Source organism: Dyadobacter luteus, assembly GCF_003383615.1.
Taxonomy (GTDB): Bacteria; Bacteroidota; Bacteroidia; order Cytophagales; family Spirosomataceae; genus Dyadobacter; species Dyadobacter luteus.
In genome coordinates this window covers 115,343-173,013 of record NZ_QNUL01000010.1, presented here as the reverse complement: position 1 = coordinate 173,013, position 57,671 = coordinate 115,343, and the positions used below count along the sequence as shown (strand labels likewise).

44 protein-coding genes (2 of these 44 running past the window's edge) are annotated in these 57,671 nt (G+C 43.0%); 6 read left to right on the top strand and 38 right to left on the bottom strand.

Annotated elements, in window-relative coordinates; translation table 11 throughout:
• Positions 1-520, bottom strand: the start of a protein-coding gene (locus tag DSL64_RS14420) for an OmpA family protein (protein WP_115831607.1). It extends 878 nt beyond the left edge of the window; 520 of the gene's 1,398 nt are visible here — the first part of the coding sequence; its start codon is at positions 518-520; its stop codon lies beyond the left edge, outside the window.
• Positions 521-593: 73 nt separating this feature from the next.
• Between DSL64_RS14420 and DSL64_RS14415 the strand changes: the two genes are divergently transcribed.
• Positions 594-1,475 carry a DMT family transporter gene (locus DSL64_RS14415; RefSeq protein WP_115831636.1) on the top strand — a complete coding sequence of 294 codons (882 nt, stop codon included), beginning with the start codon at positions 594-596 and terminating at the stop codon, positions 1,473-1,475.
• A 33-nt stretch (positions 1,476-1,508) separates the two neighbouring features.
• On the opposite strand, the gene DSL64_RS14410 is transcribed toward DSL64_RS14415, so the two are convergent.
• The 6 genes from DSL64_RS14410 to DSL64_RS14385 form a co-directional block, all read right to left on the bottom strand.
• The gene (locus DSL64_RS14410; protein WP_115831606.1) at positions 1,509-2,294 is read right to left on the bottom strand and encodes a PhzF family protein; all 786 of its coding nucleotides are present in this window, start codon (positions 2,292-2,294) and stop codon (positions 1,509-1,511) included.
• Between the two features lie 121 nt (positions 2,295-2,415).
• Positions 2,416-3,966 (bottom strand): alpha,alpha-trehalase TreA, encoded by a 1,551-nt coding sequence (treA, locus tag DSL64_RS14405; RefSeq protein WP_115831605.1) that lies wholly within the window; start codon positions 3,964-3,966, stop codon positions 2,416-2,418.
• Positions 3,967-4,092: 126 nt separating this feature from the next.
• Complete coding sequence (locus DSL64_RS14400; protein WP_115831604.1) at positions 4,093-5,031, bottom strand: M20/M25/M40 family metallo-hydrolase; 939 nt, start codon at positions 5,029-5,031, stop codon at positions 4,093-4,095.
• A 91-nt stretch (positions 5,032-5,122) separates the two neighbouring features.
• Positions 5,123-8,086 (bottom strand): serine hydrolase domain-containing protein, encoded by a 2,964-nt coding sequence (locus DSL64_RS14395; RefSeq protein ID WP_115831603.1) that lies wholly within the window; start codon positions 8,084-8,086, stop codon positions 5,123-5,125.
• A gap of 89 nt (positions 8,087-8,175) precedes the next feature.
• The gene (gene chrA, locus DSL64_RS14390; protein WP_199539398.1) at positions 8,176-9,363 is read right to left on the bottom strand and encodes a chromate efflux transporter; all 1,188 of its coding nucleotides are present in this window, start codon (positions 9,361-9,363) and stop codon (positions 8,176-8,178) included.
• A gap of 10 nt (positions 9,364-9,373) precedes the next feature.
• Positions 9,374-10,330 (bottom strand): isopenicillin N synthase family dioxygenase, encoded by a 957-nt coding sequence (locus DSL64_RS14385; protein ID WP_115831634.1) that lies wholly within the window; start codon positions 10,328-10,330, stop codon positions 9,374-9,376.
• A gap of 90 nt (positions 10,331-10,420) precedes the next feature.
• On the opposite strand from DSL64_RS14385, the gene DSL64_RS14380 reads away from it, so the two are divergent.
• The gene (locus DSL64_RS14380) at positions 10,421-11,227 is read left to right on the top strand and encodes a glycoside hydrolase family 25 protein (protein ID WP_115831602.1); all 807 of its coding nucleotides are present in this window, start codon (positions 10,421-10,423) and stop codon (positions 11,225-11,227) included.
• 29 nt (positions 11,228-11,256) lie between these two features.
• Here DSL64_RS14380 and DSL64_RS14375 read toward each other — a convergent pair whose 3' ends face one another.
• The 3 genes from DSL64_RS14375 to DSL64_RS14365 form a co-directional block, all read right to left on the bottom strand.
• Positions 11,257-11,607 (bottom strand): type II toxin-antitoxin system RelE/ParE family toxin, encoded by a 351-nt coding sequence (locus DSL64_RS14375; RefSeq protein WP_115831601.1) that lies wholly within the window; start codon positions 11,605-11,607, stop codon positions 11,257-11,259.
• A complete protein-coding gene (locus DSL64_RS14370; RefSeq protein WP_115831600.1) occupies positions 11,588-11,827 on the bottom strand; it encodes a hypothetical protein in 240 nt (79 codons plus the stop codon). Before DSL64_RS14370 ends, DSL64_RS14375 begins: the two co-directional genes overlap by 20 nt.
• A gap of 193 nt (positions 11,828-12,020) precedes the next feature.
• Positions 12,021-13,079 carry an agmatine deiminase family protein gene (locus tag DSL64_RS14365; protein WP_115831599.1) on the bottom strand — a complete coding sequence of 353 codons (1,059 nt, stop codon included), beginning with the start codon at positions 13,077-13,079 and terminating at the stop codon, positions 12,021-12,023.
• A gap of 160 nt (positions 13,080-13,239) precedes the next feature.
• On the opposite strand from DSL64_RS14365, the gene DSL64_RS14360 reads away from it, so the two are divergent.
• Positions 13,240-14,139 (top strand): sterol desaturase family protein, encoded by a 900-nt coding sequence (locus DSL64_RS14360; RefSeq protein ID WP_115831598.1) that lies wholly within the window; start codon positions 13,240-13,242, stop codon positions 14,137-14,139.
• Positions 14,140-14,256: 117 nt separating this feature from the next.
• Here the strand turns inward: DSL64_RS14360 and DSL64_RS14355 are convergent, their stop codons facing one another.
• The 6 genes from DSL64_RS14355 to DSL64_RS14330 all read right to left on the bottom strand — a co-directional run bounded on the left by DSL64_RS14355 (position 14,257) and on the right by DSL64_RS14330 (position 21,196).
• Positions 14,257-15,351: an AEC family transporter gene (locus DSL64_RS14355; RefSeq protein ID WP_115831597.1), complete on the bottom strand. Its 1,095-nt coding sequence runs from the start codon at positions 15,349-15,351 to the stop codon at positions 14,257-14,259.
• Between the two features lie 33 nt (positions 15,352-15,384).
• Entirely contained in the window at positions 15,385-16,572 is a 1,188-nt protein-coding gene (locus DSL64_RS14350) for a pyridoxal phosphate-dependent aminotransferase (protein ID WP_115831596.1), read from the bottom strand.
• A gap of 773 nt (positions 16,573-17,345) precedes the next feature.
• Positions 17,346-18,251, bottom strand: coding sequence for a carbon-nitrogen hydrolase (locus tag DSL64_RS14345; protein WP_115831595.1), 906 nt, complete (start codon positions 18,249-18,251; stop codon positions 17,346-17,348).
• A 53-nt stretch (positions 18,252-18,304) separates the two neighbouring features.
• Positions 18,305-19,285: a glycosyltransferase family 9 protein gene (locus DSL64_RS14340; RefSeq protein WP_115831594.1), complete on the bottom strand. Its 981-nt coding sequence runs from the start codon at positions 19,283-19,285 to the stop codon at positions 18,305-18,307.
• Complete coding sequence (locus DSL64_RS14335) at positions 19,269-20,195, bottom strand: lysophospholipid acyltransferase family protein (RefSeq protein ID WP_115831593.1); 927 nt, start codon at positions 20,193-20,195, stop codon at positions 19,269-19,271. The genes DSL64_RS14340 and DSL64_RS14335 overlap by 17 nt, the downstream gene beginning before the upstream one ends.
• Before the next feature lie 101 nt (positions 20,196-20,296).
• Positions 20,297-21,196, bottom strand: a complete 900-nt coding sequence (locus tag DSL64_RS14330; protein ID WP_115831592.1) for a lysophospholipid acyltransferase family protein — start codon at positions 21,194-21,196, stop codon at positions 20,297-20,299.
• 107 nt (positions 21,197-21,303) lie between these two features.
• Here DSL64_RS14330 and DSL64_RS14325 point away from each other — a divergent pair, with 107 nt between their 5' ends.
• A complete protein-coding gene (locus tag DSL64_RS14325) occupies positions 21,304-21,645 on the top strand; it encodes a hypothetical protein (protein ID WP_115831591.1) in 342 nt (113 codons plus the stop codon).
• Positions 21,646-21,647: 2 nt separating this feature from the next.
• On the opposite strand, the gene cobA is transcribed toward DSL64_RS14325, so the two are convergent.
• The 10 genes from cobA to DSL64_RS14275 all read right to left on the bottom strand — a co-directional run bounded on the left by cobA (position 21,648) and on the right by DSL64_RS14275 (position 32,416).
• A complete protein-coding gene (gene cobA, locus DSL64_RS14320) occupies positions 21,648-22,412 on the bottom strand; it encodes a uroporphyrinogen-III C-methyltransferase (RefSeq protein WP_115831633.1) in 765 nt (254 codons plus the stop codon).
• A gap of 182 nt (positions 22,413-22,594) precedes the next feature.
• Positions 22,595-24,820 (bottom strand): ferredoxin-like domain-containing protein, encoded by a 2,226-nt coding sequence (locus DSL64_RS14315; RefSeq protein WP_115831590.1) that lies wholly within the window; start codon positions 24,818-24,820, stop codon positions 22,595-22,597.
• 189 nt (positions 24,821-25,009) lie between these two features.
• Positions 25,010-26,254 (bottom strand): sulfate adenylyltransferase subunit 1, encoded by a 1,245-nt coding sequence (locus tag DSL64_RS14310; RefSeq protein ID WP_115831589.1) that lies wholly within the window; start codon positions 26,252-26,254, stop codon positions 25,010-25,012.
• A 154-nt stretch (positions 26,255-26,408) separates the two neighbouring features.
• Positions 26,409-27,368 (bottom strand): sulfate adenylyltransferase subunit CysD, encoded by a 960-nt coding sequence (gene cysD / locus DSL64_RS14305; protein ID WP_262512416.1) that lies wholly within the window; start codon positions 27,366-27,368, stop codon positions 26,409-26,411.
• A 151-nt stretch (positions 27,369-27,519) separates the two neighbouring features.
• Complete coding sequence (locus tag DSL64_RS14300) at positions 27,520-28,221, bottom strand: phosphoadenylyl-sulfate reductase (protein WP_115831588.1); 702 nt, start codon at positions 28,219-28,221, stop codon at positions 27,520-27,522.
• A 94-nt stretch (positions 28,222-28,315) separates the two neighbouring features.
• Complete coding sequence (locus DSL64_RS14295) at positions 28,316-28,771, bottom strand: type II toxin-antitoxin system VapC family toxin (RefSeq protein ID WP_158547924.1); 456 nt, start codon at positions 28,769-28,771, stop codon at positions 28,316-28,318.
• Positions 28,768-29,112 (bottom strand): UPF0175 family protein, encoded by a 345-nt coding sequence (locus DSL64_RS14290; protein ID WP_115831586.1) that lies wholly within the window; start codon positions 29,110-29,112, stop codon positions 28,768-28,770. The genes DSL64_RS14295 and DSL64_RS14290 overlap by 4 nt, the downstream gene beginning before the upstream one ends.
• 33 nt (positions 29,113-29,145) lie before the next feature.
• On the bottom strand, positions 29,146-30,333 hold the full coding sequence (locus tag DSL64_RS14285) for a trans-sulfuration enzyme family protein (protein WP_115831585.1): 1,188 nt from the start codon (positions 30,331-30,333) through the stop codon (positions 29,146-29,148).
• A 157-nt stretch (positions 30,334-30,490) separates the two neighbouring features.
• Positions 30,491-31,654: a sulfite exporter TauE/SafE family protein gene (locus DSL64_RS14280; protein WP_115831584.1), complete on the bottom strand. Its 1,164-nt coding sequence runs from the start codon at positions 31,652-31,654 to the stop codon at positions 30,491-30,493.
• A gap of 141 nt (positions 31,655-31,795) precedes the next feature.
• Positions 31,796-32,416, bottom strand: coding sequence for a porin family protein (locus DSL64_RS14275; protein WP_115831583.1), 621 nt, complete (start codon positions 32,414-32,416; stop codon positions 31,796-31,798).
• A gap of 136 nt (positions 32,417-32,552) precedes the next feature.
• Between DSL64_RS14275 and DSL64_RS14270 the strand changes: the two genes are divergently transcribed.
• Positions 32,553-33,461, top strand: coding sequence for an Rpn family recombination-promoting nuclease/putative transposase (locus DSL64_RS14270; protein WP_115831582.1), 909 nt, complete (start codon positions 32,553-32,555; stop codon positions 33,459-33,461).
• Positions 33,462-33,545: 84 nt separating this feature from the next.
• Here DSL64_RS14270 and DSL64_RS14265 read toward each other — a convergent pair whose 3' ends face one another.
• The 9 genes from DSL64_RS14265 to DSL64_RS14225 all read right to left on the bottom strand — a co-directional run bounded on the left by DSL64_RS14265 (position 33,546) and on the right by DSL64_RS14225 (position 51,683).
• A complete protein-coding gene (locus DSL64_RS14265) occupies positions 33,546-35,840 on the bottom strand; it encodes an FAD-dependent oxidoreductase (protein ID WP_115831631.1) in 2,295 nt (764 codons plus the stop codon).
• An 85-nt stretch (positions 35,841-35,925) separates the two neighbouring features.
• Positions 35,926-38,007 carry a glycoside hydrolase family 2 protein gene (locus DSL64_RS14260; RefSeq protein WP_115831581.1) on the bottom strand — a complete coding sequence of 694 codons (2,082 nt, stop codon included), beginning with the start codon at positions 38,005-38,007 and terminating at the stop codon, positions 35,926-35,928.
• Between the two features lie 71 nt (positions 38,008-38,078).
• Positions 38,079-39,812, bottom strand: a complete 1,734-nt coding sequence (locus DSL64_RS14255) for a sodium:solute symporter family protein (RefSeq protein ID WP_115831580.1) — start codon at positions 39,810-39,812, stop codon at positions 38,079-38,081.
• Positions 39,813-39,962: 150 nt separating this feature from the next.
• Positions 39,963-42,551 carry a glycerophosphoryl diester phosphodiesterase gene (locus DSL64_RS14250; RefSeq protein ID WP_115831579.1) on the bottom strand — a complete coding sequence of 863 codons (2,589 nt, stop codon included), beginning with the start codon at positions 42,549-42,551 and terminating at the stop codon, positions 39,963-39,965.
• Positions 42,552-42,584: 33 nt separating this feature from the next.
• On the bottom strand, positions 42,585-43,586 hold the full coding sequence (locus DSL64_RS14245; protein WP_229217089.1) for an FAD:protein FMN transferase: 1,002 nt from the start codon (positions 43,584-43,586) through the stop codon (positions 42,585-42,587).
• A 367-nt stretch (positions 43,587-43,953) separates the two neighbouring features.
• Complete coding sequence (locus DSL64_RS14240; protein WP_115831630.1) at positions 43,954-45,753, bottom strand: FAD-dependent oxidoreductase; 1,800 nt, start codon at positions 45,751-45,753, stop codon at positions 43,954-43,956.
• Between the two features lie 236 nt (positions 45,754-45,989).
• Entirely contained in the window at positions 45,990-47,126 is a 1,137-nt protein-coding gene (locus DSL64_RS14235) for a hypothetical protein (RefSeq protein ID WP_199539397.1), read from the bottom strand.
• A gap of 23 nt (positions 47,127-47,149) precedes the next feature.
• Positions 47,150-48,646, bottom strand: a complete 1,497-nt coding sequence (locus tag DSL64_RS14230) for a RagB/SusD family nutrient uptake outer membrane protein (protein ID WP_199539396.1) — start codon at positions 48,644-48,646, stop codon at positions 47,150-47,152.
• Between the two features lie 13 nt (positions 48,647-48,659).
• Positions 48,660-51,683, bottom strand: coding sequence for a SusC/RagA family TonB-linked outer membrane protein (locus DSL64_RS14225; RefSeq protein ID WP_115831577.1), 3,024 nt, complete (start codon positions 51,681-51,683; stop codon positions 48,660-48,662).
• Between the two features lie 333 nt (positions 51,684-52,016).
• On the opposite strand from DSL64_RS14225, the gene DSL64_RS14220 reads away from it, so the two are divergent.
• Entirely contained in the window at positions 52,017-53,183 is a 1,167-nt protein-coding gene (locus tag DSL64_RS14220) for a LacI family DNA-binding transcriptional regulator (protein ID WP_115831576.1), read from the top strand.
• A gap of 74 nt (positions 53,184-53,257) precedes the next feature.
• On the opposite strand, the gene DSL64_RS14215 is transcribed toward DSL64_RS14220, so the two are convergent.
• From DSL64_RS14215 to DSL64_RS14205, 3 genes are all read right to left on the bottom strand, one after another.
• Positions 53,258-54,214 carry a sugar phosphate isomerase/epimerase family protein gene (locus DSL64_RS14215; RefSeq protein WP_115831575.1) on the bottom strand — a complete coding sequence of 319 codons (957 nt, stop codon included), beginning with the start codon at positions 54,212-54,214 and terminating at the stop codon, positions 53,258-53,260.
• 80 nt (positions 54,215-54,294) lie between these two features.
• On the bottom strand, positions 54,295-55,959 hold the full coding sequence (locus tag DSL64_RS14210) for a RagB/SusD family nutrient uptake outer membrane protein (protein WP_115831574.1): 1,665 nt from the start codon (positions 55,957-55,959) through the stop codon (positions 54,295-54,297).
• Positions 55,960-56,000: 41 nt separating this feature from the next.
• A protein-coding gene (locus tag DSL64_RS14205) for a SusC/RagA family TonB-linked outer membrane protein (RefSeq protein WP_115831573.1) crosses the window boundary here: on the bottom strand, positions 56,001-57,671 show its 3' portion. Its footprint extends 1,656 nt past the window's final position; 1,671 of the gene's 3,327 nt are visible here — the last part of the coding sequence; its start codon lies beyond the right edge, outside the window; the stop codon is at positions 56,001-56,003.

The window sequence follows — 57,671 nt, the reverse complement described above, 5'->3', positions numbered from 1 at the left end:
ATTCCAGTTTTTCAATACCGTTGATGTACATCTTAATTTTCTTCGTCTCAAAGTCTCTGGAATATACATAATGCAGATACTGATTGCGGCGAACAGGCGCCTTTTCACTGATCGCAAAATCGTAAAAATTCAGTTTCCCGTCATAGATATAGCATCCATAATCACTTTTTCTGTTTTTGAAGTCCAGCACACGTTTCCAGCTGCTGAGAGAATCCATTTTGAAATACAATTCTACAGTGAAGGATTTGCTTAAAAATCCCTTTGCTTCGGTATTGTCAAACTGTAGTCCGCTATTTGTCTCAAATCGGTAAGTAGTTCGAAATAGGCCTTCAGTGCCCGGAATGGGTTCTTTTACATATTTGCCAGGCTGCCCGAGTACCTTTAGTTTAGTGCCGCCACTTTCGATTGGAGTCAACCCATTATTGAAATCGTAAGTCCATTGACTCTGCGAAACAGCAGGCGCTCCGGAAAGCAGTAACAGCAGGAAACATAGCCATGCTGCATTTATTTTGTAATTCATTTTCAAAAATATGAAAACTGTAAGTGCAAGCCGAAAAGCAACGTTTATTTTTGAGGCAAAATCAGTTTTACTTGTGAGAAATATCGGTATAGGTGTTGTTTTTTCCATTCTGTGGGCTTCGGCTTCAGTTGCTACTAAGTTTGGTGTTCAGTCGGCAACTCCGCTGATATTGGCTAATGTTCGTTTTTTTATTGCCGGAATTTTGCTGCTGGGCTTTTCCTATGCTTTTAACAAAGGAGAAAATTATCGCTTGCCTTCCCGAAGGGAGTTTTTTCAGCTTGCATTATTCGGCTTTCTCAATACAACGCTTTATCTCGGCCTCTACGTGTACGCGATGAAATATACTGCTGCGGGAATTGGCAGCCTTGCGGTATCGACCAATCCGCTGATCATCGTGTTGTTGTCGGCATGGTGGCTTAAACGTGTTCCCGGATGGGACGAATGGCTTGGTATCGCCCTTGGAATGGCGGGAATTGGCATCGCTACATATCCGTTGTTGGAAAACAGCCATACCACTCCTCTGGGAATCATTCTGCTATTGATCAGTATGGTTGCAGTCTCTGCAGCAAGTGTTTATTACGCGAGCATAAAATGGGAATTACCTAATCTGCTCATTAATGGGTGGCAGGTGTTTTTGGGAGGCGTTTTTCTTCTTCCTGCTACAGTCTTCCTGGCCGATTTTTCTGCTACCAGCTGGGATATGCAGTTTTGGGGATCGGTATTGTGGTTGAGTCTGGCGGTATCAGTTGTGGGGTTAATTTGTTGGTTTCACCTGTTACGGGTGGATACATTGAAGGCTTCATTATGGCTTTTCCTCTGCCCTCTGTTCGGATTTATATTTGCCTGGTGGCTCATGGACGAACCAATTACAATTTATACCGTGATCGGAACTTTGCTTGTGGTAGGAGGACTATATGCCGGTCAGCGTGAGAAACTGAATCGGAGCAACAGTTGAAACATCAAAAATCTGCTGCTCCGGTCCATGAGGTCAATCAACTTCGATTTCTCCCTGCAGATACAATCTGGCTTGCCCTGTAATGTTCACGCGATCCCCTGCAAGTTCGCATTTCAGGTATCCTCCACGCTTCGAAAGCTGTTTGGCTGTCAGTATATTTTTGGAAAGTTTCTCGGCCCAATAGGGAATTAGTGTCGTATGAGCCGAGCCTGTTACCGGATCTTCGTCGATTCCGGATTGTGGTGCGAAAAAGCGGGAAACAAAATCAACATCTTCACCCGCAGCTGTTACAATAATCCCACGGGCAGGAATGGTTGAAAGAACGATAATGTCAAAGTCCAGGTTTTTAACATCTTCTTCTGAATCGAGAACCACCAGATAATCTGTTTTACCTTTATATACCTCAGCCAAATTATTATTGATACTTTCAACCAAGGCAGGAGGTGGGACTGCAATCTGATATTGGTCAATCGGGAAATTCAGTGTCAGCCAGCCATATTCAAGGGTAACAGTCAATTCACCACTTCTGGTAAAGAAGCTAATCTGCTGTCTTTCCTCTTTTTGTATATTGAAAATCACATAGGCAGCTGCCAGCGTTGCATGACCGCAAAGATCCACTTCTATAGTAGGAGTAAACCAGCGCAAATCAAATCCTGCTTCATTTTTTACATAGAAAGCTGTTTCTGCCAGATTATTCTCTGCTGCTATATGAAGCATGGTTTCATCAGAAAGCCATTCGTTCAAAGGAACAACAGCCGCCGGATTTCCACAAAAAAGTTTATCTGTAAAAGCGTCGACGTGATAGATCGGTAATTTCATAAAGTAGCTACAGATGGTGGTACGTGTGTACCAAGGTATTAAAAATATTTCCTATTCAACGAAGTCGCACATTGGAAATTTTAAGATTCTTATTAGAAATAGATAAAAAAATCAGATCCGACTAGCGTTTTCGGTTCTTCATTCTAAGGTAAACGCCATTGGTCCAGCCAAATCCTTCCTGAATCTCATATTCCCCTCCACCGGCAATCAGATTGGTATCAGATACGTTATATTTTTCCAATAGCTTGCCGGAATGCTTAAACTCCTTCTCTATTAACGTCAGCCATTCTGCGCTGAGTTCATTTGCAGTTCTGTGAAAATTATAATTTCGAAGACCACGGTAGGTTATCCATTGTAAAGGAGCCCATCCATTAGGCGCATCCCATTGCTGTCCGGACTTCACAAGTGTGGTAAGCAGCCCGCCGGATTTCAGGAAATTCAGCCGTATATAAGCCCTGATATAATGTGACTGAGTTTTGTTTGCCAGTTTGAAAAAAAGAGGAAATGTTCCGGCCAGTGTAATGGCACTCGTGAATTTTTTTCTCTTGAAATCATAATCCATATAATAGTTGCGCAGTCCGTCCCAGAAATAGGTCTGGATGGCCTCGCAACGATCTTTGGCCAGCTGCACGTACTTATAATGAAGGTCGAATTGATCGTTCAGGAAGTAGGCTTCTGCAAGAGTTTTCTCCAGATTGTACATCAGGCAGTTCAGGTCTACCGGTAGTATGTCCGTCGTATGAATGGAAGCAAAATCCGTTTCATCTTTGAACCACCTGCTGCTAAAATCCCAGCCTGATTCAGCTGCAGCACGTATATGTCTGTAGATTTCTTCTTTGGAAGTCCGGAATTTTTCTTCAGCTTCCTCGGCGAGCTCTACATCTTCTCCGTACGACTCAGGACGTGGCGTGGCCTTGTCATCCCAGTAACGGTTGAGCCTGGCACCTGATGGCAGGTTAACTACGCGACGATAAGCCGTGAATGGTTCAGTGAGGTTGTCACTTCCATCCATCCAGTAATCATATTCCTTCTGAAGCTGGTTCAGATAGCGCTTCAACACTTTCTTTCCCTCCATTTCACTAAACAGATTGACCATCAGAGAAAAGAATGGTGGCTGCGAGCGGCTCAGATAATACGTACGATTTGCAGTGGGAATATATCCCAAAGTGTCGATCAGATAAGAAAAATTATTGATCATACTTTCGATGAGATCCCCTCGCTTCGCCTCCTTGAGACCCAGCATTGTAAAGTAGCTATCCCAATAGTATATTTCTCTGAAGCGTCCACCGGGCACTACGTAAGCATAGGGCAGGGGGATCAGTGACCCTCCGCGTTCCTGGCTTTCTGGCTGCCGTGTGAGTACATTCCATAAACTTTGGATATGTATTTCCGCTGTATCGCCTTTAACGGGCTCGAACTCGGACTTGATCTCCGCAGCGGGGCGGAAATGATCGTGTACAAATTCTTTAAGGTCGAAGTCGGGGCTATTTTTTTGCTGGTAATATTGCTCTATAATCCAGACAGGATCTTCCAGCGGAATACAATCTGCAAAGGTTTTTGAATCCGTGAATATGTGAGCATTCTGGACATCCCGGAAAAGGTTTCCATATAAATCTTCCGGTGATATGTAAGATTGACCATAAGTAAAGGCCGGTGCGATAAATCCGTACACTATGCTGTTTTTAAAGGGTTCTTACAATAAATTGAAAGGTCAATAACGCAGAGCGATTGACAATGTTGCCCGGTAGCTGTAATAACTACCGGCTCACCGTATACTTATAATTTCATGCCAAAAGTGCTATTTCACTTCTGTAAAAGTTAATTTGGTAAGTTTTAATGCACTTTCAATCAGCTGAATTTCAATACCCAAAATGCCGGCTTCTGCAACTGCATCTATTTTCTCTGTATCGTCGGTAGGCATGTGGTAGTCATCGTGTCCGCCGGTATGAAAAAATAATACAGGAATCTGTTTTGCATAAAACGATCCGTGGTCCGACCCGCCGCTGCCAGCTCTATCTGTACCAAATTTTATATCACTTTTTATAGTTTTAAAAATCTCCGGCCATTCAGAAGCTGTTCCGTAGCCCCCGATACCCACGCCCCGTTCTGCATTGTATCTGCCAATCATATCCATATTTGACATAAAATTAATGCTGCCTAGTGGTATCGTGGGATTGTTTACAAAATGCTTAGATCCAAGAAGACCGAGTTCTTCAGCGCCAAATGCAATAAACAGAAAGTTGCAAGTCTCTTTGACATCGTTTTGAGAAAAGTACCTTGCGAGTTCGAGTAGTCCGGCCACACCTGAAGCGTTGTCATCAGCCCCGTTATGGATTTGTCCTTCCGGGTTTTTATCTTTTGAACTACCCTGTCTGCCCATGCCCAGGTGATCAAAGTGAGCACCGATGACAACGGTATACGGAGCGCCGTTATCCAAAAAACCGATCACATTTCTTGTTTCCCTCAGACTGTCCGGAACCACTACACGCCGCACTTTTGCGATAAAAGGCTGATAGTAACCTTCCGTTCCTTTAGGAGTTAAATTGTACTTTTTGAACTGCTTCGCCACATATTTTGCAGCCTTTTCATTTTCCCTACTGCCGGTTCCCCGCCCTTTCATCTTGTCGGATGCGAGGTAGCTGATGTGTTTGACGATGTTGGAGGGAGAGGGTTGAATGGATTGAGAAATGCAAATTGATGGGATGGCAAAAGCCAATGAGATAAGAAAAAGCTTCATTCAAACGTTTGAAAATAGTATATAAATGGTTGGTTCAATACGAGTAAACTAAGCCTGCCATGCGACTTCAGCATACCCGTATTGAATATTTTTACTTCTTTATCAGTGCTTCATACACCACATCCATGATCGCCGTCCGGATATTGAGCTCTGAGATTTTGTTGTTGTTCCGTGTTGGGTAAACCCTGTTGGATAGGAATACGTAATTAAGATTCCAGGCAGGATCCGCCCAGGTCATAATACCCGTATAACCTGTGTGCCCGAAGCTTGATGGGCTGGCATAGCGCGGTGCGTTGCCTGTGTATTTAAATGTAGGTTTATCAAATCCAATTCCTCTGCGATTCTCAATTTCCGGATATTGATAGCGGGTAAATTCGATGAGTGCATCTTTGCTCAGTAGCTGCTGACCTCCGTAATAACCGCGTTGCAGGTACATTTGCCACACCTTCATCACATCATTTGCGTCACCAAACAGACCCGCATGCCCACTCAATCCGCCCAACATAGCTGCGGCCTCATCGTGTACCTGCCCATGTAATTGTGTCATACGGAAAAACGTATCACGCTCAGTGGGAACGATATCTTCCGGTTTGAAAAAGCGTTTTGGGTTAAAGGTCAGTGTATTCGCTCCAAGTTTGTGGTAATAATGGTTTTTGAGGTAAGTTTCAAAGTCCTCTCCTGATAAACTTTTCACAATCTGAGGATACAGAATGAAAGACAGGTCGCTGTATACATAGCCTTCCTTGGCGTTCAAAGGTGAATCACGAATGGATTTGAAAATGGTTTTATCATAATCCTTGTAAATGAACAAGCTGTCACCGACTACCGACGTCGGATATTTATCGGAACGTGTGGTGCTGAAGGTTTTCTTTTTCCAGGATCCGTCATCTTTTTGAGCTTCTTTCCAAAGTACGATAAATGCCTTCAGGCCGGCGCTATGAGTTAAAACCTTGCGCCATGGCAAATCGGCTTTATTCGACTTTTTGAAATCAGGAAGATAATCCTTCATGGTCGCATCCAGATCAAATTTTTTCTGATCCCACAAACTCATCAGTGCCAGCGTTGAGGCTGTAATTTTTGTAACAGATGCCAGGTCATAAAGATCTGTCAGTTTTACAGTCTGCGGACTTTCATAGGTATGTTTCCCATAAGCTTTTCTGAAAAATACCTTTCCGTCTTTGGCTAGTTGTACCACACAGCCCGGAGTTGCTTTTTTATCAATAGCAAGATTTGCAATGGAGTCAATACGAGTTGTGATCAGGCGCGAATCAATACCTATTTCTTCCGGGATCGTGTATTTGAGTCGACCTATAGAAGGAGTTTTGATACCGGCATTGTAGAAAAATACATTATTAACAGTAACAGGCAGTTTACCTTCAGCTGGTATTGCTCCGAAAATCAGTTGTGCGGTCAGATCTTGTGTATAGGGAGTAAGCTGATAAGCCATCACCAGGGATTTGGCCGCTTCAGGATTCTTGATTTTATTCAGGGCATAAGGATTTCCAAAAACAGAGACAACCGACCGTTTAGTTGTTGTCAGATCGTACAACAGGTTGTTCATCGGTTCGGTGAGCCCGTAACTGGTTTTGGGAGAAATGCTACCCAAATGCACACCGATCAGAAGCAGATTATATGCACTTAGCTTTGTTTTTAGTTCAGTTAGCTGAGTTTCTGTAGGTTTTGCAGGGATTGTAAAATGATCAACCGTGGTGTACAGAGAAAGTGTCTGCTGAAAAGTGGTGATTGCATCAGCGCCGATGGATACAGAAGCGATCTTCAATGAATCCAGATTTCTCAGAGGAAGTAAATCGTTATCGTTCTTCAAAACAGTCAGTGCTTTTTCGGTCAGAAGGCGATTGGTAAGTTCCGCTGCTTTTGGATTCAGGTCTTCGTACAGATTTTGAAGATCAACAGGTTGGTAGTGGTTCAGCCCGACCCATGCTTTTGCTTCGAGTACCTTCCGGCAGCGTCTGTCAATTTCCGCCTGTGAGATACGGCCTTCAGCGATGCTTTTTTTAATTTCGGTAATTGTCTTATTAATATCCTCAGTAAATTCCAGTACGTCCATTCCGGCTTCCAGTCCCATAGCATCTGCCTTGCCATTGGGGAAAAATTTAGTCACTCCTTTCATGTTCATGGCATCGGAGTAGATCAATCCACTGAAGCCTAACTTTTCTTTTAACAGATCAGTAACAATTGGTTTGGAAAGGGTAGAGGGGAGGTTAGGTGTTTTGTCGAGAGCCGGAATGCTCAAATGCGCCACCATCATGCCGCTCAATCCATTACTGATTAACGCTCTGAACGGATAAAGTTCAAGAGAGTCGAGCCTGTTGACATCATGTGCAATCAATGGCAGGTCAAAATGTGAATCCGTACCCGTATCTCCATGCCCCGGGAAGTGTTTTGCACTTGTAAGCAACCCGTTTTCCTGCATTCCGCGCATGTACGCAATGGCTTTGTCTGCTACTTTGTACTTGTTCTCTCCAAAAGATCTGAAGCTGATAACGGGGTTGTTCGGGTTATTATTCACATCTGCAACAGGAGCGAAGTTGATATGAACACCCAGCCGGCGTGCCTGTTTGGCCAGCTGAGCTCCCATGTCATAAATAAGATTGTTGTGTCCCTGAATTGCCCCAAGCGTCATCTGGTAAGGATACCGAACGGTACTGTCAATGCGCATGGCTAATCCAAATTCGGCGTCCATTGCAACCAGCAAGGGAACTTTGGACACAGATTGAAAATGATTGGTAAGCCGGGCCTGCGGAACAGGGCCTCCCTGGAAGAATACAACGCCGCCGACTTTATTTTCGCGAATCAGCTTTTCTACATAGGCTGGGTTACTTGTTTTGGGGTCTATCACGGCTCTCTTTACATCAGAAACCGCTGCAACCATAATCAATTGGGCAATGCGTTCGTCGGGTGCCAGGCTTGTAAAAACGGAGTCAACCCATCGCTTTTGCTCATTCAGCAAAGCCGGAGCTGCATTGATCTGGGCTTTTAGATGTTGAATCGAAATAAGTGTGCAGAGAAAAAGAAACAGAAGATTTTTTTTCATGGGAAAGGATAAGAAAAGAACCATTTTTCAAAGTTTGGAAAACCCCGGCACTAATCCAACGTAACTGTAAAGTAAATGCTGGGTGTGGGTTATGGAATGAAAATACCGAGCACTAAACCGGCAATGATGATTAACCAGGAAGGTATTTTGGTAAAAGCCATGATCAGCAAAGTGGCAATTACCGTGAGTACAGGCTGCGTACTCTGTGCCATAGGGCCGAACATAGACATGGCCGCGGCGATGGTAAGTCCGCAACTGGCAGCATGTATGCCCTGAAGAGATGCACGTATTCCCCGATAACGTTTTAACTGATCCCAGAAAGGATAGGCGAAGAAAATGAAGAATGTTCCCGGCAGAAATATGCCTGCTGTAGCAACAAAACCACCGATGATCTGTCCTGAAATGCCGTCGGGTTGCATAGACATACTTCCGACATAAGTGGCAATGGAGAAAACAGGTCCCGGAACTACCTGCGTGAGTGCCATTCCGGAAAGAAATTCCTGATTGGTAAGATAGCTTTTGAACTCTACAAACTCATTATAGAGAATGGGTATTAATACTTGTCCGCCTCCAAAAACCAGACTTCCGTTCCTGTAAAAGTTTTCGAAAAGTCTGACAGGTAATGAATTAGTAATTTTACCTACCAGGGCAGCGGCGATAAGTACCGATATCCAGAAAATAAGCGGACGCCAGGTAATCCGGATCGGAGCTCTTTCCATTTTCTCATGCTTTTTGAAGTTGAGGGATGCTGCAATACCACCCGAAATAATCAGAATGGGGGTTGTATACGGAGAAGGATAGAGATAGGCGAGAATAATCGAAACCAGGAGAAGCGTCCACGACTGCGCATCATGAATCACCTTTCTGGCAATAGAATAAGCACCGTACATGAGGAAAGCAACAGCCATCGGTCCCACAAAACGGGTAAAGGAAAGTGATATTTCATTCGCTTCCAGATAGTGTATGCCAATGGCCGCCAGGGTCATCAGTATCATGGCAGGTAGCGACCAAACCAGAAGTGACAGATAAGCCAGCGGTTGTCCACCGATTTTCAAACTGATGGCAGTAACAGTTTGTGTAGAACTGGGACCAGGTAGCACCTGACAAAGTGCCTGTAGTTCAAGTAATTCTTCTTCCGTTATATATCCTCGTTTTCGGACGAGCCGTTCAATCATCATCATTAAATGAACCTGTGGACCTCCGAATGCTGTACACGACAGCAGCAGGATGTCCAGCAGGTAGATGATATAGCGAAAACGCCGGATAGGATGCGTCACGGGTATAGCCTTATTTCTTTAATCCCAATTCACGAAGTCTCTCATCAAGGAATTCTCCGGCGGTCATGTCCACATATAATTTAGGATTCTCAGTCGATATGCAACTTTCCAAAGAGGTAAGGTTCATATCTGCCCTCGGATGCATAAAAAATGGGATGGAATAACGCGAAGTGCCCATCTTCTCACGTGGCGGGTTCACAACTCTGTGAATGGTTGATTTTAGTTTGTGGTTAGTAAGGCGGTCGAGCATATCACCTACGTTTACTACAATCTGATCCGGCAATGCTGTAATGGCAATCCATTGTCCATCTCTGCGTAATACTTCCAATCCTTCGGCACTTGCGCCCATCAGGAGCGTGATCAGGTTTATATCCCCGTGAGCTGCTGCTCGTACGGCACCTTCAGGTACCAGTTCAGGATTCGGAATAGGAAAGTAGTGCAACGCACGCAGAATACTATCACCATTTTTGACCTTGTCTTCAAAATAAGTCTCAGGTAGCTCCAGATAAATGGCAATAGCTCTGAGTAAGGTTTTTCCTGCGTTTTCGAATGTCTTATAAACTTCCAGGGTATATTCTTTGAATTCAGGTAGCTCCTCGGGAAAAACGTTGCCGGGCATTTCTCCTACGGGATCCGGCTGACCTACATGGTAAAATTCTTTCAAATCAGCTACCTTGAAGCCTTTTGCAGTTTCCTTTCCTTTACCTATATAACCTCTCTGACCGAATAGCTCAGGATGTTCATACTGTTTCTTTTGATCGTCGGGAAGTGAGAAAAAGTGCTGTACACTCTCGTATAAGCTGAGACGTAATGCGTCACTTAATCCGTGATTTTTAATGGCTACAAAGCCAATATTGGTGAAGGCTGCCCCAAGGTCAGCAACAAATTTGTCTTTTTGCTCCGTATTTCCGGAAGTGAAGTCCGACAGATCCAGTGATGGTACTTCGTTTAATAATGCAGGTTCCATAGTTTGATTTTTATGCAAAGTATAAAACAATACGTTGTTCATGCAACTAAATAGATAGGAAGAATCATCTTTTCGTATTTTTGCGTTCGTATGGCAAAAAGGAAAAGACAGGCTTCAAAAACATCTAAATCTACATATTTAAAGCCATTGCCTGCCAAGGGGTGGGCAATTATTGGTGGTATTGTAGTCCTTTTTGCTGCACTGTTTTGGTGGAAAGATAGCACCGACGAAAATCAGTGGGAGTTTATCAGTAAGTTCGGGATTAAACTGCCATTGCGCTATGCTGTACATGGTATTGATGTCTCGCATCATAATGCAAAGATCAACTGGGACAAACTTAAAAATTCCAGGACAGATCAGGTAGGGATTGATTTTGTTTACATAAAGGCGACGGAAGGGGCTACCCATCTCGACAAACAATTTCAGCGTAACTGGGGTGAAGCCAAAAGAATCGGGATGAGGAGGGGGGCCTATCACTTTTATAATCCGAGAGTCATGTCGGACAGGCAAGTTGCTAATTTTATAGGACAGGTCCGGTTAGAGCCGGGTGACCTTCCGCCTGTACTGGATCTTGAAGTGGATGCGCGAAAACCCAATGATATTATCGTTAAAGGTGTACGTAACTGGCTGGTGCTGATTGAAAAGCATTATGGTGTGCGCCCGATTATTTATGTCAATGAGCACTTCTATAAAAAATACATAGCCGGGAACTTCGACGATTATCCACTTTGGCTGGCAGGCTATTCCCGTACAGATCTGAAAGACTTAGCTACCGATGCACACGTACTTTTCTGGCAACACAGCGAAAAGGGCTGGGCGGATGGAATCAAGGGCTTTGTGGATTATAATGTGTTTCTCCACGATCCTGAGGAATGGGATCGGTTGATAGGGGAGTGAAAGGGATCTTGAAACCAGATTCTTAAATGCTAATCTTCCGTATTGTCATGAAGCCAATCAAGAAGTTCTTTAAGCTCTCTATCGTTTAAGTTTGACCGTTCAGATTTATCGTAAATTGATAGAAGATATAATTCATTTTCAGCAATAAAAACGCATGTAATAATTCTTGCACGGCCCGATTTACCTTTCTTTTTACTTCCAATTGCCAGCCGAATTTTAAAGCAGTTGTTTCCAAGCGGTGTTCCCTGTGTTGGATTTTCTTTGAGACTCTCAATCAAGCCGAGTAACTCTTTTTTCAAAGAAGGGAATTTCTTTACAAGTCGTTTAGCCTGCCTTTGAAAAGGCAAAATAGGAATAATATCAAAGTTCTTCGAGTTCATCCAGAAAATCGTTCAAGCTGGGTTTTTGAATTTTTTTTGCCCGAATGGATCTCATCTGCTCAAATGATTCGAGTAGTTCCTGCTTATGTAAATGTTTTGATATTTCCGTCCTGTCTATTTTAGAAAGATCCAGCTGTTTTCTCAGCGCCTCCCATTCCTGAATAGGAATAAACACTCCGGTGACGTCTCCTTTATGATCAGCAATATATTGTAAGTTCATTTTAATTTATGGATTTAACTTAAATATAGTCAATTAAGGATTATCTCAAAAGGAAAGCCGTGGCAAAGGTAACCGAGCTATAGGGTAGGACTGTCACCCTGAGGCTTGTCGAAGAGTCCTTAAAAATGCTTCGACAAGCCTGACATTGACAGTTACAAGACATTGATCTGTAAATCAAAATCTCAAACACCACTTAAACCAAAGGCTCCTGCTGGCTCAAACAGTGAAAGCTTCCCTGTCCCCAGATAATCTCTGTAGCTTCAAGCGGGATAATTTTCCTTCCCGGAAACGCCTGTCCTAATAAATCAATGGCAACAGTGTCATTCGGATTATTGAAAACCGGTACGATCACACCTGCGTTGCAAATCAGGAAGTTAGCATACGATCCCGGGGTTCTGAAGCCATCAATCACTACCGCTTTGGGCATTGGTAGTTCGATGATATTCAATTGCTTTCCATTGGGTAAACGCATGTCTTTCAACATGTTCAGGTTGGTGTTCAGTACATCATAATTCTCGTCGTTTCTGTCGCTTTCTACACAAGCCACGATCGTATCTTCATTTACAAATCGCGTTGTGTCATCAATATGGCCATCGGTATCGTCGCCAACGATTCCGTCTTCTACCCACAAAACCTGCTCTACGCCATAAAAGCTATACAGGAATTCTTCGATTACCGCCTGGCTTAAATGCGGATTACGATTTTTGTTTAACAGACAGGATTTACTGGTAAGTAACGTACCGGCACCATTGAAGTCTACAGAGCCACCTTCCATAATGATACCAGGACTTACCACCGGTAGACCAAGGTATTGAGCGACCGCACGAGGTGTTCTGTTATCATCGTCGTAAGGCGGATATTTCCCTCCCCACGCATTGTGTCCCCAGTCCACAATCATTTTTTCCTTCGTTTCAGGATTGATCAGAAAAGCAGGACCGTGATCGCGGCACCAGGCATCGTTGGTTGGTTTAATAATGAATTCTATTTTGTTCAGATCTACATTAATCTTTTCCAGCTCGGCAATGATGAAGCTTTTCAGCTGCTCGTCGTTGGCAATAATCCCCACATTCTCTCCCTCACTGATCGCTTTAATAAAGTTCAGATATTGAGGCCGCATTTTCGCCAGCCTGTCTCCCTGCCAGGAAGCTTCGTTGTGTGGAAACGTGAGCCAGGTGGCACGGTGGGGATACCATTCGGCAGGGAAAGTGAATCCTGAATCTTTTGGGGTACTGAAAAAATTGCTTTCTGACACGGTGAATAAGGCTTGCAGATGATTGAATTATTACTGTACAAAGTTCGTAAACCGCCACCGAATAAAAACCGTTCAATCAATTTAATATCTGAAACATAAAACGGAGTATATGATTAGTTACTTAAAATCGCTAATTTGTTATGTTTTAAGCGCTTCGTCAATGAAAGATATAATCCTGTATGCGATTCCTGTATTCGTATTTTCTTTGATAGCGGAGATATTATATTTCCGTCATCAACAGGAACACGACAACCACTTTAAGGTAAAGGATACCACCAGCAGCCTGTCGATGGGCATTGGAAATGTAATTACAGGCTTTATATCAAAGGCAGTAGTGTTCGGGGCATTGGCTTTGGTATATCAGTTTCGCATTTTTGAGCCTTCAAGAAATGTCTGGTGGTACTGGGTACTGATCTTTTTCGCTGATGATTTCAGTTATTACTGGTTTCATCGCACGAGTCATCAGGTCCGCTATTTCTGGGCATCCCATGTTGTGCATCACTCATCGGAATTCTATAATCTGGGAACCGCTTTGCGTCAGACATGGACCGGAAATATTACCGGATCATTTCTATTTTATCTTTGGATGCCTCTTGTAGGTTTTCATCCGATTGATATCGTTTTTATGCAAGCTGTCAGTTTGTTGTATCAGTTCTGGATTCATACGGAGGCGATAAACAAGATGCCGCGTTTTTTTGAGTTTATTTTCAATACGCCTTCGCACCACAGAGTGCACCATGGATCAGATATAAAGTATCTGGATAAAAATCACGCAGGTATGCTGATCATCTGGGATCGGATGTTTGGAACTTTTCAAGCTGAAGAGGAGCGACCTAAATATGGATTAACGCAAAATCTGGCCACTTACAATATTTTCTCAATAGCCTTTCATGAGTGGAAATCCATTGTAAATGATATATCCAAAGCGCCTGATTGGAAAACACGCTTTGGATATGTTTTTGGTCCTCCCGGATGGAGTCATGATGGATCACGAAAAACGACGGAGCAGCTTCGTGAAGAAATGAGAACTTCTGAGCAGGTTAAAGATTACGTTGAGTAAAAAATACAGATTGCGTTGAGTAAAATCAGACTTATGTTCTGGACACCAGAAGTCCTCTTCTGAATTCAAAAAAGTACTTCAATGGCAATTCATACTGACTTGCAGTGATACAAATACTTATGCTTTCGACATTTTAACAAACACTTTACCTAAAAAATGAGGTATTGCCGAGATGCAAATAAATGCCAGTCCGGCGGTAATGAGCGTTGACGTATGCGCAAAAAGTTCTCCGGAAGAAAGTATACCGAGAATCAATAGGGTTGAAAAAGGAAGAGAAAAAGCAAGCAGCAATACTGCCAACTCCATATCAAAAGTCCTTTTTTCTTTGGGTAATGCCTGTGCTTCTTCTTTGATGTTGAAGGCTGATATATGAGCCAGCGGCCAGAAACTTGCTGCACTTAGCGGGATCACAACTGCGAGCAAAACCATTGACGTATCATGAATGTTCAGCAGCAAAACCATTCCGGCACTAAGCAGTAGGGTAATCCCGGCCCTGAAAAAGAGGATGCATGCTACAATGCGTTTTTTGCCTTCTTTTAATTGTACAGCCAGACCGATAAACAACAAAACCAGAGGGGTCATCATTGCGCTGGTCTTATCGAACAGATCCGTCATAATTACTGGCAGGGTACCGTAATTAATGCCAAAGCTCAATAGAATCATGGCAATAAGAATCAGTAAGTTGATAGGCTCCTGTACCATACTCAATATGAGACTCCTGATTTTACCACCTGTCTTTGTTTCCTGATCGTTTCCGTTTTTCAGGAACATATTCATCGCCAGTATGTAAAGCGATATCAATACAAAAAACTTGTTGCCAACATCGGCCAGCGCTGCAATTGCCAGACTCTTATCTCCCAGAAACTCTGCTATGAAAGGAAAGCAGGACAGTCCGGGTGCGAGGGATGGAATTAACATCATCAGCGTACGTCCGGTTGGACTACTTTTTTCAATACCAAAAAGTGTAAATGCCAGCGGTGCAGAGTAAAACATCAGAAAATTGAAAACCAACGTAACCAGTGGAATGGCCAACATGGAAGAATCAATTTCGATTTTCATCAACGAAATAAATATCGTCGATGGGAGTGCCACCGACAGTATAATTTCTTTGATACCATTCATCTGTTCCTTATTCCTGAACTTGCTTTTGAGGACAAACCCAAGTGTGATCAGTAGCAGGAAGGTGATGGTTTTTTGCAATGCGTCGTTCATGCCTTTATGGTGTAGTGAGCGTGCAGATAATCCTTAACTCAGTTGGCCAAGTGCGTTTACAAAAGCTTTCATTTCATCCATCGTACCTATACTTACCCTACAGTAAGGTTTGTTGAGTACGTCGAAAGCACGAATAGAAATACCCTTAGCGGTCATTTTGGTAAGCAAATCTTTACCATTCAAATTCACCGGGAATAGTACAAAATTAGTGTAGGAAGGGATGTATTTATATCCTAGTTTATCCAGACTGGCGTACAAGTACATTTTGGCTTCATGATTCAGTTTTCTGGTTGTTACCTGAAAGTCGGTGTCATCTATACTTGCTGAAGCTGCAAAGATGGAAGTATAGGATATGCCCATTCCACCTCTTGTGATTTTATTGATTTCTTCCAGAAAAGAAGGCAGTGCAGCCATGTAACCTACGCGAATACCGGCCATTCCCATAATTTTGGAGAACGTGCGCGCAACGATTACGTTTTTCTTTTGAGAAAGAAGTGATATCATACTTTGCGTATCGGCATCTACAGCCAGCTCAATATATGCTTCGTCAACAAAAACAGGTACTTTTTCGGAAACACGGGAGCAGAAGTCGAGCAATGCCTTCCCGGAGGTAATTGTGCCTGTAGGGTTGTTAGGATTACAAACATATACCAGCTTGGTATCCTTATCGATTGCAGCTTCCATCGCTTTCAGATCATGTGACCAATCGTCTGTGCAGGGAACAGCTTTCCATGTAGCACCTACGGCCTCAGCTACTTTTATAAGTGACATATAACATGGATCCGCAGATACAACGTTACCGCCATTCATGAACAAAACCAATGCTACTTTTTCGAGCAAATCAGAAGAGCCTGGTGCCATCATAATATGATCTACAGGTACTCCTTCTTTCTTTGAAATTTTGTCAACCAGGTCAGACATTTCTTTCCAGGCATAGCGGTTGCCGTTTTTTACAGACTCGATTACTGCTTTCTGAGCAGATTGTGGCGGTCCGTAGGGGTTTTCATTTGCGCTCAGGCGTGCTATAATTTTCGGGGCTTTTACGTCTTCCGGAAGAAAATGTTCTCTGACCATCGGACTCCTGTATATCCGGTTGTCAGGATCAAGCGAAAGGGAGGAGTTAGAGAAAGCGCCCATACTTAGGTGCGGCGCCAGGCTCAATCCGCCAATAGCCATCAAGCCTGATTTTAACAAATTCCGACGGTCGATTTTCTGATTCATTTGGGTGGAAGTTTACAAGGTTTTGCTATGCTGTATTTGAGCTGTTATCTTTTGGATTGATATAAATCAAAGAAGCCAGATGGAGTTGTAGCAACTGATCTGACTTTGATATATTGTTCGGGAAATCGCATGCTTTAACCGTATCGGTACCAAGCCGGTGGCGATGAAAAAGTTATGGCTGTGTGGTGTCCACGTTCCGATGCGCCGCACACACTTTCGCGTGGACAGACAAACACAGCCATAAGCTTGCAAAACCGCTTTTCCGGAAAGCAATACCCTCTTCAATCGAGGACCGAATCCCGGCATGTAGCGCGTAAGGACACGTTACAAACGGAAATACTGTCCACAACAAACAGAGGAAACTATATGTATTTTTTTATTTCTATAAGCTGAAAACCATTACAGAATAACCTAACGGATATACTGAACCTGGCTTCCTCTTTATATCCGAATCAGTTCTGGTGCGGCTGGAACTAATACGTTCATAAGAAGATGTCATTCGTTTAACGACATTTCAAATATACTGACAAACAATAAAAATGCAAGATGATTGATTGTTTGAAACGCATTTTTTGCAATAAAAATTGGTAATAATTTGTAGAAGGGAAATATTATTGTAATAATCCTTTATTTATTTTTACTAATCCTTCTTCGATAAAATCCATCTGTTTCCTGGACTTGAGGAAACTGTCAAATACGGAGCATTGGGCTTGAAATAAAAAAGGAACCTGTTGAGAGGTTCCTTTGAATATGCTAAGTTCTTTAAAGATGACTTAATCAATAAATCTTTTCAGAATTGGTTTGTATGAGTCCACACGACGGTCGCGCAGGAACGGCCAGGTAGTACGGTAATGATCCAGTTTTTGCAAGTCGAGCTCTTCAACGTGGATCACCTCATGATCATGCGGAGCAAGGTACAGCAATCTGCCCTGCGGATTGGCAATGAAAGAGCCGCCCCAGAACTGCTGATCCGCTTCACGCCCCACGCGGTTGACTGAAACCACATAAACACCGTTCGCAACGGCATGGCTCCGCTGGATGGTTTGCCACGCACCGTATTGCTCTTCATTGGTAACGGGATCTGTCTCATTCGTATCCCAGCCTATGGCAGTAGGGTAGAACAATATTTCCGCACCCATCAGACTGGTAATGCGCGAAGCTTCCGGATACCATTGATCCCAGCATATGAGTACACCTATTTTTGCAAATTTGGTATGGAAGATCCTGTAACCAACGCTATCGGAAGATTCTTCTTCTGCAACCGTGGCTGCATCGCCTGGTGTGAAATAGAACTTTTCGTAGTAGCCGGGATCATCAGGTATATGCATTTTGCGATACTTGCCAAGATAGGTTCCATCAGCATCCAGGACTGCTGTTGTATTGTGATACAATCCATGAGCACGTTTTTCGAACAGAGAGGCGATAATTACAACACCAAGTTCCTTTGCTAAGGAGCTTAATGATTCTGTTGACGGGCCGGGAATGGGTTCAGCCAGTTCAAAGTTTTTGTGATCTTCTATGTCACAGAAATACAGAGACTTGAAAAGTTCCTGCAAACATACGATCTGTGCGCCTTTGGCTGCCGCGTCGCGTATGCCAGAAACGGCTTTTTGAAAGTTAGCTTCCACATCTCCGGAACAGCTCATCTGTACTATTCCGATATTTACGTTTTTTTTCATGTTCGTTTTTATATGATGGTCAGGTGTTACCTTAAAAGTTCTAAACCGACCAGTTATTGCAATAGTTGATCCACTTCGAAAGAGAAGGGGAGTTCATTCATACATTTAAAATGTTTTTTCGGACATTGCTTGTGCCCGATTTTGGAACACGGCCGGCAATTCAGCTCTTTGTTTTCCAGAATTTCAAATGAGGTCTGATAAGGATACATGCCAAATTCCGGCACCGTATTGCCCCAGATCGAATAGACCTTTTTATGAAAAGCAGAAGCTACGTGCATCAGACCAGTGTCATGCGAGAAAACTACCTTCGCTTTCTCAATAACAGATGCCGATTGATTGAAATTATACGCACCACATGCATTGTAAATTGCAATTTCGGGTAACGCGTTTTTTACTTCCTCACCATTGTTGAAGTCTTCCTTGCCACCAAGTAATACAAGAGGCTGGTTAATTTTCGTACACAGCTCAATCATCCTTGTAACAGGTAATTTCTTTGTGAAATGCTGTCCACCGATGGCATAAGCTATAAAACCTGTCTGGTGGGAAACAGGAAGCTTACCTATCTCAATCTGATCTTTCTCAGGTACAAAATAATCCAGCCCTTTCAGGTCATTTTTGATGTCAAAGGTTTTGAGCGTATCCAGATAGCGGTCTACAATGTGAACATCAGGCAACCGGTTTATTTTGAAATTGGTGAGCAGGAATTTCTGAACATTCAGTTTATCAAAGCTGAATGATGGTTTTCCAAGTGAGAATTTGATCTTTGCTGTTCTCAGATTGTTGTGCAGATCGATGATGAAGTCGAAATTTTCTTTTTTCAGAAGTTTCAACACATCACTTTCCGACTTATCCAATAACCACAGCTTATCCACAAACGGATTATCTTTAAGTATAAAGCCGAATTTACTTTTCGTAAAATAGTGAACTTCCGCGTGAGGATATTGCTCTTTGAGGCATCTGAGCACGGGGGTGGTCAAAACGATATCGCCAATGGACGAAAACCGGAGAATGAGAAATTTAACTGGCTTGATCACTCTGTTCAGTTTTTTCCAATAATTGGAAAGGTTGTAGTTTTTCTGGTTTGTTGTGTTTCCAACGCTTGTGCGTCCATAGCCAGTTGTCCGGCTGTGCCACTATGTCTTTCTCTAAAAGCTCTGTTTGAGTCTGGAGGATATAATTGTTAGGTTCCGTCTTAGGTGATTCCGTGATTTTCTCAAAATAGAAGCGATAAAATCCACGACGTGTATCATCTTTTCTGACACCCATGTATAACACAGGAAGATTCACGCGCCGGGCTATAAGTTCTACGCCACGGTACACACCGGTCATCTGATTCAGAAAAGTGGTCCAATATGCTTTTTCAGGAAAAGGAGATTGGTCATTGATCAATATAAAAATAAATGGTTTTTCTCTCGGAGCGACTGCACGGTTAAATGCTTCTTTCATGGAGACCATTTCAGTTCCGAACTGAGTACGTACTTTTTTGAACCATGCTTCGAATGTACTGTTGGCCAATTCGTGGTAGACAACTACAATCTGATAATGCAGCCGTGCCGATGCAAATAGATTGAGCATTTCCCAATTGCCAAGGTGGCCGGCTACTACAACAAGACTTTGTCCTTTTGTATAATAATCGTCCAGTAATTGAGGGTCGAAATCTATCCGGCTCAGCAAGTCATTTCTGGTAATGGATCTTAACTTGATCGTCTCGAAAATGATATCCGTAAAGTTGCGATAGAATTTTCGGGCAATAGACTGAATGGATGAGGTATCGTAAGACGGAAAGCTTGCTTTAAGATTGCTGATGACAATGTCTTTTCTGTAACCAACAATATCAAAAATCAGAAAGCGAAAAAAATCGGATAGTTTATAGATACTCTTCCAGGATAACCGGGATATGGCGGTCAGGATACTGAGTAATATTTTGGTTAAAAATGTGTTCATTGAATCGGGCATTAACACATTAAAAGCAATTGCCCGGAAAAATTAGTTCCTTTATGCAACTACTCTTTGGCGATGCAAGATTACTAACAATTACCAGAAATTCACAGCGCCAATTGCTCCGCTTTTAAATTTTCCGGACGCTTGTGTTTCCAGCGACGGTGGCTCCATAGCCAGTTATGAGGTTGTTTACAGATGTTTTTTTCCAGAATTCCGATTTGATGTTTCAAAATCGCATTGTTAGCTACTTTTTTCGGCTCGTCGGTAATGGTTGTGATATCTACATGATAGTATCCTCTTTTGCCTTCTACTTTACTGAAATCTGCATAAAGTACAGTAAGGTCATAACGGCGGGCGATGGTTTCCACACCGCGGAAAACGCCTGTATCCTGATTCAGGAATGTTGTCCAAAAGGCAGTTTCTGGAACGGGGGACTGATCATTGGCAAGAACGACCACGTATGGTTTCTCCCGCGGTTTCTGCAATTCCTTAAAGATCAAATTCATGGGTACCAGTTTGGCGCCAAACCTTGTACGTAAGTCAAGAAACCATTGATCAGATTCTTTATTTTGGAGCGGACGGTATACAACGATACATTCGTGAGTAAAACATAGGGAGGAGAATAGATTGGCCAATTCCCAGTTACCGCGATGACCCATCAGATAAATAATATTGGTATTGGAAGCGTAGAAATCATCCATGATACTGATATCACCCTGAAGACGTTCACGAATTGTAGCAGGGCATGCTGTTCGAAATTTGATGGTTTCGACGATGAGATCTGTAAAATGAAGATGGAAGTCTTCAGCAATACATTGAAGTTCCGCATCAGTTTTTTCCGGAAAGCTGTTTTTCAGGTTATTCCATATTACTTTTTTTCTATACCCGGCCACATCAAACAGAATCCATTTTAAACAGGTGGAAAGTCGGAATGCATTATTCCAGGATAGAGCTGAAAGGGAATTGAGCAGAAAAAGGAAAAATCGGGAACTGATATGGGTCATGAATCTAAATTTATGCAATAATACTTCTATCCTGAATGTTATAAAAATACTGGCTTTTAAATTCTATTTTTAGTAGCTTCACCTGTTGAACGAGATCGTATAACGCTGTGTTAGAAGGATTATTTGATATCAAGAATGACAGACGCCTGAGTATGTACCTGTACCGTATGGGATTTGGTATGTGGCTGATGTATCTCGTACTTGGTGCTCCTGCTATGAGCGCATACGCTCAATACCGCACAGACTGTGGCATATTCTGCTTCATACTCATGATCGTTGGCTTTTCTGCTTCCATGGTTTACGATTACTTCCATAACAAAGAAGCCTATGAGCAGAAGAAAAAGTGGCTTTTTATGAGCTACATTATTCTTGCAGGAATTATCTACTTCTTTGTATTCGACGGAAAACAAGACCTGCTCAACTTCAACTGGTTACTTCGTTTATTATAATACTAATCGTTAGAAGGTTCTGCATTTTTAATCATCTTTTGAATCTCTTCAAAACTCAGGTCCGGTAAGGCGGCAACTTTCCCGATTACAATTACTGCCGGAGACGATATGCCGCTGATTTTAACCAAAGGCTCGATATTACTGATTTTACCGGTTACAACATTTTGATGTTCGAGTGATCCGTTCTGTATGATAGCGATGGGCTCATCCACTTTTCCGGCATTGGCATAAATGTCAATAATTTCGTTGAGTTTGTGCATGCCCATCAGAATAACCACAGTTGCAGTTGACTGTGCCGCTACGGCTATATCCCTTGAAAGAGCATGATCTTTTGTAGTTCCGGTAATCACCCAGAAACTTTCACTTAATCCTCTTGAAGTCAATGGTATACCTGCAAGTGCCGGCGCTGCGTAACTACTGGAAATTCCAGGTATAATCTCATGGCTGATACCATGTTGCTGCGCGTAGATAAGCTCTTCATAACCCCGCCCGAAAATAAACGAATCGCCTCCTTTCAGACGAACGACTTCTCCGTATTGCTGCGCGTATTCAACAATCAGCTGATTAATATCATCCTGTCCGCAGCTGGTTTTGCCATAACGTTTACCTACCAATATTTTTACACATTCGGCAGGACAATGATCAAGAAGTGAGGGGTGAGCAAGTGAATCGTAAAGAACAACTTTGGCTTTCTGCAAAGCCTTGAGTGCTTTGAGGGTGATCAGGTCAGGATCCCCCGGACCTGCACCAATGAGTGTAAGTTTCATATTTAGCTGATAGCTATGAGCTGTTAGCCGATAGCTTTTATAAGCACGAACAAAAATTATGGAAAATTCGCAGAATGATTTGCAAGGTAAAGTCAACATTGAATGTCAACTTTACCTTACAAAAATTGCTTTGATAGCATCAGCAATAAAGCTAATAGCTCACAGCTGATCGCTAATAGCTGCTAGCTGTCTTTTCCGAATGAGAGTTCCTGAAGTACCAGTTCGCTGTTGTCCATCAATTGAGCTCCTCTTGTATCACGTACGAAATTCAGGAATTGATCAGCTTTTTCCAGGAAGTAAGTAGCAAACTCTTCGGTTGGTTCGAACTTATTGATACTGAAAGCAAGTGAACGGAATGGCGTTTCTGCTTTATCTGCAAGTTCGAATTGTGCAGGGGTTTCATATTTGAATTCCTGTCCGAAATTGGCCTCAAAATCATTAATAATACCATATTGGGTGTTGGTATTAACATCTTTTGTCATCAGCAAACCTTTAGCCCCCGTAATCAAGACATTGTATGCATGGTATATAGCATCAGCCCAAATACCCAGTTCATAATTTTCTTTGGCAAGACTCAGTTTTTCCTGTCCTTCTGTGATAGTCGTAGCAACAAGGTCTACCATCACACTCGCACATTCCCCAACCCCGATCTCAGTTTTGAACAACTCGTCATGATCCCAGTCACGGTAATCGTCATCCTGCAGTGTGGTAAGGTCAGCAATTGGTTTCAATAACTGGAAGAAGTAATTCTTAGTCTGGCGCTGATAATATTGATTGAAATACTCACCGTCAAAAGCATTCGCCTCATAGTCACTGAAGATGGTACGAAGTGCTTCCGGACCGCGTTTTGTCGGAACTTTAATTACTTTGTCGCCGATCAGCCCGATGCCATCACCGGTAAAACCACCACCCAAAAGCACCTGAAGCGCAGGAAGTACCAGTTTACCATTTTTGATGGAACTGCCGTGGAAACCGATATTGGATGCGTTATGTTGTCCGCATCCGTTCATGCAACCGCTTATTTTGATCTTAATATCTTCATTGTAGATCATTTCAGGAAATTCATCCTTCATGACATCTTCCAGAGCACGGGTAATACCATAACTGCTGGAAATCGCAAGGTTACAGGTATCTGTTCCCGGACAGGTTGTGATATCCATGGTGCTGTCAAAGCCAGGATTTGCCAAACCAAGCTGATTAAGTTCTTTGTAGATAGGAACTAAATCTTCTCCTTTCACAAAGCGAAGTATATATCCCTGGTTCACTGTAACACGAATATCATCAGCTGCATATTGACGTACAATATCAGCCAGAGAACGTGCCGTGTCGGAGCTCATATCTCCTAATAAAACACGAAGCTGAACAGCGTACCATCCTTTTTGCTTCTGCTCAAAAGTATTGGTTTGCAACCATTTTTTGAACGTATCCAGATCGGCTATGCCATTTTGCGCAGCGTTTTCCAGTACGTAAGCTTCACTGACAGAAGGACGCGCGGCATGGGTGATTGATTCGGCTTCGTTCGTTCCGAAAAGATCCTCAGGAATAGCAAAAACCTTATTTTTAACAGCAGTACGTTCTTCTGCCACTTTTTCCATCATTCCTTCCAGACCCATGTCGTTGAGAAGGAACTTCATTCTGGCTTTATGACGACGCGTACGTTCTCCGTGGCGGTCAAATACACGCAGTAGTGCCTCAATAAAAGGAATAACATCCTGCTCTTCCAGGAACTCAAATGCTGTTTGAGCAGAGAACGGTTGTGCACCTAATCCACCGCCAATCAGCACTTTGAAACCCTTCACGGTTTCGCCTTTGGCGTTTACACCTAGTTTGGCAATAAGGCCAACGTCATGTATAAAAGCAAGAGCTGAATCTTTTTCTGACGAAGAAACAGCAATCTTGAATTTTCTTCCCATATCCTGATTGATAGGATTACGAAGGAAGTAAGTGAAAATAGAATGTGTAAGTGGAGTTACATCGAAGGGTTCATCCGGATCAATACCTGCCACAGACGACGCTGTAACGTTTCTGATCGTGTTTCCACATGCTTCTTTCAGAGTAATTCCTGCATCTTCCAGGTCAGCCCAAAGCTGAGGAGAATCGGACAACTTCACAAAGTGCAGCTGGATATCCTGACGTGTTGTTGCGTGGAGATTCCCCGTTGCAAATTTATCAGAGGTATCAGCAATCCGTACAAGTTGGTCCGCTGTGATTCGTCCGTAAGGAAGTTTGATCCGAATCATTTGAACACCAGGCTGGCGCTGTCCATATACCCCGCGTGTCAAACGAAATTTACGGAATGATTCTTCCGGCGTTTCGCCGCTGTTAAACGCGTTGATTTTGGCATTTAAGTCGATGATATCGCGTTTTGCAGCGCTTGATACCTTCTCTGAAATGATTAAATTACTCATGGTGATTTAAATCTTTATCCTATCGGATTAGTATAATATTAAATAAAAAATCTTGTGTCTGTTGCCGGAGTAACAGGCTCATGCTAAGTTTCTACAAGAATTTTGGAATAATATAACTTCGAAAACCAGGTGTATGAACGAAGTCTGTGCACACACCTGATCTTTATTTATCTTCAATAATAACTGATCTTATTCGATCATACAAGCACCCACTGTAACATTGGATGTCTCGTCTATCAATATGGCTGCTCCGTTTGCCCTGTTCTTTTGGTAAGAATCAAAAGCGATTGGTTGAGCAGTACGTATTACAATTCTTGCGACATCATTCAATTTCAGACTCTCAACATCTTCAAGTTTTTCATATGAATTGATGTCGATCTGATATTCTATGTCTCTTACAGAACACCTAGAACGGGATGTTCCGTGCTGAAGTACATATTTGTTTCCTGGTTTTAAAGTTTTTTTATCGTCCATCCAGCAAACTATCGCTTCAATATCCTGGCTCACTACGGGCGAATTTGTCAATGCTACGATTGAATCACCACGACTGATATCAATGTCATCTTCCAGCAGTATGGTAACTGACTCCAAAACAGATGCACTCTCAATTTCGTTTCCTCCGAACTCAATTTTAGCAATTTTTGATTCCTGCTCTGAGGGAAGAATCTTAACTGCATCACCTTTTTTGAAAGTTCCGCTTTGTATACGACCTGCATAACCGCGATAGTCGTGCAACTCATCAGTCTGAGGGCGGATTACATACTGAACAGCAAAACGTGCATCATCCTGATTCTGATCTTTCAAAACATTTACATTTTCCAAAACAGAAAGTAACGTCTCGCCAGTATACCACGGCATGTTCTCAGAACGGTCAACGATGTTGTCGCCATTCAAGGCACTGACCGGTATTAAAGTCAAGTGTTTGATATTCAGTTTTTCAGCAAGTTCTTTGTAATCCTTCGCAATAGCAAGGAAGCCATCTTCTGAGTTGCCGATTAAATCCATCTTGTTGATCGCAACAATTACGTGGGGAATCCCTAACATAGAAGCAATCAGGGAATGGCGGCGTGTCTGCTCAACAACACCATGACGTGCATCCACAAGAATGATGGCTAAATCCGCGTTGGAAGCACCAGTTACCATGTTACGGGTATACTGAATGTGTCCCGGAGCATCAATACTGATAAATTTCCTGTTTGGTGTCTGGAAGTATTTGTAAGCTACATCAATTGTGATGCCTTGCTCACGCTCAGAACGCAGACCATCTGTTAACAAAGCGAGATCAATTTCACCCACATTACGGCTTTTGCTTGCACGTTCAATGGCCTCCATCTGATCGGCCAGAATATTTTTTGTATCGTAAAGCAAACGTCCGATCAATGTACTTTTACCATCATCAACGGAACCTGCTGTTATAAATCTTAGTAAATCCACTTTGTATCAATTATGAATGAAGAATTAAGAATGAGAAATTACTGGTCAGTTTTTCAAAACATACTTAAAACTTCACATGAGTTGTTTAGAACTTATTATTAAGAGCGATACCTAAATTTATATTCTTCACTCTTAATTCTTCATTTTTAATTACTTAAAAATATCCTCCCTTTTTCCGATCTTCCATCGCAGCTTCAGTTTGCTGGTCGTCTATACGGGTTTCGCCGCGCTCACTGATTCTTGATATAGAGATTTCTGCAATTACTTCGTCGAGTGTTGATGCACTGGATTCAACTGCTGCAGTACAAGTCATGTCTCCAACAGTACGGAAACGAACCTGACGTGTTACAATCTGGTCATTTTCGTCTTTCTCAATTACAGGTGTATTGTTCAGCAATTTGCCATCTCTTAAAATCAATTCACGCTGGTGTGCGAAATAGATAGAAGGCAACGTGATGTTCTCTCTTTTCAGATAAGCCCAAACGTCCAGCTCAGTCCAGTTGGAAATAGGGAATACACGTACGTTTTCTCCTTTGCTGATACGGCCATTGAAAAGGTTCCAAAGCTCAGGACGCTGGCGTTTCGGATCCCATTGTCCGAATTCGTCACGGAAAGAGAAAATACGTTCTTTCGCACGTGCTTTTTCTTCGTCCCGACGGGCTCCGCCTATACATGCGTCAAATTCAAATTCTTCGATTGTGTCGAGCAGCGTAAAAGTTTGCAGCCAGTTACGACTTGCATTTTTGCCTGTTTGTTCCTTTAGTCCTTTTGCCTTAATGGTATCTTCCACATACCGGACTACCAGTTTAGCACCGATTTCTTCGGCCAACTGATCACGATATTCTATTGCTTCAATAAAATTGTGTCCTGTGTCTACGTGAACAAGCGGAAAAGGAATTTTGCCAGGTGCGAAAGCTTTTTGAGCCAGGCGTACCAGTGTAATAGAATCCTTGCCGCCGGAAAACAACAATGCCGGGCGCTCAAACTGACCGGCTACTTCGCGCATAATGTAAATCGCTTCCGCCTCTAACTGATCCAGGTAATCGGGAGAGTTGCGTATCTCGTCTGCCTCCCGATAGCTGATATCCGACACATCTTTAACTGAAATTGACATAATTTTTTAGCTTTTCGCTATCAACCACCCGGAGGACCGTTTATGGCTTTTAGCTTTTAATTAATTCTATTACAATCTTGAACTTTATGCGTATTGACTTTGATTCTTTCTAACAGCTAACAGCTAACAGCTAACAGCTAACAGCTAACAGCTACTTAGCGTGTAATCCACACTCTTTTTTGGACTCGTCTTCCCACCACCATCTTCCGGCTCTGAAGTCTTCACCTTCCTGAATAGCACGCGTACAAGGAGCACATCCAATACTTACAAAACCTTTATCATGCAAAGGATTATAAGGTATTCCGTTTGATTTGACGTAGTCCTTTACCTCGTCGAAAGACCAGTCCAAAATAGGGTGGAACTTGATCAGATCGTGTGCCTCATCGATCTCCAGCTTACTCATAGACTGACGGTTTCCAGACTGCTCTGCCCTGATACCGGTTACCCAGATCTTCGCCCCTTTCAGAGCTCTGTTCAAAGGCTCCACCTTGCGTATAAAGCAGCATTCCTTTCTGTTCTCAACAGAATCATAGAAGCTCAGTGGACCTTTGGTACTAACCAGTTCTTCTGCTGCGCCAGTCTGAGGATAATATACTCTGACTTTTGTATCGTAACGGTTATTGGTTTTCTGAAGGGTCATGTAGGTTTCATTGAACATTCTGCCCGTATCCAGCGTAAAGATGGATATATTAAGATTGTTTTTAAGTATGAAATCTGTAATGACCTGATCCTCATATCCCAGACTGGTCGAAAATACTACTTCGCCCGGAAACAGGTCAGCAAGAATGGCCAGTGATTCTATCTCACTTTTACCTTCAATGGCTGCATGTAATGAAGAAATATTTGTGTTCATGGTGGTGATCTTTATTTTCTTACACAAGAATCAAAGCATCTTATATAAACTTTGTAATTATTTTATTTTAGAGGCCAATCATCTTGTGTTCTTCTTAAATATTTGATTTTAATTCAAAATGTGCAACCTGTAAAAATAAGGGATGCAAATGTTGAAAATCATTATCTGTTGTGATTAGAATTGCATCCAGAATACTGGCTGTAGCTGCAATCCATAAATCATTTTTACCCATATTTCGTGCCGATTCGTTCAACGGCTTCTCAGGTAATCTGCCTTGGCTGAAAGCATCTATTTCTGCGTAACGATCTACAACTTTGGAGTCGAGATTTTCCAGAACAACAACAAATTCCTTGATGCCTTCAATCGCTGCAATCTTCTTTTCTCCCCAGTTGTTTTGAATTCCGATAGACTTCAATTCTCCAATGCAAACAGAGGATGTATACATCCTATTTCCAAAACCTTCCAAATTATACTTCCTCTGAATTGAATGAATAACCGACTCTTGACGGATGTAAGCAATCAGAACATTTGTATCCAGGAAGTAATTCACTTTGTTAGCTGTGAAATCAGTAATTCAAACGGTTCCTTTATATCAAGATCTTTCACGAATTTATCAAACCGCTCTTTATCAAAACCTTTATAACCTTGTTTTTTAATCTGCGCTTCAATCATATCCTCAACTGATCTATTCTGATCAACAGGTTTAATATACTCTTTCAGAGGGTCATCTTCACTCAATGTGCTATAGATCAGCTCATTCATAGTAACTCCTGCGAGGTCGGTTGCCTGTCTTGCAGAGAGAGCCCCTTGCTGATAAAGTTGCCCCGCGATAGAAAGCAATACTTCTTTCCTTTCAAATTCTTCCGGTAAGTTGATCGTCAATGTTTTCATTTTCTTTCAATTTCGGATTTCACTACTATTTTTTTACTCCAATATACCACTTTTGGCCGAGACCGTCACCGCATTGGTGAAATCTTCAATCAGATCTTCAACATCCTCTAAACCAACGGAAATACGAATTAAACCTTCTGTGATACCCAAAGCAATTTTCTCTTCAGGCTTCAGTTTGGCATGTGTCGTCGTGTAAGGATTGGTTACGATTGTTCTGGTATCGCCAAGGTTGGAAGACAAAGATGCAATCTCCAATTCTGCCATAAACGCGGATACACGTTGGAAACCACCTTCGAGATCAATCGTTACAATAGCGCCGCCCGCACTCATTTGCTTCTTAGCAAGATCGTGTTGTGGATGAGAAGGCAAGAATGGATATTTAACCATTTTTACATTAGGGTGCTTATCCAGCGCTGTAGCCAATGCCAGGGCATTTGCTGCATGTTTTTCCATTCTCAGGTTAAGAGTTTCCAAACTTTTGGTTAAAACCCAGGCATTGAAGGGAGACATAGATGGTCCCGTCTGACGACAGAAGAATCGTACTTCTTTAATATATTCTTTTTTACCAACAACAACTCCGCCCAATACGCGACCTTGTCCGTCCATATACTTCGTCGCTGAATGTACAACAAGGTCTGCCCCGTAATCAGCCGGGTTTTGCAAGGCAGGTGATGCAAAACAGTTATCGACGTTAAATATAAGGTTATGCTTTTTAGAAACTCTACCAATCATTTCCAGATCTACTAAATCCAGACCAGGATTAGAAGGCGTCTCCAGATAAATCATTCTTGTATTTAGTTGTACTGCAGCGTCCCACTCAGCCTCAGTAGCGTCATGATCAAGATAAGTATAAGTAATTCCCCACTTGCTGATAATCTGCGTAATGATCTGATGGGCAGAACCAAACAAAGCGCGGCATGCCAGAATATGATCTCCTGATTTTAACAAAGCAGCCATACTCGCGAACACGGCAGCCATACCGGTAGCAGTTGCGATTCCATCTTCACAATCCTCCAGCAGGCATACTTTGTCTACAAATTCCTGTACAGTTGGATTGGAGAAGCGGCTATAAAGATTGCCAACTTCAGTTTCATCAAAAATAGCTTTTCCCTGTTCAGCACTTTCGAAGGTGAAGCTACTTGTCAGAAAAAGAGGAGTCGAATGTTCCCGATAATGCGTCTTTTTAGTTTGGGTACGTATTGCCTTTGTTTGCTTTCTCATGTTTACTGGCTGTAAGCTGTTAGCGTTTAGCTATTAGCTTGGAAATGGATACTTCTTATATTTTAATCAAAAGGTTTATGCCGCAAGATTTCATTTCTTGTTTTATTCGGCATTTGGTGATCTATGGCATAAGGTAACAGCTAAACGCCGGAAGCCATCAGCTGAATAACACCATGTATATGATCCTTAAACTGACGATGATTACAATAGTTCCCACCATAATCATCATGGTTTTGATCGGTAGTCTTCTGGCCAGAGTGGCAGCAATTGGTGCAGCCACCATTCCTCCGAGGATCAACCCAAGGACGACTTTCCAATGCGAAAATCCGATAATGGTAATAAAAGTCACTGAACTCGCCAGAGATACAAAAAATTCAGCCAGATTCACTGAACCGATCGTATATTTCGGATGTCTGCCTCTTGCGATTAATGTAGATGTGACAATTGGTCCCCATCCACCGCCGCCGATAGAATCCAGTGTTCCTCCCGCCATGGCAAGCCATCCTATTTTTTTGATCGGACGCTTTTCAATACGTTTCTTCAACGCTTTTTGAATGATAAGAATTCCAAGTATCAGCGTGTATATGGCTACAAGAGGCTTGATGATATAGATGTATTTTTCCAGTGATGAAACGAGGTATGCACCAGTAATGGCACCCAGAACTCCCGGAAACAGAATCTTCTTAAAAAGCTTACTATTAACATTGCCAAATTTGAGGTGCATATAGCCAGAAACCCCGCTTGTGAAAATTTCAGATGTATGCACACTGGCACTTACAGCCGATGGCGGAACCCCCAGCGTAAGCAGGAATGTAGCAGCAGTTACGCCATAAGCCATTCCCAGAGCCCCGTCAATCATTTGAGCGACGAAGCCACCCATGACATAGTAGAAGAATTCTTCGTTGAATTCTAATTCATTCCAAAGAACTGACAGGCGGTCGTACGTAAAATAGGTAAACAGCAGATGTCCTACAATCATCAGTGAAACAGCCGAAAAGATATTAACCGCTACTTCAGTTCCGGAGCGCTTACGAAGTGTAGCAGCCCATACTTTTTGTTGAATAGTCTCCCAGGTAAGCGGTACCTTATGCTCCTTAGGTGATGCTTCGGATGCAGATGCGCTTTTATTGTGTAGAAATATAGGATCTGATTCGGAAGGTAAATCTTTAAGGAAAACTTTTTGCCCTTTGGTTCTGGCGATTTCAGCCAGGCGACGGTCTTCTGTAGGATCGCCACTCGAAATATAAGCAACGTTCAGAGACTGCCAGTTTGGATTTTGGCCAGTGTCAGATGATGGTAAAGATTCCGCCGCTTCCTTCAAAGTCTATCTAGTATACTATTATTATAGAGTAAAAATATAGCAAAATAGAAAATAACTATTTGCTATTCAGGGCACAAAAGTAAAATCAAATTATGAATTTTCAAAGAATACCAGACACTTCCCTGTATTGGTGTGTCTGCATTAAAAGTAGTAGCAGGCAGTCAGGTTAAACATCCGGTAACTCTCTTTTTGAATATCTATCCGACCGTAAATCGGAAGGGTCATGGAATTTGATTTATGTATGTTGGTGATGCCGTGGTAGTAGCGTAAGTCGAGGCATAAACTATTACCCAGATTGTAGCCAACGCCTGCTATTGCGCCAAAGTCAACTTTTTTATAGTAGGATTGATAGCTTGAAATGTTGTCACTTTTGAAATCATTCTTGTAGATAAAGCCTGGTTGTGCCCCAATCATTCCGAAAAATCTGTTGCTCTTTGGATGTATTTTAAGACCTAAGGGAATCATTAATGTTTGATACAGATCGACATACTTACTGGCAGAAGGATAGGAGCTTAGATTTTGAGATTCACCCAATGTTACATGTGTCAGGCCGGTATTGAAAGTTACATGAGGACCAGTTCTGATATCCATTGAAATTCCAAAATTAGGCCTGAATACAGCCTTTTCACCTGACGCTAATTTTGATATCTGAGCCATACCAATTCCTACATGAGGTCCTATACGAAAGCGCTTGTCACTTTGCGCCAAAGCACTAAAACTGATAAAGACGAGGAAAGCGACTAGTTTAAATTCTATTTTCATGACATGATTATTTGAGTAGGTAGAACTAAATTGGAAAGATGCAGAGATAAGCTTTTTACTGAACCTGAGTGCATTGCTCCGGAGGGTATGGTAACCAATATATCAAAGGAACGTCTGATGAAAGTAAACCTACACCATGAGCAAAATAACGCCCCACGATAATTTCATCAGGTCAATTATGGCCGATAGGGATATTGCACGAGATTACTTTAAAGGCTTTTTACCTGACCATGTCAGAGACTTGCTGGATTTTGAGACCTTAGAACAGAGCTCAGATTCTTATATTTCAAAGGAGCTCCGGAAAACGATATCGGATATCGTTTTTTCATGCCGGATTAAAGAATCCAGTGAGCCAGTCAGGATATGCTTGTTGATTGAGCACAAAAGTTATGTAGATAAGAATACATCAGTTCAGCTTGGTGGCTACATATTCTCCGCTTTTATGAAGCAGATAACAAATGGGGAGAAGCTTTCTATGATTATCCCCATTCTGCTGTATCATGGAACCAAGAGGTGGAAATATCGGGCTCTGGGAGATATGTTCGAAAATTTGGATCAATCATTACAAAGGTATCTGCCTCATTTCGATTATATTTACAATGATTTGGGAGAGCTAAGTGATGAGCATATTGCGCTTCTAGAAAACAAATTCCTGGTTGCCTCTATGCTGGCACTTAAACATAGCTTTGATAAAAAGTGGCTGGAATCAAATGCAGTCAGGCTGCTAATACTATCTGAAGGAATTGCCGGGAATCTGCAAAGTGGATTTATTGTTTACCTTTTTGAGCGAAGCGGGCTGCAGGAAAATAAAATCATTGATATTCTGGAAGATGTACCATTAAAAATGAAAGATAAGGTTATGAGCACATTAGATATTTTTGTTGAGAAAGGGAGAAAGTTGGGTTTGGAGGAAGGAATCGCAAAAGGAAAAACAGAGTTTGTTATGTATCTTTTAAAAAATACCGATTTCGATTTATCTAAAATTGCGTCCTTGGCGAATGTCTCAGAAGAGTTTGTGAAAAATATTCAATCGAATCTCGATTAACATATTTTAATCGGGAGGATATGGAAAATTTAATCGGGAGGATATGGAAAACGGGATCGCAGTGATGAAGCGATCCCGTTTATTTTATTTATAACACCGTATTTCCATCAGCGCTACCGGTACATGTGCATGTGAGCCGGATAATCTGATTTTTAAATGTTGGGTGGTAACAGGTTGAGCAAGATGAATAGTTCTGGTACTTAAATGGTTGTCTGCAATCGAACCCACAACCTCATTGTTACAGTTAAGTACCTGCACATTTTGTACGCAAAAGGGCATAACCGTTTCCGGATGTACATAAATCACATTTTCCATTGGATGATCATAATCTGAATCGAATACAAAATCAATTTTTGAAACAGAAGTTGGTTGGTTCCAGCTAATTGTCAAAAGCGGATTTCTGTCTGTTGTATCTGCCACCCAGGCATTAGGTTGCGATATAGGCCTGTGGAATCCGTTTGTAATATTTTCTGTACCGAAGACATCCAGTGGTTTGCTGAATTTTAGGGCAATGTTCCGTCCTTCCGGCCGTCGCTGAGGACACCAGAATTCGAACGTGTCTACACCAATATCTTCGGTAGGTTCTTGCTTTCCATAATTGGATACAGCAGGATTCGTCGCATTGAAAACGGTTACCATGCCCGTAACTCTTGTGTCGCTATACTGAATTCTGATTTTGTCATTCTTCATAAAGCATAGAAATGCATAACATGCTTCGTTGAATTCCACAGACCAGTTGATAGTGATTTTTTGCTTTCCTGTTTTAAGCTGAAATGTTTGGACATCTAAAATAACATCAGGTGTATGATTGAAGGATTTGCTACTCTTTCGTAGTTCTACTGTAAGTTCTGTTTCTTCGATCGCATCAATGGAGAAAGTCACGGAAGGAATTGTTCCTTTCGTAACAGGAATCATTTGCGCAACTGAATCTTTGATTGTCGCCCAGAAGTCAGAGCCAGGTAACTCTTGTAACTTTAAGGTGGATGAGGCTGTTATTTCAACTGCGCTTTGTACCAGATTTTCAGAATCTGTAATATCTGTCTGCGGTAGATATTGCCCTGAGCGCCATAAAGCCAACTGTAATTCTTTAAGGTGATTTGTACCTATTTCTGTGGGTGAACAATTATGCTTTTTACACAGTGCCGCTGCAATTGCCACTGCCTGCCCACCCACTGCGCTTGTAGCCATAACGCGCGTGGAAGCAAATGCTACATGTGTGGCGCTGATAATCCGGCCGGCTATAAATAAGTTACTTACATTTTTGCTATAATAGCAACGATAGGGGATGGCGTATACACCTTTACTGTGCCATTGATTACATCCCGATTGGTCGCTGTAAATCCCGTCAGCGGGATGCAAATCAAGACTCCAGCCTCCAAATGCAACTGTATCATCAAAGGTTTTTTGTTCAACAATATCTTGTTGTGTAAGCAAGTAATCTCCTTCAAAGCGACGGCTTTCCCGCTTACCTGGTATGGTGCCGACCCACTCCAATGTCATGTTCTCAGCTTCGGGAAATTCGCCTGAATTTTTGATATAATTCCAGGCACCATACACCACTTTCCATAGTTCCCACTTTATCTTTTCTGTATCGTGTACAGTGTCCAGCCGTCCCCCATATTCAAGCCACCAAAGGCGGCAACCGAAATCTTTTGGGTTGAAGGTTTTGTAACGGGGAATTTCTTTGATGTCCTTCAATGCATACGAAGGGGGCAGAAACTTGATCGGTCTGCCCATGTCTTTGGAATAGAAGTACAGAGAATGACCAAGTAATTCACCATATGCTTTATCCGGAGCAAATTTTTCTCCGAACTCATCTGCTGACTCGGCACCCATGCGGAATGCAGCTCCTGCGAGAAATCCTACGATGCCATCCCCGGATGCATCACAAAACAATGGTGCAGAGATATGGTATTGCGTACTGTTCTGACTGCAAAATCCATACACTGCTGTAATTTTGTCAGAATCAGCGTCGTTTTCCGGATTTTTATCAAGATCATAAACTGCCGTGTTGAGCAGAAGTGTGATGTTTTTTTCTTCAACTACTTTTTCAAGTAAAACAGTATCGAATATCAACGGATTGCCGTCAGGGTTCCGGTGAATATTTTCCAGCATGATTTCATCAATCACACCGCCTTCTCTGGCCCAGCGATTGTTATTCCCCATGTGAGAAGTGGCTCCCAGAATCCACAGGCGTACCTCACTGGAACAATTTCCACCCAGTACTGGCCTGTCCTGCACTAATATCACTTTTACTCCTGCCCGCGCCGCTGTTACAGCCGCACAAGTTCCGGTGAGTCCTCCGCCTACTATAACCAGATCGCCTGCAAGTGAAATGGTTTTCGGACTTCTTTTATAGGTGTATGTTTCTTGTATCATTTCTTTGTTGGGATAAATCCGGTTTAACAAAGCATGCGCGTCAACGAATGATTTGTATCACGTTCAAATGGCTTGGGATAAATTGTTATTTCAGTTCAAATGTTGCTTCTGTCGTTTTGAAGCCTGTTGGCTTGAATACTTCAATGGTGATCGCTTTCTCAAAACCTCTTACAGGGATAGAGATTTCTTTACTTTCGCCGGGACTGAGATCAGGAATCCGAATGGTCTTTCCCATGGTTTGCAAGGTATAGCCGCTCAATGCGTAGGAAGGGAAATCACTACGGGCTGTTACCTTCAATGTTAACTCGTGTTCACCCTGATCCCCAGTTGTATATCTTGTCTTTTCAATAACCACAGGAGACATTTCTTTCTGATAGGTGTAATAAGCAGGTCGCAATGTCCTGTCCGGACGAACTATTCCCCATGGACGATAACCATTCGGGTTTGTACCATGATAGCGGCTTTGGTAGTCGTTGTAGGTCCACCAGGAAGCACCGATTACGTACGGTCTTTTTCTGATTTCACCAGCTATGTCAGACACATGTTTAGCCTGATTTACTTCTGCCTGTCCAAAATCGTGTTCTGAAAAGGTCCTTAGTCCAGGCTGATCGTCCGAACCGTTGTCCGCACGTACTCCCCATTCGCTGATTAATATTGGTTTTTCAGGATATAAAGCGTGTATGTGGTCAAGTGCTTTGGCATGGTTTCCGTAGGTATTTGTTGATACGAAATCCACATATTGGCTTGCTTCGTCTTGTGGATTTTTAGGAAGAGAGTTCAAAAACATGGTAGCGAAAGTATAGAGTCTGCTTGCGTCCAGTTCTCGGGCATACGCAATCATATCTTTCGTCCACCGTTTTCCCGCTTCATGAAGTGACATGTACTCGTTACCGACACTGTATGCAATAATGCTGGGATGGTTCCAGTCGCGCTCTGCCATTTCTCTGAACTGCTGGCGGAAATTTTTCCTGATCGTGTCACTATCCATCTGCCGGGGTGTGAGCTGCCAGTTCCCCGCCTCGCTGATAATGAGCATTCCATATTTATCCGCCAAGTCATAAAAGTGTTCGGACGGTGTGTAGTGCGTAAGTCTGTGGAATTCCATGCCTGCTTCTTTCATCAGTTTGAAATCCTTTTCAATCAGCCAATCTGGTTCCAGTGAACCAAGCTTGGGATAATCAACCACACGGTTGCCGCCAGCGAGTTTCAGAGGTTTTCCATTGAGCAGAAGCTGTACATTTTTGATTTCAACTTTACGAATTCCAAAATTAGAAGCGATGGTGTCCCCATTTGCGAAAGCTTTCAAATGATACAAATTCGGATCATCCAGATTCCAAAGTTTCACCTGAGCTGCTGTCAGTGAAGTTTCTGATTCAATTATTCCAGTCTGTCCGGACTGAATTGTCGCCGCTTTGGTTCTCCATTTTAAAGGAATTTCTTTCTGATCGAAATTGACAGAAATACCTGTTTTCGGAGAAATAGCTTTGGCAGATGCATTACGGATCCGAAGCTGTGTTTTAAGTGTTGCGGTTCCTTTTTCAAGATCAGGGAGCGCTTCAATTTTTATGTTTTCAGAATACACTTCAGGCTCTACCGTGAGATAAACGGGGCGAATCAACCCGCCATAGTTCATCCAGCCCATAAACGGGTTATTCACCTCATTATCATCTTTAGATCCCGGAATGCTCCCGGGTTGCCAGGTGTCGTTATTGACCGAGACAGCCAGAAGGTTATTGCCGTCTTTTAAGAAATCTGTTACATCAAAACTGAAAGGTGTGTAACCTCCTTCATGTGAGCCTACTTTCTTTTCATTGAGCCATACTTCTGTTTTGTAATAAGCTGCGTCAAAATGGAGAATTATGCGTTTGGCGGAAGCTGGTTTCCAGTTAAATGACTTTCTGTACCAAACTGTTCCTGTGTAGAATTCGTACTTTTTATCGGCTGAAAAACAATGAGGAACGGTCACTTTATCGAACCTGCCGTTTTGAGCGGGCTTTTCCAGGTACCATTTTCCGGGAATTCCCATATTAGCCGGATCCAATGCAAATGACCATTCCCCGTGAAGTGGAATTGCATCCTGTTGCCGGATGGAATATTGAGCGAAAGCTTGTAAGAAGCAGAAACAAATGGCCAGTGTAAGCCACCAACGGTTTTTACTGAAATTCATAATTTACTGTTAAACAATACGGGTGAGTTTAGTTATTTGAGTTTGACTGCTAGTTGTTACATGGATCAGTCTCAGACGGTTTTATTGATAATTACTTGCTCTGTTTGATTGGTTACCGGACTCAGGTGAATCTTTCTCGAAGCACTGTAAGGAATCCAGGCAGCTACGAAAATGACTCCGGATATCACTGCGGTAATCATTGCTCCTGATTCGGTGAAGGTGCTTAGAATGAGAAGAATCACGGAGGTAAATAGTAAGGCACCTGCGATTACCTGTAAGCCAAATCTGTTCTGCCGCTTGATTTCGAAGGTTTCCTCCGGAGAGGCTTCAATCAGACTATCTATGCGTTTTTGTTCGCGGGAAATCTTGTATACTTCAAATTCCTGTGCAGTTTGGTTTCTAGACCTTGCCCAAAGTTCATAGGCGAGTAGAAGTAGCAAAGGAAGACCAACGCCGACAATGTTTTCCATTGCCCGGGATAACTTGAAATCGAGCAGCCAGGGAGCCAGAACTTTGAAAAAAAGATTGACTGAAAGGCCAATACCGGTAACCCAGAGTGTGACTGTGCTGGTCAGTCGTTTTGAAAAGAGAGCCCAGAGCGGAGGAGCAAGCAGGGGGCCACCTGAAATAGCTGAGATACTAAGCACTACTTCTACGATCCCGCCTGCTAAAGGAACCAGCAACGCAATACCGATCATACCCAATCCAAAGAACCAGGAAGAACCTCTTGCCACACGAATAAGTTGCTTGTCGGAAGCAGCCGGATTCACCATGCCTTTGTATATATCATTGGTGAAAACCGCTGATACCACGTTCAGGGCGGTATTAGCGCTGGCAGAAGTAGAGAAATACATACCGGTCAGCATCAGGCCAAGCAGGCCGGGAGGCAACACGAGTTTACAAATCATCAGGTATGCATTTTCGGTATCAAGACCTGTTAATGCCGGATTGATCGCTTTATAAATCATGGGTGGGAACATCCATATCACCGGACTGATCAAATACAATCCGGCAAAAAGAAATGCTACTTTTCGGGCGGACTTTTCGCTGTCAACGCTGGTGTAACGTTGCACCATGGTCCAGTTGCCGCCGATGTAACAAATGTGGTAGATGATGAATGCGAGGACGAATCCGATGGTGTATTCACCGTTGAGGAGATTGAAGAAGTCATCAGGGACATTTTGTGTAAATCCCTCCCAGCCACCAACCTTTTCAAAGGACAATGGTAAAAGGATAAATACCGCAGCGCATAAAACCACAAATTGTAGTATGTCGGTTACCATCACGGCCCACAATCCTCCCACTGCAGTGTAGGCGATCATGAATAAACCAAGTCCGATTGTACAGGGAACAAGAGGAAGATCCAGCGATGAACTGACCAACCGCGCTACAGGATATAAAACTGAACCTTTGATGAAAACGGATACCAGTGTAAAAATGAAAATGTAAGTTTTTTGAACCGGGAGTCCGAGACGTTCCCGGATGAATTCTGCTGCTGTAAGCGCGCCGGTTCTTTTCCAATAGGGAGCCAGGAAAAGTCCGGTGACAAGCGCTCCTATACACATCGTCCATTGAATCGTTATCGCCACCCAACCATGCTTGTAAGCGATAGAGCCCCACGCTACAAAAGTCCCGGCGGAAAAAAAGCTCATGAAAAGAGAAAGTCCGCCGATGAACCAGGGAACGGCTTCGCCTCCTGCAAAAAAGGATTTCAGATTTCTTCCTGTTCTTGCAAATAGCAAACCTATGGCAAGGACAAAGGCAGAGAAAACGACAATAACGATGGTATCAATGGTGGTATTCATAAATTGGCTATCGGCTTTCAGCAGTCGGCTGTAGGCTTGTGTTTTGATGGTTCTTGTTTTTCCAACCCAAATCAGAATTAAGCTAGATATGGCAGCTAATTTTTGCGGTCTTTGCGTTGAGCTTCTTTTTCTTCGCGTGATTTTTATCTTCTATTCAAATGTCATGGTGTACACTTCCATTCCAAATCCAGGTAGTTGATATTCAATTGACTGTCCATTAGAAATCTTTTTATTTGAAGTAGTTGTCGTAATGCTTTTTATCTTTTTGCCCACTGCCCATTTTTCAGGATTAAGGGCGATTTTCCCTTCACTTGGCTGAGCCCGATTGTTCAGCAAGATGATGAAGGCCTGATTACCCTCTGTATTTTCTGCCAGAATCGGATCTACAACTGGTGTATTTCCCGTTACGAATCCTTCTCTGATCACCAGATCCGCTTTTTTGCCATACACATCTCCAGGAGCAAAACCATAGGTTTGATGTGGTCCGACTTTTGGAGTGACAAAACCCCTTGGAAATGATACCTTTCCGGCAGAACGGAGCTCGATTTCGGACATCAGGTAGTCGGTGATCCAGCCGACCTGCCACCACGCATGATGCGGGTAGGGGCCCGCTCCTTTATTCATCGCCTGCCAGTAGTAAGAGGCTACACTCGTTTTACTGTCCACAAAAGCATCCCTGCCAATCGCTGCAGAACGCGCCATGTCAGCAAAAATCTGTTCGCCTGTAATACCATACATGCGCAGAAACATGCCTGCATGGCTTGCCAGCTGAATAGGACCATGGCGCGTAGCAGAACCGAATATACCTCCATGTTCAAAGCTGAGACCGGTCTGGCTTATCTCCCAATCACGTCGTTCGGTTCCATTCACAGTTTTGATACGTTCACTTGCGATGGGGTGTGTGTATACTGAGGTAGTGTAGATTTTAGCGCAGGTAATGGCTGCTTCCCTGTATTTTTGGTCTTTGGTCAGATCATAAAGATCCAGAAATGCTTGTGCCGATTGCCCGGTAGCAAAGTCGGGTGCATAACGTGCATCGCCACATACTCCCAGGAATGCTCCTGTTTCAACAGAGTTTTTAATCAACCAATTCGCACCCTTTTGTGCTGCTTTCAGGTATTTCTCATCTTTCAGAATCCTGTAGGCAACCAATAATCCATAGAAAGAAGGCCTTACATCTTTGATATCTTTGAAAAGCTGTTCAGTGGTTTTCCTGTCGTACGCAACGGCAAAACTGCCATCCGGCTTTTGCCATGAAAGTAATTTTTCTGCGCCGAAACGAAGTCTGTCTTTCAGTTCGGAATTGTCCGGTTCAAAAAGCAGCATGTTGCCAATATCCAGCATCACATAATAGGTGAGTGCGATAGGCTCTACCACTTCTCCCCATTCTTCCACGAACTTTTTCTTTTTCGCAAGATAATATTGACCTTCAATAGCGCCTTTGAAAAAACCATCTTCTGTGTCTTGCTGTACGAGCTTGAAGTTGAGCGCTGGGGGAAGCACTTTTTCTTTCAATTCAGGATCTTTTGTCGCATTGGCCAGCATCCACATAGCGCCGTAATCAGCATTTTTCATGGCGTCTTTGTTGGAGCCTACCACACCGCCCAGGTACGACTGCGCGCCAATTTGTCTGCCTTTATATTCTTCAATATTCCAAAGCGAAGTTTTAGGATCGGTGAGATAATGATGCATGTTTTCGATCCGGTTGGTAAGCGACTGCGTGCTCTGGCGGAGCGGCAGTGTTTTTCCAAATTGGTATACATCGTAGGCAGCATGATTTACTGCACGGAACCAGTCGTCCGCAATAAGGCTATACCGGAACGAATAGTTAATCTCCTGATTTGGATTCAGATCGGAAGCGCTCTCGCCTAATACAGGATAGTACAATGTTGGAGAAAGCTCTGCCTTGCGATTCATGTGTGACAAGCCGATATTCCAGTCCGTTTGCGAGTATTTATCTTTTGCCCATGGGTCTCTTGCTAAACCCGGATCAGGAATGACTGATAAGGTAATTCCGTTTTTCGAACTAACCAACGGACTCAATGTGGAAGCACAACGCTCACGATATACCACAGGGCGGGATGGAATGCCATGCCCGTAAGCATACGAAAGTGCAAAGTTGGGTTGCATAAAATTGCCCTGAAAATAACCGGGAACGGAAACCCATGACATCTGTCCGACCGGTAGCGTGGCCAGAGCAGGTGTTGCCAGCGAGTAATATCCCTTTTTCTTGGGAATGAGTTTCATAGAAACCAGAATGTCATTTGGGTGTGTGGTATCCAGTTTCCAGTTCGATACAATGGTTGCCAGTTCGGTATCTTTTCTGAGCTCTATTTCTTTTCCTTTGACAGTAATTTGGTCAGGGAAAAAATGCAGAGCCGTTCCGCCAGTGTTGAGAGCCACTTCGGTTGTACTTTCTTTCCATTGCAACTGCTGATAATGGTATGCTTCCTCGGGGAATTTTCCTCCGGTGATTTTGTCAAAAGTTTCCTTGGGTTCATCAGAAGGTTTTGTTTCCGAATACAACAGTGTATACTCACCGGATGGAGTCAGGGCACTGATCCATTTGCCATTTTTCCGGATCTCTATATTTGCGATTTTCAAGTCGCCGGTTGCTGCTTTTTGCCATTGTAAGCGAATGTGCTCATTGCTGAGTTCACCTGCTTTTTTTGACTGGGCAATAATGCAGTGCTGACCTGTGAGAAGAAAAAGAAATAATATGTATCTGAATGTCGTCATTATGAAAATGATACTGGTTTATGCAAACCGGATTTAATTGGATACTGATTGAATAAAGTCTTTAATGCCGTCTGATGCATAGGTAATTAACTTACCGGATGCGTTCTGATACACCAGAAATACATCCAGATCTTTTCTGGTTTTAAGAAAGGCTTTCGTCTTTTCGATTCCCATGACAAAAAATGCTGTATCATAAGCATCAGCAGAAACTGCGTCTGGCGCAAAAACAGTTACGCTGAGTAATGAGGTTTGCTCCATGGAACCTGTTTTTGGATTGATAAGGTGATTGAAGACTAAACCGTCTTTTTTGAAATGATTGCGATAGTTTCCGGCGGTGGTCATAGCTCGGTTTTGAAGTGTAACTTTAGTTACTAATGAACCTGGTTTTAAAGGGTTTTCTATACCGCTGATCCACGGTGAACCTTCATTTTTAGAGCCTTTGCAAAAAATCTCTCCGCCTATTTCAACCATATACCGGTTGATGTTTTTTTCTTCTAAAAATCGGCTGATTACGTCTACGGAATATCCCTGTGCGATACCATTGAAATCAAGGCGGACGTGTTCTTTATTTTTACTGACCATGATTGAGTCAAACTGAATTTGCCCGAATCCGATCAGGCTTAATATTGAATCCGTTGCTATATCGGAGATGGGATTGGTCTTTTTCGCTCCGAATCCATAAGCCTCTGTAAGGGGCAGGATAGTTGGATCAAACATTCCTTCCGTGGCTTCATACACTTCTTTCGACTTCACCAGCACGGGATAGAAATAAGGGGTAGTGAGTCTGATCGCATGTGAACGGTTGAATAGCGACAGTTCAGAGTCTTCCCGATACAAGGACAGACTTTTATCAAACTCCGTCAGAATAGAATCAATATGTGTTTTCAGGTTCCGGTTTTGTACATCGAAATATTTGATGTGGTAAGTTGTGCCCTGAGCAGTGCCGTTGATCGAAACCATTTGTTGCGCAGCGATCCTGTTCTCCGTGAGAAGAAGAAGTAAGAATGTCGCCGATATCAACTTTGAATAATTCACTGACGTTTTTTTGAGTTTCTTAATTTATCATTACATGCCTGACGGCATTTCAAATAGTTCGGTCTGTTTGTTTGTCTACCGATATTTCATGCCTCTGGCATTTGAAAATATTTGCTTCGAATATTGAGTCTACCCATTTAAATGCTTTACTTATAGGCTTTGATAATTGACTGTAATTAATCGCGTAGCGATGTCATTTCGGTAGAAAAAGTAATCCGGATCACATTTATAAATCCCGTCGGGATGTAACATTTTGCATTTGCCACGGATGCACGGATTAACACGGATGGTGATCTCTTCTATTCGTGTTAATCTGTGTATCCGTGGCAATTGTAAAGCTTAACCATGAACATCCGTGGCAACAAAATCATGGCTGTGGAGCAAGTGTTTCCCCTTTTAATATGCCTACCAGTTCCGGTAAATGCTGTTCATATATCCCTCTTGGTGTGGTTTTGTACTTTGCTGCCAAGGAGGCTGCAAATCCTACTACTTCGCCCATCATGCCACAGGTACGCATCACACGTGTACTACCAAAAGCCACATGCGTAGTGCTTATATTCCTTCCCGCCATGAATAAATTCTGAATGTTCTTTGAATACAGACAGCGATAGGGGATGGTGTATGGAGCGACCTTGATATGTTTGGTACTTGCGAAAAATTCCTGTCCTTCAAAATACTTGCTGTTCTTTTCGTTCGGGAAGTGCAGATCAATCGTCCATGTTGCGGTTACCGATCCATCAGGGTAAAACTTGCCTTCCTGTATATCCATCTGGTTGAGGATGTGGTCACCAATTAGCCTTCTTGATTCACGTTTTCCACCGATGTATGCCACCCAGGCGAGTTCCTGTTTACTATACTTTTCCTTTTTACTGTTTTTCAAATAGGACCAGTTGCCATAAATCGCTCTCAGGTTATGGTCACGGATTTGTTCTGCCTGGGTAATGGTGTTGAAATTGCCAAAACCAGTTTCCCATTCCCAATCCGATTTTGTCTGGTCGATGTGGTATTCATCGGAGAATTGTAGTGCCCATGGAGTTGCAGGAAATGAAGTTACAGAATCGGATGGGAGGGAAGCCCACAGGTTGGAAGTTCCCAATGTGAAATCATCTGCTTTTTCGGATGCATAGGATTCACCCGTTTCGGCTTTACTTTCACGTCCCATTCTGAAATCTGCTCCGGCAAGGAAACCAAGTGTTCCGTCACCTGTACAGTCAGAGAAAAATGAACCTTCAAAACGAGTTTCCTGATTGGTGGCTATATCTCTGCCTACAACTGCCGTGATGATGTCATTCTGTTTTTCAGCTTTAAATACAAATGTGTTCAGGAAAAGAGAAATGTTCGGCTCCCCTCTAATGATGTCCGTTTTGCGTTTATCGCCGTATTCTTTTGCATCAGGATTTCCGTTTCCCGGATCACCGTTATCCATTTCTCTTACAATGCGTCCCAGTTTTGGATAATGGTTTTTGTCCACATCACCCATCAGATGTACCCGCACTTCAGAACTATTGTTACCGCCCAGCACAGGACGATCCTGAATTAGAGCCACTTTGAGCCCCATTCGTGCTGCCGAAATGGCCGCGCACGTGCCGGCAATTCCACCACCAACTACCACCATATCAAATCTTCCGGCTGAACGTGGTGTTTCGGTAAGAAGGAGTTGTTTTCTGCGAAAAGCCGTTAGTTCTTCCAGTTTATTGGGCGGCATGAATTTGGCGGCATCTGTGAATAGTACGGCATCACAGCGACCATTGAAACCCGTCAGGTCATGTAGTGCCAGCTGCACCTGTTCTTTTTTGATGTCCACTTCTCCGCCATCATACCACTTCCACTCGTCGGAGCCACTTTCTCCGAATACTTGTTTGATTTTATTTCCATCAACCGAAACCTGAAATTTGCCTGGTCCTTTTGGAAAAGGTGCCCAGTCTTTTGTACGAATCCAGACTTTATACTTCCCGATTTTTGGGAATTTTACGGTAGTTGATGCATCCTTCACAGGTCGACCCATACCATGCGCCATGATGTAGGAGGAGTTCATCACAACATATGATTGTTGATCAATAACCCAGCCTCCTTTGTTTTCAAAAGATTCTGTCTCCACAAACACATGGTTTTGAGCAGCAAGACGAAGTGTCAGGAATAGGAAAAGTATAGTTAGCTTGATTTTCATAGGGTATTCAGGATTAGTCAGCACTTCATTGGTATATGATTCAATTAGTCAAGTTTATTGGCACTTACGTTCATATCGGCTTTGGCTATGAAATAGCCATTTTCCACTAATCTCCGTAAGCCCATAGGGCTTCAATACGAATAGCTCCGGGTGAAATCCGGGGACCAATGAGATAGGCCGAAAATTCAGCAACCCTGTAAGGGTTGAATATTCCGTACGTCTTTTGCAATTCATCATCATCTCTGATTTTTGTACCACTCTATTCTCTGTTTTACTTCTGTACTCTGAGGTTGAAATCGCTCTAATGTTTCATATATCTCCGAAGCAAAATCCTCATTGTCCATTTCCATGTTTTTTGCCAATGCAATCAGAGTCTGGTTTGATAGCTGCTTTTGTTTTGCCAGGATTCCCAGCTTCAAACGGAACAGTTCCTGGTTAGAACCCGCAATGCTGGTAGCCAACTTTTGGGCGAGATGGTCTGTGACAGATATAGTTCCGAGTTTTTTCAGAATGGCAATTTGCAATGGATAAGAACCTGATTGATAGGTATTCCAAAGCCAATTTTGCCTGCTATCACCCGCAAAAAAAGCTGCATTCGTATTTTGCAGGGCAGTTCTGGCAGTGAACAAATTTTTGCCGGCAATCACCTGTTGAATGTCACCTTCGAATGATTTTTTCACCTTCCCGTTTTTAGCAATGACACTTTCCATTGCCCTGTACTGATAGTGATAATTGTTGCTTTTGAGAAACTCGTGAAGCAATTCGTCATTCAGGTAGGAATCTGTGATTTGTTTCATTTTATCCATCACCTGTTTGCCGTAGGCGATGTGCCAAAGCGTGAAGCAGGTATATACAGCCCCGTCTATCACATCATTTTTGATGGTTTTTAGGGTAGCACCTGTTTTTGCATCTACATTGTCGGTAAGACTGTCGGTACCTTTCGTGAGCAAATCTTCCATTTTGAGGTCAGCGAAAATAGAGTTGGAGCGTGAAAGGATGTCAGCAAGTTTCTGATAGTCTTGTTCCTTAAATTCTTCGTGATCCACTTTGGTCAGAATTTTGCCCTTCGGCATTTCATACCGGATATAATTTCCCAACAGATCCCAGTAAAAATCCACATGAACAGGTTTGCATTCGTTGGTATAACATACCGGCGTAAAGATGTTCCGGAAGAAATATTTCGGTCTTCCGGAATCATCCAGCGCCAGTTTCAGAGTATAGGAATTAGTATCGCTTTCGGTAATGGTGAACTGGCGGATCGACTCAGTTTGAGATGCAACACTATACGCTTTTCCTCTACCATCACTTTTAACCTCCGCTAATACAAGCAGAGGTAAGTGAGATAGTAGTAAAAGGATAATGGATTTTAGCATCGGTACAATAGTCGAATGTTCAATTATTTCCAGTCAGGATTTTGCTCCAGTCTTGGATTTGCATTAAGCTCATCCTGAGGAATTGGAAAATATTTATGTTTCGCTTGTACCGGGCGGTTTGGATAAACGCTATTGACAGCCTTTGGAATAACTGTTAAGAATTTCCCTGTTCTCGTGAGATCATACCAGCGGTCGCCTTCCGCAAAAAACTCGAAGGAGCGTTCCTGTATCACCGCGTCAACAAAGGCCGTTTTGGAAAGTCCTGTAGCAAGATCTTTTAATCCGGCTCTTTTTCTGATCAGGTTAATGTATTCATAAGCTTTTGCAGAGCTTCCGTTCAGTTGCGCTTCTGCTTCAGCTGCTATAAGGACTACATCTGCGTAGCGTAGGATAGGAATGTTGGGTATAAATCCTGTTGTTGACACCGGATCTTGATATTTCTTGATTAACACTCCTTCTGTGGTTATGGGAGTAATGCTTTTTTGAGGAACCCATTGACCATTTTTACCAAGGTACATGGTATCCATTAACTGCCTCCTTTTATCTTGTGGATCGAAAGACTTGAAAAATGCCATATAAGCAAACATGGAGCCGTAGGAGGTTCTGGCGTACTCAACCCCATTACTGCCCGTAGGGCCACATAAGCCCACCAACTGATGAGCTGTGCCAGGATTGATTGGGTCAACTTCGAACGCCCAGATATTTTCGACTCTAGCTGCATCCTCTTTCAAATAACTGTAGACATCCAATACATTGGGCAATAATGAGTATTTAGCTGAGGTAATTACTTCATTAGCTTTTTCCAGTGCTTTGGTCCAATCTTCATTGTAAAGAGCAACCTTAGCATAGAGTGCGCTTACCGCTTCACGGGAAGGACGCCCTTTGGCAACTGCCGGATAGGATAGGAGACCCGATTGAGTAGCCTGATCTAAATCGGCATAAATTTGTTTATAAACATCAGCTTTAGAACTAATCCCGGTGTAAGCAGCAGATTCAGATGAGCTTGGCGATGTTTTAACAACTGCGTTACCAAAGTTTTTTGCTACAGTCCAGTGGTAGAACGCACGCAGGAAATAGGCTTCTCCTATAATTTGTTTCTTACGGGTTTCATCCATGGATGCATCTGGAACCTTTGTAATGATCCAGTTAGCTCTTTCAATGCCTGCGTAGGATGCGCTCCATAGCTCCTGTGGTGACTCATTAGTCCTGCCCGCACTTTTCTGTACGGTGTATGTGGGTTCAAAAGTGAAAAGTGTCAGAGAATTTCGGCCTACTACGCCTCTCGGGTAAACCTGATCCGCAGCGTAATCGGGAACCATTGTTGCAGCAGGGCCACCGTATAATTTCCCCATAGCATCATAAACTGAAAGCAGACCTTTTTCCGCATCTGAAGCTGTTTTGTAAAAATTGTCTATGAAGATCGAAGAGTATACTTGCTCATCCAACTCACAAGCTCCCATTCCTAAGGCAAGCGTGATAACAGGGACAATTTTATATATCGACTTTTTGAAAATATTCATGCTCGTCATGTTCTTAAAAGGTTACTTGAATTCCTCCAAGGAAGGATCTCGATTGAGGATAAACCAGATTATCAATTCCAATTTGCGTGGTAGAGCCGGCATAAGTGTTCACCTCGGGATCAAACCCAGTGTATTTTGTGACTGTAAACAAATTATTGGCGCTTACATAAATTCTGATCCTATTCACTCCCTTCAATGTGGGGAGGGTATATCCTAACATCAGATTTTTTAGTCTCAGATAGGAGCCGTTTTCTACCACATAATCGGATATAGGAAGACGACTTGCTACAGCGGGACTCACGTATTGATTACTTGGATTTTCTGAAGTCCATCGATCCAAAATCCCTATGAATTGATTTCGCTGGCCCAATGGACTTTCAAATGACAGCCGACTCGCATTGTAGATGTCGTTACCATAAGTGCCCGAAAAGAACGCTCCGAGATCAAATCTTTTGTAGTTGAGGTTGGTAGAAAAACCATAAATGAACTTAGGATTGGGATTGCCCGTAATGATTTGGTCATGAGAGTCTATCGTTCCATCTCCGTTCAAATCTTTTACTTTATGTCCTCCTACACGTCCATCGTAGCCAGGAGTGATTGTCTCACCAGTCTGATTAATACCATCAAAGACGTAGGTTTTGAACATACCAATGGGCTGGCCTACCTGGAGTATTGTGTAATTTGTAACAAATCTTTCCAATGTGGTTCCGCCATCAAGGCTCAACATTTTGTTACGATTGAAAGTAATGTTTCCATTTACAGTCCATTTCAAAGAGCCGTCGAGAATGACAGCGTTTGTCGCAAATTCAAGTCCTTTGTTTTCTAGAGAGCCAAAGTTGCCGGTGATAGATGGATAACCAGAAGAGAGTGGCAAACCCTTTACATAAATTAGGTCGTTGGTTTTCTTGTAGTAATAATCTACAATCAAGGAAATTCTGTTGTTTAAAAAACTAGCATCCAAGCCGATATTGGTTTGGGTCGATTGTTCCCATTTTAGATCCGGATTTGCTATCCGTGTAGGTCCTATAGCAGTCAGATAGGCGTTGTCGATATTATATCCGCCGCTGGCAGATACCAAGGGTAGCGATTGGTAAGAACCTAATGAAGCGGCATTTCCACTTAGTCCAACGCTTCCTCTTAGTTTTAGGTCTGATACGAAATTCTGGCTTTTCATGAAAGGCTCTTCAATGACCCGCCATGCTGCAGAAGCTGCCGGGAAAAACCCATATTTATGGTTGGCTCCAAATGGGGATGAACCGTCTATTCGTGCAGTTAAATCAAGAAAATATTTGTCTTTGAAGCCATAATTGACACGCCCCATGTAGGAGTCTAACCTTGAAAGGCTTCTGTATGATTTAACAGTCCTGTTCTGTGCGACTTCTAAAGCATTATTCTGTGTTGCATCGTTTGGAAACCCTGTAGCACTGATCGAATTTTCGTTTAGTTTTTCCGATTGTGTTGCAAAAACACCGGTGAACTTCAGACTATGGTGTTCCGATATTTTTGTGCTGTAGGTTAAAATACTTTCATGCAAAACGTTAAGAAAATTACGGTTGTATTTCGTGCCAGATCCTGAATTGTCATTACGATCTCTGACCGCCACAATGGAAATGGGAGAGTAGTCATCATGTAGTCTTGAATCAACATCAGCATTGAATGAAGCCCGATAAGTGAGACCTGGAGCAATGGTATACTCACCGTATAGGTTTATCAAGGCCCGTTTTAAATTTCTGTTTCTTTTAATACTTGTAAATCCAAGAGGATTTGTAACCTCACGATACCTGCCATTTCCCTGTTCTGCGAATGGATAAATGCTGCCATCCTCTTTGTAAGGCTGTAGTGTAGGTGGTGCCCCGATTGCTGCGCCCAGAATACTTTCTGTTACAACTCCTCCGTCTCCGATTGTCTGACTTCCAGAATTTACCCCTTTGTTATTAGAAATAGAGCCAGTTATGCTTGTGCCCACGCGAATTTTTGAGCTGATGTAATGATCAAGATTGAGACGGTAGGACGCACGGTCAAAACCTGAACTGAGTATGATTCCGTCTTGTTTGAAATAGTTCGCGGACATAGATAGCTGCGTTTTTTCATTTCCTCCGCTGATTGTCAATTGGTAGTTTTGAATAGGTGCAGCTTTGAAAATCTCTTTTTGCCAGTTTATACCTTCTCCAAGGCTGGCTGGGTCAGGATATGAATTGTCTTTGAAAGTCTCATTTTCCAGTTGAGCAAATTGTGCAGCATTGAGGACATCCATTGTTTTGGCCACCTTCTGGACTCCGTAGTAAGTTTCAAGAGAAACATTTGTCTTGCCCGATTTACCACGTTTGGTAGTGATGAGTACAACACCATTTGCTGCTCTGGCACCGTAAATAGCGGATGCGGAAGCATCTTTTAAGACTTCAACTGATTCGATATCATTAGGGTTGATGGTAGAAAGTGGACTTACATCGTTGATTCCGCCTCCGTTGGAAATTTGAATACCGTCTATTACATACAGTGGTTCCGAGCTACCGTTAATAGAATTAACCCCCCGAATACGGACACTTATGTTACCACCAGGAGCACCTGAATTCTGATTGATCTGTACACCAGATACACGTGCCTGTAGACCCTGAGCAACATTTGTGATTGGTAATTGCGTTAGCTCTTCTGCTTTTACAGAGGCGATGGAGCCGGTTGTTTCTACTTTTCGCTGTGTTCCATAACCGACAACTACTACCTCTTCAAGTGCTTTGGTATCTGCTTTTAAGGTTACATCTACCTTCGACTTGTTTCGAACCGGAACTTCTTCTTTCAGATAACCGACAAATGAAATTACAAGAACCGCATCTGGTGTCACATCAATGGTGTAGGTTCCGTCCACGGAAGTAAGTGTACCCTTTTGTGTTCCTTTTACAGCAACACTTGCCCCGGGTATACCTTCTCCTTTTTCATCGTACACAGTTCCGCTCACGGAAATGTTCTGGGCGTCTGCTTTGTTTGTTGCAGACAGAATGACTGTCAGGAGCAAACATAGAGCTAGTATTTTTTTTAGCATACAGAATAAATGATTAATAGGGTCTTATGAGAATAGTACTAAAATTATCATATTGTTTGCCGTTGAATTCACTTGTGAGGTAACTATTACAAATGTATACTGAGCTCGGATATGATGATTTTTCAATGAAGATATATGACTCACCTATGCCAGTCAAGCAAAAATTAGGTCAAAAGTATCTCCGATAAGCACAAAAAGTATCGGTAACGTTTGCGGATACGTTGCCGATATATGGTTATGATTATTTTTAATATGAAATTTTTATATTTGTAGAATTGGGACTGTTTTAGAGAATGAATGTTTGGGTGAATTTTTAAACATTGGAATAATACAATGATTGGATGTCCGAAGTGTGCGCAGGTGGGTACGATTATGAAAGCGGGATATGTACGCAACAAGCAGCGCTATGTATGTAAGGCCTGTAATTACTTTTTCACGATTGCTTCTACGGAAGAGCCACATAAAAGGCAGAAGTCCAGGAGGCATCAGACCACGATCATCGACATTGCCAAATCGGTAGGTGTGTCGAACTCTACCGTGTCACGCGCTTTACATGGACATGCAGATATCAATCCGGAAACGCGCCAGGCAATACTTGATATGGCCGCGCAACTGGATTACCAGCCTAATCAGCTTGCCTATAATCTGGTAAAGAGCCGGACGAACACGATTGGAATGATTGTCCCGGAATTTCATAACCGGTTTTTTCCGAATGTGATCATGGGGGCGCACCAGGTACTTACGGAGCAAGGATACAACCTCACGATCATGCAGTCGAACGAGTCGTTTGCTGTGGAAGTCGCAAATACCAAAGCGATGCTGGCTAACCGAATTGATGGGTTACTGATTTCGCTCACACAGGAAACCAACAGTTTTGAACATTTACAGGTATTTGAAAAACGAGGTATTCCGCTTGTTTTGTTCAACAGGGTTTGTGACGATGTGCATGCACCGAAAGTGGTGGTGAATGATTTTGAAGCTGCTTTCATGGCTGTAGAGCATCTGATCAAAAATGGTTACGAACGGATTGCACACCTGGGCGGACCGCTTAATTTACTGGTGAGCAGGGAAAGGATGAAGGGCTATCGGGCGGCGATGGAGAAATACGGAAAGCCGGTAGAAGAGGAGTTGGTAATTCAGGGAATGTTGTCTCAACAGAAAGCAAGGATTTATGGTAAGTATCTGCTTGATCTGGAGAATCGTCCGGATGCCATTTTTGCTGTCAATGATTCAGCGGCTATTGAAATTATGCTGATGGCGAAGGAAAAAGGAATTCGTGTACCAGACGAACTGGGCGTGGTAGGTTTTAGCGATAATCCCGAGTCGGCCTATATCGGACCTGGCCTTACCACTGTACGACAGCCGACTATCGAAATAGGAAAAACCACAGCCCGATGGATTTTGCAAATGATTGATGATGAAGAAGAATTCAGCGATGGTGAGGAACGTATTCTGAAAACTGAATTGATTGTACGCGGATCCTCACTGAGACACAGATAGATACGCACAGCACAAGAGCGCACGGAATCGCTTTAACCCGTACGCTCTGTGTGTTTTAAAATACGAAAGTATTTTTAGCTCAATACTTCTCTCAGAAGCTTCAGACTTTTTGGAACCGCTACGGAAGGTTCTTCTTTACCTTCCATTTCCAGAGACACGTAGCCGTTGAAATTGGCTTTACGCAATATCGAAGCAATCCGTTTGTAATCCAGATTGAGATCATAATAATGACCGCCGCCGTAATAAGTCTTGGCCTGAACGATGGTTGCGTAAGGAGCAAGGCGTTCAAATTGAGGATAAGGATCTCCTACAAAATTACCCGTATCCACGTTCATGCCCATCGCAGGCGAAGAGGCCAGCGGTTTATAGATTTCAAGAAGATAATCGATATTGGAAGAAAGCCCCCAGTGGTTTTCAATGGCCAGAATTACTCCCGCCTTTTCTGCTGCCACAAGGCATTCTCCGTACGAATCAATGCACCATTTGACAGCATCTTTATCAGTAAAACCTTCAATCGGTGGTTCCTGGCCATCTTTGTAATAAGCAGCATCCCGCTTTTTGGTACGCCAGCTACCTGTGTTCATCCGTATACATGGAATGCCCAGTTGCGTCGCCAAATTAATACAGCGAATGGTATGTTCCACGTCTTTCTTGCGGTCTTCTGCTTTAGGCTGTACAAAGCTCTGATGAATAGAAAGCATCGGCAAGGATAAACCGGCATCAAAAGCCTGACGTTTCAGTTTATTGAGGTAGGGGACGGTTTCATTATCCATTTGGCGGTGCAGAATTTCCACTCCGTCAAATCCAAGCTTTGCAGCGTCCTCAATCACTTTTTCGATAGGGTATTTCTGTTCCTGAAAATGCCAATAGGAATAGGTTGATACAGCAATAGGAATACGCCTTGCCTTTGGCACCGCTAGTGCTGTTTCTCTGGCATGTATCTGAGGAGCTGCCAGAATCGCTGCAGCTGCCAGCGTACTATTTTTGATCCAGTTCCTTCTGGATGAATCTTGCTCATTTCCGGGCGTCATGTCAGGTAGGTTTAAGTTGGAGTAACAGTAACTGATTTTGAAATCATATCATGGAAATTTATGATTTTTCTTAGAATAAATTACTGATTTTGCTTTAAAACATTGGCTCCCATAATATCAATCTGCGCTTGCGGGATGGGGAAGTATTCGTTTTTGCCTTTTGTAAAAGTTGCACCACTGTAATAAGTACGAAGTTTGCTTTCTTTGGCCAGATAAGCGTTCAATGTTTCAGCGGCTACTCCCCAGCGAACAAGATCAAAGAAACGGTGACCTTCCATAGCGAGTTCCACCCGGCGTTCGAACCTTACCGCTTTTCTTGCATATTCCTGGTTTGCAAAAGCTGTATACGGTTTTATAAGGTAGTTGGCAGCAGGCTGTCCGTTTACATTCGTTACCACTACATTCCCTGCACGTGTCCTGATCTGGTTCACAATGGTTAAAGCTGTAGCCAGATCATTCTCTTCAACTGCTACCTCTGCCCGCATCAGCAACACATCCGAGTAGCGTAGCGCACGGTAATTGTTTGCATTGGCACGGGGCGATTCTGCTCCGGCATTTTCACCACTGTAAGCAAAGAATTTTTTGAATGTATACGGTCCGCCAAAAGCCTGGTCGCGAATCCAGTTTCTACCGGGATGTACACCCCAGTTCAGGAAAGGAATGCCTCTCCGTCCAACAGTCCAGTCGAGGCGCGGATCTACGGTGCCGGTGTAGGGTGTAAACGCGTCGCTTGAAGCCAGTCCTTCATCATTCTTTACATCCACTTCGTTGAATGTATCCAGGAGTGGCAATCCGTTTGCATCGGTTTTAAAAGCATTTACAAGGTTTTGAGAAGGCTGGTAAAATCCGCAGCAACCGCCCGGCGCAGAACCATAAGGGAAATTGTAATTGTCACCCCAGCTTCCGTTTTGGCCGTTTCCTCCATCGCCTACGGACATCTGCACTTCAAAAACCGATTCACTGTTGTTTTCAGTAGTAATGCGGAAATTGTCGTGAAAGCTGTTTACCAGGCTGAAAGGGCCATTGGTGGTAATGTCGACAAGCAGCGGTTTGGCAGCGGTATAATCCTGCTGATACATGTGTACTTTTGCCAAAAGTGCCTTTGCAGTCCATTTGCTCGCGCGACCAACCTGCGCTTTGGTAGCTGAAAGGTTATCAATAGCAAACTGAAAATCCGTTTCAATGTCTACCCAAATATCCCGGTCGTTGGGCAGATTGATGTAATCCGTTACCGTCTCATTAACATACGGTACCATGTTCCAGAGTTTTTTTGCTTCAAAGTGGTACCAGCCTCTGAGGAAACGGGCTTCACCCATTGCCTGTGCTTTTTCAGCTTCTGTCATGTCAGATGCTTTGGCTATCAGGCGGATCACATCGTTGGAGCGGGACACACCGTCATATACTGCAATCCATTTGTCGTTGTAAGCGCCAATATCTGCCTGTCCAATGTAGCGTTCAATGGTGGTGATCTGAGCCTGATCTCCCACGTCACTTCCTTTGTAGGCGTCGTCGGACGACACGGAGCCATATATCCAGTTGCTTACCGACGAGGTATTAACCGGACCTGATCCCACGCCGTCCAGCAAGCTATATGCACCAATCAGGACCGCATTCACACCTGATTTGTTCGAAAGCAGTTCTTCGTTTGCTACGCCAAGCGGCGTTGTGGAGAGGAATTTCTCCCCGCAGGAAGTCATCATTTCCACGCAAACCAATGCTGTTAATACTAAGACTTTGCTTTTCATATATTTCTGATTGATAAAATCCTTATTTGTCTGTAGTTGTATTAAAATCCGAAATTCAATCCAATCTGGTACATTTTCGACATAGGATAATTCCCCTGATCTACGCCCAAAACAGTGCTTCCGGGTGTGGAACCGACCGACGTTACTTCCGGATCGATACCGCTGTATTTGGTGATAGTGAAAAGGTTTTGGCCCTGCAGATAGATACGGGCATTAGACAATCCTATTTTAGAAACCACTTTATTGGGAAGGGTATAACCCAGCGTCAGATTCTTCATTCTGAAATAGGAGCCGTCTTCCACGAAGTAGCTTGAAGGCTGCTGGCTACGGCTGTCATTGGCGTCCAGTATCGGCAGTACTGCATCCGGGTTGTCTGGTGTCCAGGAGTCATTCAGCATACGCAGACTTCTGTTACCTGCCTGGTTATTGAAATCTACCCAACGTTTCACCATGTTGATGATCTGATTTCCCTGTACTCCCTGAAAAAATGCCGACAGGTCAAACCCTTTGTAACCGACATTCAGGTTTACTCCGTAGGTAAAATCAGGATGAGGGTTGCCGATAAAAACACGGTCTGCGTCCGTAATGGTACCATCTCCATCGGTATCCTGGTATTTGTATTTACCCACAGCGGCATATCCCGGATATAGCGGGCCGTTGTCCACTTCGCCCTGATTCTGATAAATACCGTCAATCTTCAAACCATAGAATGAATAGAGCGGCATGCCCACCACCGAGCGAGTCCAGGTATAGCTACGAATCGTGGGGCCGAGCAGTACGGCGGTCGGGCTGTTATTCAGCTTATTTACTTCATTTTTATACTTTGAAAAATTCACGCCGACGGAGTAGGTGAGGTCTCCGTTTAAAGCACTGTTGTTGAAGTCCAGCGCCAGGTCAATTCCTTTGTTGTTCATTTCTCCCACGTTTACAAAAGGAATAGTGGCAACACCCTGAGTAGCAGGCAGCGCTACCTGATACAGCATATCGGAAGTGGTACGGTTGTAGAGGTCAATGTTGATTCCAATCATACCTTTCAGCAACGTAGCGTCGAGTCCGAGGTTGGTCTGAGTTGTTGTTTCCCATTTGGCATTTTGATTTCCAAATGCTTCCGTATCAAAGCCAGGCGTGACCGAGTTGTTGGAACCGTCGATTGCATATGAAGATAGACTCAGACTGGAGCGGTACGTACTGAAACCATTGTAGTTTCCGATTTCCTGATTCCCCGTTTGTCCCCATCCTGCACGTAGCTTAAGATCTGTGAGCCAGCTCAGTCCTTTCATGAAATTTTCCTCAGAAAGTCTCCAGCCTGCACTGAATGCCGGGAAAGTTCCGTAACGATTGTTAGCGCCGAAACGGGAAGAACCATCACGGCGAACAGTCGCTTCCAGCAGATAACGATCTTTGAGTGCGTAGTTCAGTTTACCGAAAATGGAGAAGAGTGCCCATTCGTAGCCTGCACCTGTATTGGCAATACCCGCTGTTCCGGAGTTGAGGTACATATACAAAGGATCTTCCGAAAAGAAGGTGGTACGTGTTGCGGAGAAATCTCTTCCTGTTCCTTTAATTGCTTCAGTACCTGCCAGAATGTTCAGTTTGTGAATACCACCAAATGTCTTGCTGTAATTAAGTGTGTTCGACCAGGTCCAGTTTACGTCGTAGGCATATGCATTGGTCATGGCATTATTCGCTTCGATTTCAGCTTCTTCAAGATC

Coding starts and splice junctions, on each gene's coding strand:
- DSL64_RS14400 (WP_115831604.1), bottom strand. CDS start 5,031: ATGAAGCTTTTTCTTATCTCATTGGCTTTTGCCATCCCATCAATTTGC.
- DSL64_RS14315 (WP_115831590.1), bottom strand. CDS start 24,820: ATGAGTAATTTAATCATTTCAGAGAAGGTATCAAGCGCTGCAAAACGC.
- DSL64_RS14285 (WP_115831585.1), bottom strand. CDS start 30,333: ATGAGAAAGCAAACAAAGGCAATACGTACCCAAACTAAAAAGACGCAT.
- DSL64_RS14330 (WP_115831592.1), bottom strand. CDS start 21,196: ATGACCCATATCAGTTCCCGATTTTTCCTTTTTCTGCTCAATTCCCTT.
- DSL64_RS14260 (WP_115831581.1), bottom strand. CDS start 38,007: ATGAATTTCAGTAAAAACCGTTGGTGGCTTACACTGGCCATTTGTTTC.
- DSL64_RS14380 (WP_115831602.1), top strand. CDS start 10,421: ATGGCAAAAAGGAAAAGACAGGCTTCAAAAACATCTAAATCTACATAT.
- DSL64_RS14370 (WP_115831600.1), bottom strand. CDS start 11,827: ATGAACTTACAATATATTGCTGATCATAAAGGAGACGTCACCGGAGTG.
- DSL64_RS14265 (WP_115831631.1), bottom strand. CDS start 35,840: ATGATACAAGAAACATACACCTATAAAAGAAGTCCGAAAACCATTTCA.
- DSL64_RS14255 (WP_115831580.1), bottom strand. CDS start 39,812: ATGAATACCACCATTGATACCATCGTTATTGTCGTTTTCTCTGCCTTT.
- cysD (WP_262512416.1), bottom strand. CDS start 27,368: ATGTCAATTTCAGTTAAAGATGTGTCGGATATCAGCTATCGGGAGGCA.
- DSL64_RS14335 (WP_115831593.1), bottom strand. CDS start 20,195: ATGAACACATTTTTAACCAAAATATTACTCAGTATCCTGACCGCCATA.
- DSL64_RS14275 (WP_115831583.1), bottom strand. CDS start 32,416: ATGAAAATAGAATTTAAACTAGTCGCTTTCCTCGTCTTTATCAGTTTT.
- DSL64_RS14240 (WP_115831630.1), bottom strand. CDS start 45,753: ATGAAAATCAAGCTAACTATACTTTTCCTATTCCTGACACTTCGTCTT.
- DSL64_RS14220 (WP_115831576.1), top strand. CDS start 52,017: ATGATTGGATGTCCGAAGTGTGCGCAGGTGGGTACGATTATGAAAGCG.
- DSL64_RS14215 (WP_115831575.1), bottom strand. CDS start 54,214: ATGACGCCCGGAAATGAGCAAGATTCATCCAGAAGGAACTGGATCAAA.
- DSL64_RS14210 (WP_115831574.1), bottom strand. CDS start 55,959: ATGAAAAGCAAAGTCTTAGTATTAACAGCATTGGTTTGCGTGGAAATG.
- DSL64_RS14355 (WP_115831597.1), bottom strand. CDS start 15,351: ATGAACGACGCATTGCAAAAAACCATCACCTTCCTGCTACTGATCACA.
- DSL64_RS14410 (WP_115831606.1), bottom strand. CDS start 2,294: ATGAAATTACCGATCTATCACGTCGACGCTTTTACAGATAAACTTTTT.
- cobA (WP_115831633.1), bottom strand. CDS start 22,412: ATGAAACTTACACTCATTGGTGCAGGTCCGGGGGATCCTGACCTGATC.
- DSL64_RS14375 (WP_115831601.1), bottom strand. CDS start 11,607: ATGAACTCGAAGAACTTTGATATTATTCCTATTTTGCCTTTTCAAAGG.
- DSL64_RS14230 (WP_199539396.1), bottom strand. CDS start 48,646: ATGAATATTTTCAAAAAGTCGATATATAAAATTGTCCCTGTTATCACG.
- DSL64_RS14235 (WP_199539397.1), bottom strand. CDS start 47,126: ATGCTAAAATCCATTATCCTTTTACTACTATCTCACTTACCTCTGCTT.
- DSL64_RS14250 (WP_115831579.1), bottom strand. CDS start 42,551: ATGACGACATTCAGATACATATTATTTCTTTTTCTTCTCACAGGTCAG.
- DSL64_RS14350 (WP_115831596.1), bottom strand. CDS start 16,572: ATGAATCAGAAAATCGACCGTCGGAATTTGTTAAAATCAGGCTTGATG.
- DSL64_RS14290 (WP_115831586.1), bottom strand. CDS start 29,112: ATGAAAACATTGACGATCAACTTACCGGAAGAATTTGAAAGGAAAGAA.
- DSL64_RS14300 (WP_115831588.1), bottom strand. CDS start 28,221: ATGAACACAAATATTTCTTCATTACATGCAGCCATTGAAGGTAAAAGT.
- DSL64_RS14395 (WP_115831603.1), bottom strand. CDS start 8,086: ATGAAAAAAAATCTTCTGTTTCTTTTTCTCTGCACACTTATTTCGATT.
- DSL64_RS14225 (WP_115831577.1), bottom strand. CDS start 51,683: ATGCTAAAAAAAATACTAGCTCTATGTTTGCTCCTGACAGTCATTCTG.
- DSL64_RS14345 (WP_115831595.1), bottom strand. CDS start 18,251: ATGAAAAAAAACGTAAATATCGGAATAGTACAGATGAGCTGTTCCGGA.
- DSL64_RS14270 (WP_115831582.1), top strand. CDS start 32,553: ATGAGCAAAATAACGCCCCACGATAATTTCATCAGGTCAATTATGGCC.
- DSL64_RS14385 (WP_115831634.1), bottom strand. CDS start 10,330: ATGGAACCTGCATTATTAAACGAAGTACCATCACTGGATCTGTCGGAC.
- DSL64_RS14360 (WP_115831598.1), top strand. CDS start 13,240: ATGAAAGATATAATCCTGTATGCGATTCCTGTATTCGTATTTTCTTTG.